This is a genomic window from Glaesserella parasuis, assembly GCF_002015085.1.
Taxonomy (GTDB): domain Bacteria; phylum Pseudomonadota; class Gammaproteobacteria; order Enterobacterales; family Pasteurellaceae; genus Glaesserella; species Glaesserella parasuis.
Genome location: NZ_MUXW01000003.1, coordinates 115343 through 172015 on the forward strand (window position 1 = coordinate 115343; position 56673 = coordinate 172015).

The window sequence follows — 56673 nt, forward strand, 5'->3', positions numbered from 1 at the left end:
GTTAAATTCTATCAAATCTATCAAGAAGCTAGCGATCGCGCAGGCTTGCTGGACTTCGCTGAACTCTTAATCCGTGCTTATGAATTATTTAAGCATAACCCATTGATTTTACAACGTTATCAACAACGTTTTCAGCATATTCTGATCGATGAATTTCAGGATACCAATAACATTCAATACGATCTTATTCATTTATTGGCTGGAAAAACGGGCAAAGTAATGATCGTGGGTGACGACGACCAATCTATTTACGGCTGGCGTGGCGCTCAAGTGGAAAACATTCAACGCTTCTTAAATGATTATGACAACGCACAAACTATTCGCCTTGAACAAAATTACCGTTCAACAGGACATATTTTAAATTCGGCAAATGCTTTAATTTCAAACAATGACAATCGTTTAGGCAAAAATCTTTGGACAGATAAAGGTGACGGCGATCCCGTTGATATTTATTGTGCATTCAATGAGTTAGATGAAGCTCGCTTTGTCGCTTCACAGATTAAGCAATGGAAAGAAGATGAAGGCGATTTTAATCAATGTGCTGTGCTTTATCGGGGTAATGCCCAATCTCGTGTTATCGAAGAAGCCCTAATTCAAGCCAATATCCCTTATCGAATTTATGGCGGAATGCGGTTCTTTGAACGCCAAGAGATCAAAGATGCCCTAGCCTATTTACGCTTAATCGCTAATCGTCAAGATGATGCCGCTTTTGAACGTGTGGTAAATACACCGCCAAGAGCGATAGGCGATCGCACCCTAGATATTTTGCGCCAGCTTACCCGAACTCGCCAGATCACCTTATGGCAAGCAATCCAAGTGTCTGTTCAAGAAGAACATCTTTCAGGGCGTTCCGCTTCAGCCTTACTCCGCTTTGTTGAGCTAATTAACGCACTTGAACAAGAAACGGAAGAAATGCCATTGTTTGAACAAACGGATTTTGTGATTAAAAAATCTGGGCTTTATGAAATGTATAAGCAAGAAAAAGGGGAAAAAGGCGAAGTTCGTATTGAGAACTTGGAAGAGTTAGTGACCGCAACACGTCAATTTGTAAAACCAGATGAATCAGAAGAGATGAGCGATCTCACCGCTTTCTTAACTCACGCTTCCCTTGAAGCTGGCGAAACACAGGCCTCACCACATCAAGATTATGTGGAATTAATGACCTTACATTCAGCCAAAGGCTTAGAGTTTCCACGCGTGTTTATCGTTGGGGTTGAAGAAGGTATTTTCCCAAGTGGAATGAGCTTCGACGAAGGTCGTTTGCAAGAAGAACGTCGCTTGGCTTATGTCGGCATTACACGCGCGAAGAAAAAACTCACGATCAGCTATGCCGAAAGTCGCCGCTTGTATGGCAAAGAAGAACGCCATTTACCTTCACGTTTTATTGGCGAGCTACCCGATGAGCATATCCGAGAAGTCCGCTTGCGTGGAAGTATTAATCGCCCTGCCACTTTTGCAAAACCACAAGCTAATCCGACCGCTTGTTTACAAGAAGACAATAGTTGGAAAATGGGGCAAAAAGTTCGTCACGAGAAATTTGGGCAAGGAACAATTATCAATGTAGAAGGCAGTGGCGATCATACTCGTCTGCAAATTGCCTTTGTACAGCAAGGGATTAAGTGGTTGATTGCAAAAGTAGCGAAGTTGGAAAAGATGTAAAAAAAATCCCCAACCAAATGGCTGGGGATTTTTTACTTTAATCGTAAATTACTCAGAAACTACGTTGATAGTTACTACTGCATTTACTTCAGCGTGTAAGTGTAATTTCACTTCGTGTTCACCGATAGTGCGTAATGCACCTTCTGGTAAACGAACTTCTGATTTAGTTACTGCTACGCCTGCTGCTGATACTGCTTCAGCGATATCACGCGCACCAACAGAACCGAATAAACGACCGTCATCACCTGCTTTAGAAGTGACTACGATTGCTGCTAAGTTAGCGATTGCTGCTGCACGAGCTTGTGCTGCAGATAATGCTTCTGCTGCTTTCGCTTCTAATTCTGCACAACGTGCCTCAAAGTGAGCAATGTTTGCTGCAGTTGCCATAACTGCTTTACCTTGCGGGATTAAGTAGTTACGCGCAAAACCTGCTTTAACAGTTACTTGGTCACCAACAGTACCAAGTTGAGCAACTTTGTCTAATAAAATAACTTGCATTGTACTCTTCCTCTCTTATTACTGATGATTGTCAGTGTATGGAAGTAACGCAAGGTAGCGAGCGCGTTTGATTGCACGAGCTAATTGACGTTGATACTTCGCACGAGTACCTGTGATACGGCTTGGAACAATTTTGCCGCTTTCTGAAATATAGTTCTTTAATGTAGCGATATCTTTGTAATCGATTTCAACAACATTTTCCGCTGTGAAACGGCAGAACTTACGACGACGGAAATAACGTGCCATTTTGGCTTCTCCTAATCTATAAATTCAATCTGTTCGGTGTGTAAGACTAGTTGATTTAAATCGTTGTAGTCTTTGTGAGTATGGATAAACCCTTTTACTCGAACTTTCCCACCGACCTTCATTTGTTGGGTTATTAAACTAAATTGATTGCCTGCCAAAATCACTTGGATTTTGCACCACGCTTGGCGTTCTAAATTGACTTCTTTTTGTACTGAACGATGTTCTAAATAAAAAGAGTAAGTTGGAATACCTATCGGGCTTAGGCTTTGTTTAATCGTTGTTGCGATAGTACCACTTAAGATTAAACAGTTATCAATAGACGAATTACTCGTCTGCATCCTCAGCTTCAACTTCTTCTACTAAAGCTTCTGGAGCTTTACGCTCATCTTTTGCTTTAAGCATTGGTGATGCTTCTGTTACCGCTGCTTTAGTGTGTAACACTAAGCTACGAAGAACTGCATCGTTGTAACGGAAGTTAGTTTCTAACTCATCGATTACGTTTTGTGGAGCTTCTACATTCATTAACACATAGTGTGCTTTGTGAAGTTTGTTGATTGGGTATGCTAATTGACGACGACCCCAATCTTCTAAGCGATGAACTTGACCGCCTGCTTCTTTAACAGAAGCGGTATAACGCTCGATCATACCAGGTACTTGTTCGCTTTGGTCCGGGTGAACCATAAAAACGATTTCGTAGTGACGCATTGTCGATCCTTACGGGTTAACAGCCTCCAAGGTTGCCAGTCACCAGCGTTGGAAGCAAGGATTAAAAACAGGTGTGACTGAAGCCGTGCATTATACGGATAAATAAAATTCGTACAAGTAAAAGTTAATCTGCATAGCAAAATTAGGCATAAATCTATCCGCTTATGGTGGTTTTTAGCATTAGATGTTAAAAAATTTTTATCCTTTTTTAGTGCAGTAAAAATAGAATAAAAAACTAATTTATCTAAAATATAAGAATAATATTCTTGTTATAGTGCTTTAATTGGCGCTTATAAGTGATTGTATAGATTTTAATACTAAAAATAGGGTTGTTTTATTGGTTTTGGCGTGTTAATTTACACTCTCTTTTCTTTCGGAAACCTTTGGATTTTTGACAATGACAACTCATACTCTAAGAAATAATCCACGCAAAGTGGCGATTGCAGCAATGATCGGGACTGCAATTGAATTTTTTGACTACTACATTTATGCGGCAGCAGCTGTATTAGTATTTAACACACAATTCTTTAACAGCGATGACCCTGTTTCAAATGAATTACTTTCCCTTTCTACATTAGCACTAGCATTCTTCGCTCGCCCAATCGGTTCGGCACTTTTCGGACACTTTGGGGACAAAATCGGACGTAAGAAAACCCTTGTTGCTTCATTATTATTAATGGGCGGTTCAACGGTTACTATCGGCTTATTACCAAACTATGAAAGCATTGGTATCTGGGCAACTATTTTGCTCTGCTTATGTCGTATCGGACAAGGTATCGGTTTAGGCGGTGAATGGGGTGGTGCAGCATTAGTGGCGACTGAAAATGCACCAGATGGTAAACGTGCTTGGTTCGGTACATTCCCACAATTAGGTGCGCCAATTGGCTTATTCTTAGCAAACGCCTCCTTCTTCTTAGTCAGCTACATTTTCGGTGCTGAAGCCTTAGTGGAATGGGCGTGGCGTATTCCGTTTGTTTCATCTATCGTGCTTGTTGCAGTAGGTTTATATGTACGTCTTAGCTTACACGAAAGCCACGTTTTCAGAGAAGCTGAAGCTCAAGGCAAAAAACACGCAGCACCTGTAAGCGAAGTATTTAAAGACCACTTAAAACCGTTGATCATTGGTACATTCATTATGACAGCGACCTATGTGTTGTTCTACATTATGACTGCCTTTGCTCAAATTTACTCAAAAAGTGCACCAACGCTATCACCAGCAGGACACCCAATGGGCCTAGGTATTCCAGCTAACACATTTACAGGATTACTCTTATTAAGTGCAATTGTATTTGGTATCTTCGTTAGCCTGTCAGGGATTTTTGCTGACAAAATCGGTCGCCGTAAATGGTTAATTTATGTGACAACAGGTATCGGCATTTTCGGTTTATTAATGCCTTTCTTCTTAGGAAACGGTACACCAATGACAGTCTTTGCGTTCTTAATCGTAGGTATGGTCTTTATGGGTATGACATTCGGCCCAATGGCGGCATTATTACCAGAATTATTCCCAACTGAAGTACGTTACTCTGGCGCATCACTTGCCTATAACTTAGCATCTATTGTGGGGGCAACGGTTGCTGCAACTTTTGCAATTAAAATTAATGCAGCTTATGGCTTAATCGGCGTGGGGATTTACCTTGCAATTAATGCAGTTATCACATTGATTGCACTCTTTGCGTCAAAAGAAACGAAGAATTTGGATTTGACTGAAGTGTAAATGCTACGAATTGTAAGTTCATTTTTAAGTTTGAAAAATAGTATCCAAAAAGTGGCTTAATCTAAACCATAACCTATTCAATTTCTCTATTTCAGGCTGATATTCCACCATTTTGGCGACACAAGCGGTGGGGTCGAAGCCTGATTTTGCAAAATAGCGAGCCAAGAAAAACGCCTTTTGTTCCGCAGACAGCGGATTGTAATGAAACAGCAAGGCTAATTCTAAAGCAGGATCGGAGATCGCCGCATATTCCCAATCAATCAAAAAGAGTTTTTCATCTTGTTCGACTAAATTTGCAAGATGAATGTCGTGATGGCAAATGGTTTGTTTATAAGGACTAATCTGTTTAAACGGAGGCGTGAAATTGAGACTGTTTTGCATTTTAAGCGGTAAGTTTTGCCATAAAAATTGACAACGTTCGGCAAGATTTAATCTTGTTAAATTTTGCGTAGAACGTACCGCTTGCCAATCAAAGCGATGTAAGCTGGCTAATTGGTCAGCTAATTTAGCGAGTAAAGGTTGGCTAAAATGGCTAGGGGTTTGCCCATTAATCCACGCTAATAAAGCAGAGGTTTCATTAGCATAAATGATCTTAGGAGCGAAGCCGAGTGGCTCAATCAAACGCAAAAAAGCCACTTCTTGTTGGTAATCAATGCCATAATCAGTGGATTGTTGGGTCTGGGAACGTAAAACATAACGTTCGCCATTGGCTAATTCGACCAAATGGCTACAGGCGGTCAGCCCTGCTAATTTTGTGACAGAACTGACCGCTTGTTGTTGCTGTTGTTCAAGCCATTGAAGTGCCATTATCGCTGAAAACGTAAGTAAAAACGGCAGTTTTCACTTTCAGGGGTTGGCTTGTCTAAAGCAATCTCTTGGCGTTGTTTAGGTTCAAGGAACAAATGTTGCCAAGACGATGTTGCTTCACCCTTTAAGGTTTGCGTCACCCCTGTTTTGTCGTACCAAAACAGTTTATGGCTTAAATGCAGAGGGTGTTCACTTTTATTAAACACCACAAGTTCATCCGATTTTGCCACAACGTCCGTTATCTCTGCGACATTGGCTTCGATATTAACAATCGGCGTTGTGCCTGATGGCAGATAGCTAGGCGGATTTGACCCACAAGCGGTCAGAAATACGCTCAATAGTGCAACAAGAGAAAAAGTGTGCTTCATCTTATTTCGCCAACATTTTACCTAACAGCTCACCGCCAACAAGGTGCATATGGATATGGGATACTTCTTGTCCACCGTGTTTATTACAGTTCATGATCAAGCGATAGCCGTCTTCCGCAATGCCTTCTTCTTTGGCAATTTTCGCAGCAACGGTAAATAAACGCCCAAGTGCTTGTTCATCTTCCGCAGTAACGTGATTAACCGTTGGAATAAATTTGTTTGGAATAATTAAAATGTGGGTTTTCGCCTGTGGGGCAATATCACGGAATGCAGTGACAAGCTCATCTTGATACACGATTGCCGCAGGGATTTCTTTACGGATGATTTTGCTGAAAATAGTTTCTTCGTAGTTGGTTAGCATAATGTTTCCTTATATCAGTGTTGTAAGCGGTAGGATTGTCTAACTTTTTTGAGCAATTTGCAAAAATTTCTGCAAATTTGACCGCTTTTATTTCATTTAGGGGCTGTATTAGATTATCAAGTATGTTAGTCTATAAAAATGAAAATAACTAATTGTAAATTAAAGAAATCTACACAAAAAAAGCTCCTTGAATTTTTTGTATTAGAAGTCACAGCTCGTTCGAAAATAAACATTAGCAACAATTTTGTCTACTATGCCCCTTTTTATGCCTTAAATAATAGAAATAGTATTTTCTATCTCTTGTAAAGTCCAATCATTCAGATTCTTCAATGTAATACAGGGCAAGATCACATCTTTCTCAAATTTATGATCTAATACACCTTAATTATCCATATCAAATCAGGTTGTAAAATGAGCGTTTTTCGTTTTTTTGAAAATTTATCCGACCCACGAGCCTATAATCAAAAACACCACTTTTTAGACATCGTTTTTCTCGTCGTCAGTGCCGTGATTTCGGGGGCAAACAGCTGGACTGAAATCAAACTTTTTGGCGAATTACATTTGGATTGGTTGCGAAAATATCGTCCTTTTGAGTGTGGTATTCCTGTCGATGATACTATCGCTCGTGTAATAAAACGCATTAAATGCTTGAGACGTTTGAGGAGGTAAATGCGGAACGTCGTCGAATTGATGAGCGTTACTACCGCAAGCTGAAAGTGAGTGATTGGCTGAGCAAAGCGGAGGAATGGAAGGGGATAAAATCGGTGTTGGAGGTGTGTCGCAAGCGGTCAGATAATGACAAAGAATCGCAAGAAAAAGTCTTTTATATCAGTAGCTTGGATGTTGATATTCAAATATTGACGAAGTACGTGCTAAGGCATTGGGAAGTGGAAAACAAAGCCCATTGGGTGCTAGATGTGGTCTATAAAGAAGACGAATGTGCTGTGACCGATGAATGGGGTGCGGAAAATCTGGCAATCTTGCGTCGATTAGCGTTGAACTTGGCTCGATTACACCCGAAAAAGCAGAGTATGAAAGGGAAATTGACCGCTGCTGGTTGGTCAGATGAATTTCGAGATGAGCTGTTGCTCGGCGTGTAGGTTGAAAAATGGACAACATATGCGGTTGCCCTGGAGGAAATTTCAAAATGTGAACGAAATAGTCGCGTTATTTTTCGTGATATGGTATTGGCACTACAAAGGGCACACTATAAATGCCCGAAAATAATCATAGGAACGCCACGCTTGGCGTTCCTAGTTATCGCTTGAGTTAGGTTGTTTTGCTAATAATAAGAATGTTCACCGTGTTGATGTTCAGTCACATCTTTCACGCCAACTAATTCTTCTGGGAAAAGAGCAAGCAACTGTTTTTCAATGCCTTCTTTTAAGGTAACATCTACCATTGAACAGCCGTTACAACCACCGCCAAATTGCAATACTGCATATTTATCTTCAGTGACTTCAATTAAGGTTACACGTCCGCCGTGGCTTGCCAGTTGTGGATTGATTTGGGTCTGAATCACATAGTCTAAGCGCTCAATAAAAGGTGCGTCATCTGCCACTTTTTTCATTTTGGCATTTGGGGCTTTTAAAGTGAGCTGTGAACCCATTGGATCGGTAACATAGTCAATTTCGGCATCTTCAAGGAAAGGAAGGCTGATTTCGTCAATAAATGCAGAAAATTGTTCAAATTTGATTTCAGTATCCGTTTCTTCTACGGCATTAACAGGGCAGTAAGATACACCACATTCAGCACTTGGTGTGCCAGGATTAACCACAAAAATGCGGATATTTGTGCCTTCTTCTTGTTGATCAAGTAATTTGCGGAAGTGGTTTTGTGCAACGTCTGAGATTGTAATGTTCATCATTTTATCCATTTATGAAAACTAAACTGTTTGCTATTTTATCCCTATCCTGATTTTTTGACTAGCATCAAATTTATTAAAAATGAATTTAGGAAGTGTCTGTTTTTCATTCATTTTGTCAGGGAATAAAGAGTAAAATTTGATGTATTTCAAAGTTTCTTAGGCTAAATGTTAAAAAAATGTAGTAAAACTAGCAATAAAAGTGTGTTTTCAGGTAGAATACCTTGTTTATTTTTATCTTGGAAAAACAAGGTAAAGCCCAATTTGAGAACTTAATGTAGCGAACAAATATAAGTGGGGGAATCAACGTTTATGTTTGCTTTTAGCTACGCTCAATGTAGCGATTGCAGTTTCTGCAATCATTCTTTTTAACCCAACTAAAAGTAGTGCAAACAATATGATTACAATTAAACAAGGCTTAGATCTTCCTATTGCGGGGAAACCTGAGCAAGTAATCCATAACGGTAATACCGTTAATGAAGTTGCTGTGCTTGGCGAAGAATATGTGGGTATGCGCCCTTCTATGAAGGTGCGTGAAGGTGATGTGGTGAAAAAAGGTCAGGTTCTTTTTGAAGATAAGAAGAATGCTGGCGTGGTTTTCACCGCTCCTGCAAGCGGTACGATTGTTGCAATCAATCGCGGTGAGAAACGTGTTCTTCAATCCGTTGTGATTAAAGTTGAAGGTGATGAACAGGTAACTTTCGAGCGTTATAACGCTTCTGAGTTAAGTTCATTAACAGCTGACCAAGTGAAGCAAAATTTAGTTAATTCGGGTTTATGGACTGCGTTCCGTACTCGTCCATTCAGTAAAGTTCCTGCGTTAGATGCAGTGCCATCTTCTATTTTCGTTAATGCGATGGATACAAATCCATTAGCGACTGATCCTGAAGTGGTATTAAATGAACATAAACAAGATTTTGTTGATGGTTTAACGGTGTTAAGCCGTTTATTTGATGGACAAAAAACAATCCATTTATGTCGTGCACCAGATAGTAATATCCCAACGGCTGAAGTGGCTAATGTGAAAGTAACTTCTTTCGCTGGTCCACACCCAGCAGGTTTGAGTGGTACGCATATTCACTTTATCGATCCTGTTTCTGCGACGAAAAGTGTGTGGTATTTGAACTATCAAGATGTGATTGCTATCGGTAAATTATTTACGACAGGGGAATTATACACAGATCGTGTGGTTTCGTTAGCTGGTCCTCAAGTGAAAAAACCTCGCTTAGTGCGTACACAACTTGGTGCAAACCTTTCTCAATTAACTGCAGGTGAACTAGCAGAGGGTGAAAACCGTGTGATTTCAGGCTCTGTGTTAAGCGGTGCGAAAGCAGTTGGTGTTCACGATTATTTAGGTCGTTATGCATTACAGGTGTCTGTGATTGCAGAAGGTCGTGAGCAAGAGTTCTTAGGTATGATTGCTCCATATTCACACAAATTCTCTATTACTCGTACTGTGTTAGGTGCGTTTAGCAAGAAATTGTTTAACTTTACCACCGCTGTTAATGGTAGTGAGCGTGCAATGGTGCCAATCGGCTCTTATGAGCGTGTCATGCCGTTAGATATTTTACCAACATTGTTGTTGCGCGATTTAGCATCTGGCGATACGGATTCTGCTCAAGCATTAGGTTGCTTAGAGTTAGATGAAGAAGATTTAGCGTTATGTACCTTTGTCTGCCCAGGTAAAAATAACTACGCACCAATGTTGCGTGCAGCGTTAGATAAGATCGAGAAGGAAGGTTAATCAAATGGCTTTAAAAGATCTTTTCCATAAAATGGAACCGGCTTTCCAGAAAGGTGGAAAGTATGAGAAATTCTATATTCTGTTTGAAGCAGCTTATACGATTTTCTATACACCGGGTACAGTAACTCAAAAAGATGCTCACGTACGTGACGCAATTGACTCCAAGCGTATGATGTTAATCGTATGGTTAGCATTGTTCCCAGCTATGTTCTACGGTATGTATAACGTGGGTGCGCAATCAATCCTTGCATTAGGCGTCGGTGACTTTACTCAAAATGTAGCTCAAAACGTGGCAAATGACTGGCACTTTGCCTTAGCAAATGCATTCGGTGTGTTATCACAAGATGCTGGCGTATTTGGCAAAATGTTAATCGGTGCGATCTTCTTCCTACCAATCTACTTAACCATTTTTGCAGTAGGTGGTTTCTGGGAAGTGTTATTCGCAATGGTGCGTAAACATGAAATCAATGAAGGTTTCTTCGTTACTTCTATCCTTTTAGCATTAATCGTTCCACCAACATTACCATTATGGCAAGCAGCATTAGCAACAACCTTTGGTGTTGTGGTTGCAAAAGAAGTCTTTGGTGGTGTAGGTAAAAACTTTATGAACCCAGCGTTAGCAGGTCGTGCGTTCTTATTCTTCGCATACCCAGCACAAATTTCGGGCGACTTAGTTTGGACTGCAGCAGATGGCTTCTCAGGTGCAACAGCACTTTCTCAATGGGCAGTCGGCGGTCAAGCTGCACTTAAACACGTTGCAACAGGCGAAACTATTACTTGGATGGACGCATTCTTAGGTAATATTCCTGGTTCTATCGGTGAAGTATCAACTGTCGCATTAATGATCGGTGCTGCGATTATTGTATTTGCTCGCATTGCGTCTTGGCGAATCATTGCTGGTGTAATGATCGGTATGGCATCAATGGCAACGGTATTCAACCTAATCGGTTCAGATACTAACCCATTATTCTCTATGCCGTGGCACTGGCACTTAGTGTTAGGTGGTTTCGCAATCGGTATGTTCTTTATGGCAACCGACCCTGTATCTGCAGCCTTTACCAATAAAGGTAAATGGTGGTACGGTATCTTAATCGGGGTGATGTGTGTGATTATTCGTGTAGCAAACCCAGCGTACCCAGAAGGTATGATGTTAGCGATTTTATTTGCTAACTTGTTTGCTCCAATCTTCGACTACTTCGTGGTTCAGGCTAACATCAAACGTAGGAAGGCACGCAATGGCTAAGTTTAATAAAGATAGCATTGGCGGAACACTTACCGTCGTGGTTTTATTAAGTTTAATCTGTTCTCTTATCGTGGCAGGTTCTGCGGTGTTGTTAAAATCGGCACAGGAAGAACAAAAAGCCCTTGATAAACAGAAAAACATTTTAAGTGTTGCTGGTTTATTACCTGAAGGCACGAAGAAAAGCGAAATTAAAGATATTTATGTGAAAAACATCGAATCTAAAATCGTTGATCTTGCCACAGGTGATTATGTTGAAGGCGTAGCGAATTTTGATGCAAAAGCAGCTGCAAAAGATCCAGCTCAAAGTATCGCTATCAATCCAGCAGACGATAAAGCAGATATCAAAGTTCGTGCAAAATATGCAGAAATTTACCTTGTAAAAGATACAAATGGACAAGTAAATCAAATCGTACTTCCATTCTACGGAACAGGTTTATGGTCTGTAATGTATGGCTTTGTCTCTGTTGAGCCAGATGGCAATACAATCAAAGGTATCACTTACTACGAACAAGGTGAAACACCAGGACTTGGTGGTGAAATTGAAAACAAACGTTGGCAACAAAACTTCGTGGGCAAAAAATTACAAAATGCTCAGGGTGAATCTGCAATTCGCATTGCAAAAGGTGCTTCAGCTGATAAAGATCACGGTATTGATGGCTTATCAGGTGCAACACTCACCTCTAACGGTGTTGATGGTTCATTCAAATACTGGTTTGGTGCGAACGGCTTTGGTCCATATTTAGCGAAATTAAAAGCGGGGACTAACTAATGGCAAGCAATAAACTTAAAGATCTCTTGTTATCACCTGTTGTGAATAACAACCCGATTGCATTGCAAATTCTAGGTATCTGTTCTGCACTAGCGGTAACAACCAAGCTAGAAACTGCGGTGGTAATGGGTATTGCAGTAAGCTTTGTAACAGGCTTTTCAAGTATGTTCATTGCGATGATTCGTAACTATATCCCAAATAGTATTCGTATCATTGTACAAATGGCGATTATCGCATCGCTTGTAATTCTCGTGGATCAGTTATTGCGTGCTTATGCTTACGATCTTTCTAAACAGCTCTCGGTATTTGTTGGTTTAATTATTACTAACTGTATCGTAATGGGACGTGCGGAAGCCTTTGCAATGAAATCTGGCCCAGTAGAAAGTTTTGTTGATGGTATCGGTAACGGTTTAGGCTACGGTGCAATCCTTGTGATTGTTGCGTTCATTCGTGAGTTAATCGGTTCAGGCAAACTCTTTGGTATTACGGTATTCCAAACTGTTCAAGATGGCGGTTGGTATCAAGCAAATGGTTTATTCTTATTAGCACCAAGTGCGTTCTTTATTATCGGCTTCTTAATTTGGGGCTTAAGAACTTGGAAACCAGAGCAAGTGGAGAAATAAGATGGAACATTATTTAAGTCTATTTGTTAAGTCCATATTTATTGAAAATATGGCACTTTCTTTCTTCCTTGGTATGTGTACATTCCTTGCGGTATCTAAGAAAGTTTCAACAGCATTTGGTTTAGGTATTGCGGTAATCGTTGTACTAGGTATTGCAGTTCCAGCTAACCAAATTGTTTACGAGAACATCTTAAAAGATGGTTCATTAGTGGAAGGGGTTGATTTAACTTTCCTTAACTTTATCACCTTTATCGGTGTTATCGCTGCACTAGTGCAAATTCTCGAAATGATTTTGGATAAGTTTTTCCCTGCACTATATAGTGCATTAGGTATCTTCTTACCACTTATTACCGTAAACTGTGCGATCTTCGGTGCTGTATCATTTATGGTTCAACGCGAATATAACTTCGCTGAATCTGTGGTATATGGTATCGGTGCAGGTACAGGCTGGATGTTGGCAATTGTGGCATTAGCTGGTATTACAGAAAAAATGAAATACTCTGACGTACCTGCTGGCTTAAAAGGTTTAGGTATTACCTTTATCACCGCAGGCTTAATGGCACTTGGCTTTATGTCTTTCTCAGGCATTCAATTATAAGGAGCGTATCGAATGGATAATTTTATTTTCGGTATCGTGGTATTTACTGCCCTTGTATTAATGCTTGCAGTACTTATCCTTGTAGCTAAATCAAAATTAGTGGACTCAGGTGACATCACGATTTCTATCAATGATGATCCAGAAAAAGCAATTACCTTGCCAGCTGGCGGTAAATTACTTGGTGCTTTAGCAAGTAAAGGTATCTTCGTTTCATCCGCGTGTGGCGGTGGTGGCTCTTGTGGTCAGTGTATCGTTAAAGTAAAAACCGGTGGTGGCGAGATTCTTCCAACTGAGCTTTCACACATCACAAAACGTGAAGCAAAAGAAGGTTATCGTCTAGCGTGTCAAGTTAATGTGAAAAGCAGTATGGAAGTGGAGCTTCCAGAAGAGATCTTTGGTGTGAAAAAATGGGAATGTACTGTTATCTCTAATGATAACAAAGCAACCTTCATCAAAGAGCTTAAACTTCAAATTCCAGAAGGCGAAGAAGTACCATTCCGTGCAGGTGGCTATATTCAGATCGAAGCACCTGCTCACACTGTGAGATATGAAGATTACAAAGCGTTAATCGACGAAGAATATCACGAAGACTGGAACAAATTTAACCTATGGCGTTATGTGTCTAAAGTGGACGAGCCAATTATCCGTGCGTACTCAATGGCTTCATATCCAGAAGAGAAAGGCATTATTATGCTTAACGTGCGTATTGCAACTCCGCCACCAAATAACCCAGATGTACCGCCAGGTCAAATGTCTTCATATATTTGGTCACTCAAACCAGGTGATAAAGTCACAATTTCTGGCCCATTTGGTGAGTTCTTCGCTAAAGATACTGATGCAGAAATGGTCTTCATCGGTGGTGGTGCAGGTATGGCACCAATGCGCTCACACATTTTCGACCAGTTAAAACGTCTGAAATCTAAACGTAAAATGACCTTCTGGTATGGTGCTCGTTCTAAACGTGAAATGTTCTATGTAGAAGATTTCGACGGCTTACAAGCAGAGAACGACAACTTCAAATGGTATGTGGCACTTTCTGATCCACAACCAGGCGATAACTGGGATGGTTACACTGGCTTTATTCACAATGTGCTTTATGAAAACTACTTAAAAGATCACGAAGCACCAGAAGATTGTGAATACTATATGTGTGGTCCACCAATTATGAATGCTTCTGTGATCAAGATGTTAAAAGATCTTGGTGTAGAAGATGAAAACATCTTATTAGATGATTTCGGTGGCTAATCAGCTATAATCAAGCGGTCGGATTTGCAAAAAAATATGCGGATCTGACCGCTTAAGATTTATAGGAAAGTAACAAAAAGATGGAAACATTAGATATTTCGGCACTTGAAAAAGCCTTTGTTTCTCTGCAAAAAACGATTACTCACTTAGATAATCAAGAATGGTTTAATGCTCAAGATCCAATTATCCAAGATACGCTTATTGCAGGAGCAATTCAAAAATTTGAGTTTGTCTATGAATTATCAATTAAAATGATGAAGCGTCAGCTGAAAAGTATTGCTTCCAATGATACTGATATAGACAGCACAGAATTTAGAGATATTTTACGTCTATCGGCTCAATTTGGTTTAATTGAGAACCCTGAAGAATGGTTAGATTTTCGTAAAATGAGAAATATCACATCACATACTTATGATGAAAATAAGGCTATGCAAGTATATCTAGACATTAGTCATTTCCTAGTAAGCAGCCACTATCTTCTCTCTCAACTTCAAAAACGTAGCCAATGATAGATTTAACCGAACAACAGTTACACCTTGTTCAAAGCATTCTAGCAACACATTTACCGAATATTCCCGTATGGGTATTTGGCTCAAGAATTAAAGGAACGGCAAAGCGATTTTCCGATCTTGACCTTGCATTGATTACCGATACCCCCTTAACAATTCACCAACAAGCTCAGCTTGAACTGGCTTTTTCAGACTCAGATTTGCCATTTAAAGTAGATTTAATTGACTGGGCAAGTTGTAGTGACAGCTTCAAACAAATTATTTTACAGAAGTATGAGGTTTTGCCTTGTCTTTAGCGATTATTCTGGTCTATAAAGAAAAATGGAAAAGCTGAAAATAGCATTAAAAGAAATGCAGTAATAGTCGCATCTTCAGTACGGTAACTGCCTAATTGTTGGTAAAGCAAATAAGGTAAGGTGCTAAAGTCAGGGCTACCAAAAAAGGCAATCACGGAAAAATTGCCTAGACTTGCCGACATTGATAGGGCAAAAGCATTGATAAGCGGTCGGATAAGATAATTTTTTTCCACAATCCACCAACGGCGAAGCCCCGTTAATCCCAAACTACGAGCCAACTTATCGTGAGAAACTAAGGCTTCCCACATTGCTGAAAACAACAAGCGATAGATATAAGGCAGTAACATCAAACCGTTACAAATTCCCACCAACAATAGTAGTTGCCAAGTGGTTAATTGCACATTGATCAGCAGTAAAAATAGCCCAACGGCTAACATAAATATCGGCAAAATCAGGGGATAAGTACTCACACCTGCGAGAATGCTTTGCTTGATTTTCTGTTTATGATAAGCAAGCTGGCGAGTTTCAAGGGCGAGTAGATAAGCAATGCCGATCACAAAGCAAGATGCGATAAGACTTAATAACAGCGAATAGCTTGCCGATTGCCAAAGTGTTGGCGAAAAGAGCCGTTGCCAAAAGTTTGATACTGAAATGGCGGTCCAAACTACATTTGCAAGCGGTAATAAAATGGTAAAAATTGCCCCGAAAAGCACCGCTTGTAGTAGCCATTTTTCCTTACCTTTAGGCTGTGCCGTCCAGATGTCAATCGATACAGACTGTGTTTTCACTCGCTGAAAATTAAAGCGTGTCACCCAATCCATTATCAGTTGTAAGCCAATCCCCACAAGGATTTGCACCATAATTAACATCACCGCTTTCGCAAAATCAAACTCAAAAGTCACCGCTTGGTAAATCGCCACTTCAAGCGTACTGTATTTAGGCCCCCCCCCTAACATTAATACAATTGGGAAGCTGGTAAAACAGAGCAGGAAAACCGTCGCATAGGCATAGGGCAAAATGCCTTTTAATATCGGCAATTCAACAATCCTAAAATAGTGCCACCCAGACAGATTGAGCTGGTTCGCCAGTTGGTGCTGATGTGTTGGAATAAGATGTAGCCCTTCAAGGCAATACTTTGCGACAAGGGGAATGTTCAAAAACAGATGAGCCAACACAATCCCTTGTAAACCATACAGGGAAAAATCCCACGACAATCCCACCGCTTGAGCGAGATGGGCTATCCAACCTGAATTTCCCCAAACCCCGATTAATGCAAAAATCACTACCAACGAAGGCAGAGCCCACGCAAAGGAAATCAGCTTATAGAGCAAGGTTTTGCTCCGAAAACGTAGGTAGAAAAAGCTACGAGCCAACAAAACACCAAACAGCAAAGATAAACTCGCCGACAGCGTTGCTTGCAAGGTGCTGTATTTTAAAATTTGCCACGTTTCTTGCCACGACCAAAAGGTTTCATCGGCACTATGTTCAAATAATGCCCAGAAACTGAACGTATAGAGTGAGAGCAAGCCAACATAGCTTGCCCAAGCGGAAAATTGGGTGAGTTTTCGGGACATTTATATCTCGTTGATAATATTCTGCTGTCATCTAAGTAGGCAGACTATTTTAACATGAATAAAATTTTTCTTAACTAGAAGATAATCAATCAGTTAGAAAATATAAGAGAGAAAGATTGCCTAACAAAGCTCATTTAATCACCATTCAATTTTTGCAATTTGATTTTTTTCAAACAAATTGCAGAATCCTCTAGTAAAACATTCATTCTTTTTATACATTTCACATACATCTTTTATTTATATCTATCTTATTGTTTTAATAAGAAAAATTATCATTTGCAGTGAGTTATGTGTGAGGAGGCTCGCGTGAAAAAAGTCAGTAAAATGTTAAAAAACAGCCTTGTTGCGACAATGGCTATGTTGGGGTGTTTCCAAGCTGCGTGGGCAGGGGAAGCCAAAGAGTTTGAAGGTCCAAAACCTGATGTGAAAATTGAATCAGCTAACCATAAATTTGCTGAACTCTATCCTTTACAGTACCAATCTTGGGCTGCAACAGCCGAATCTAAAGAAGTAACAAGTGCTTTAGAAGAAGATCCTCGTTTAGTGGTCTTGTGGACAGGCTATGCATTCTCTAAAGATTACAATAAGCCTCGTGGTCACTTCTATGCGGTTACTGATGTGCGTAATATCTTGCGTACTGGTGCGCCAATGGACGAAAATTCTGGCCCTCAGCCTATGGCGTGCTGGGCGTGTAAAAGTCCAGATGTGCCACGTATGATCGCAGAAAAAGGCGAAGTTGGTTATTTTGATGCAAAATGGGCTAAATATGGTTCAGAAATTGTCAATCCTATTGGTTGTGCGGACTGCCACGATACCACTTCACAAGAATTTAAAGATGGCAAAGCGGCACTGCGTGTTGCTCGCCCACACGTTTTGCGTGCGTTAGAAGTTATCGGTTGGAAATTCGATACACTGGATAAACACGGAAAACGTGCCGCAGTATGTTCTAACTGTCACGTTGAATACTATTTTGCGGGTAAAGAAAAAGCGGTGACATTCCCTTGGGATAAAGGTGTAGATGTTGATAGCATTGAAAAATACTTTGATGAAATCAAATTCACTGACTGGGTTCACGGCTTATCAAAAGCACCAATGCTAAAAGCACAACACCCAGACTTTGAAACTTGGGCATTAGGTACACACGGTAAAAACGGTGTAACCTGTATCGACTGCCATATGCCAAAAGTAGAAACTAAAGATGGTAAAGTCTATACCGATCACAAAATCGGCAATCCGTTTGATAACTTTGAGCATACTTGTAAAACTTGTCACGAACAAAGCAAAGAGAGCTTACAAGCTCGCGTGAAAGAGCATAAAAAACAGATCAAAGACGTAATGATCCGTTTGGAAGATCAGCTTGTTAAAGCACACTTTGAAGCGAAAAGAGCTTGGGAAGCGGGTGCAACTGAAGAAGAAATGAAAGATGCATTGCAAGCAATTCGCCACGCACAATGGCGTTGGGATTACTCAGCTGCAGGACACGGCGGTCATATGCACGCACCTGATGTTATTCTTCACGTTATCGGAACAGGCTTAGATCGTGCAGCTGATGCTCGTACTAAACTTGCAGTCATCTTAACGAAACACGGTGTTCAAACACCAATTGAGTTCCCTGATATTTCAACGAAAGCGAAAGCACAAAAAGTTGTAGGTATCGACTTTGATAAAGAGAAAGCAGCGAAAGAAGAATTCTTACGCACCGTAGTACCACAATGGGAAAAAGAAGCGAAAGAGAAAGGCTTATTACCTGCGGACGCAAAATAATTTGCTAAGTCGAGGCTACTATGAAACATATTTTCTCAATGATTAAGCTACAAGCGGTTGCATTACTGAGTTTCTTTGCAATATCTTCTACTGTGTTGGCAGAAATGCCAGCACAGCCACAACCAATTTGGAGCAATCCGTTGGACAATGTAGATGGTGCAACTATTGCTAAAGACTCTCGTCGTGATCCGAATACTTATTGTGTGAATTGCCACGGACATTTATCTACCTTCAAACACACAGGTAAGCACTTTCAAAAAGACACGGTTAGTCCAAATAACAGCAAACCGCTTAACTGTGTAAGTTGTCACGGCAATATTTCTGAAAATCATCGTAAGGGTGTGAAAGACGTAATGCGTTTTAATGCTCACGGTAAGGCTAAAAATCCAGCCTTGGAGCGTTCAGTCGAAGAGCAAAATCAAGTCTGTTTTGCTTGCCATAGCCCTGACAAATTGCGTGAGAAATTCTGGGCTCACGACACTCACGCTAATAAAATTGCGTGTGTAAACTGCCACAAACTACACCCAGAAAAAGAACCAATGAAAGGCATTGAGTCTAAACAGCGTGTAAAACTCTGCGTGGATTGTCACACAGAAGTACACAAAGGTACGTTTAAAAAAGCGGAAGCTAAGGATCAAAAATGAGTTGTTCCCGTCGAGATTTTATCTCAGGGGCGGGAGCAGTGATTGCCGTGGCAGGCACAACGGGGCTTGCCACAAGTCAGCTCTCCCTTGCGACTGAGAAAGAAAGTAAAACCATTCGCTATGCGATGTTGCACGATGAACAAGCCTGTATCGGTTGTACTGCTTGCATGGACGCTTGTCGTGAAACAAACAAAGTGCCAGAAGGGGTATCCCGTTTAGAAATTATTCGTAGCCAACCTTATGGCGAATTTCCAAACGTAAAATATGAATTTTTCCGTCAATCTTGCCAACATTGTAGCAATGCGCCTTGTGTGAGCGTTTGCCCAACAGGTGCGTCTTTCATTGATAAAGCAACAGGCATTGTTGATGTTAATCCAGATCTCTGTGTTGGTTGTGCTTATTGCATTGCGGTCTGTCCATATCGTGTTCGCTATATTGAGCCAGTGAAGAAAACTGCCGATAAATGTAACTTCTGTCGAGATACAAATCTTGCACAAGGTAAACAGCCTGCTTGTGTAGAAAGCTGTCCAACCAAAGCATTAACATTCGGCGACTTAAACGATCCGAATAGCGATATTTCTCGTTTAATCAAAGAAAAACCAACTTATCGCACAAAAATGGAATTAGGCACAGAACCAAATCTTTACCATATTAAGAAAGGGGAGGCAAAATAATGAACGACTATGTTCCATTCCAAACCCCAAATCTTGTATGGGATTCGACCATTGCGATCTATCTCTTTTTACTTGGGATATCCGCAGGTTCAACTTTATTAGCCGTGCTATATAAGCGTAAAGCGAGTTTAGCTGATCCAAGCCAGAGTTGGATGATTCGCACAATGGCAATAATGTCACCGCTTGCAACAATCATCGGTTTAACCTTATTGATTTTCCACTTGGCTCGTCCGTGGACATTCTGGTATTTGATGTTTAACTACCAGTTTGATTCGGTAATGTCGATGGGGGTAATGCTATTCCAAGTCTTTATGGCGGTATTAGTCGTTTGGCTGGCAATCATCTTCAAAAACTGGCTAAGCGGTTTTGGTTTTATTCCGAAATTTGCCTTTGGTTTGATTGATATTGCGGCAAAATTTACCTCGTTGATTGAAATCCTGTTGATCTTACTATCCCTTGCACTTGGGGCTTATACGGGGTTCTTATTATCTGAATTAATCAGTTACCCAATGTTAAATAACCCTGTCTTGCCAGTCTTATTCTTGGCTTCAGGAACTTCATCTGGTATTGTAGCACTTCTTGTTGTAATCTTGGTGGTTGGCAAAGTCGCAACGGATAGTCACGAAGTACATTTCTTGCACAAGTTTGAAAAACCAGTTGCCCTTATTGAAATGTTACTTTTAGCAGGCTTCTTTGCTTACCTTTATGCTAAAGGTGGACAAAGTGCTGTGGCAGCAGATAACGCTTTAGCCTTCTCAGGCTACTGGGGTAAAATGTTCTGGGTAGGCGTTGTGGCTATCGGTTTAGTCATTCCAATGTTACTTAACATTGTTTCACCAGCTAATGTCAAACACCAAAAAGGCTTTATCCTTTTTCTTGCGGTATTAGGTTTAATCGGTGTTCTCTGTTTACGTTACTTTGTTCTTTATGCTGGGCAAATGACGATTGCTTAACCCCTCACAAGCGGGCAGAGCTTGCAAATTTATCGCAAAATCTGCTCGCTTGCTTTTTTCAATATCGATAAAATGTTAATACGAGTTTCTATCCAAAAGGAGCTAATATGAACAGACCGGTCAAAAATGAAATGTTTATTGTAATTGCTAATGGTTTATGGCGTTTATTGGGGAATATCGTCAAAACGTTAAGCTATCCGTTTCACGCCTTATTTCCGAAAAAGCGTTTTACCATTCCAGAATTTAGTCCAGCTAAAAGCGTATCAGCTAAATCAACGAAAATTACTAAGGTCATCTGGCAGACTAATTACAGCAACAAAGTAACCTTACCAGTGTATTGTAATTATTTGGTTAATCGTTTGTTGTCACGAGATTATGACTACCGTTATGTTAGCACTGAAGAGCGGGAAGAATATATCAAAGCTAATGCAGATGAACGTACTTTTAATGCGTATAGTAAACTGACGGATGGGGCAGCTCAGGCAGATTTTTGGCGTATTTTCACCCTATATAATGAAGGCGGTATCTATATGGATATTGATGGACATTTAGTTTGGAATCTGTCTTCAATTATTGGTGAAAATGATAGTGAGGTTTTGATCACTCGCCGAGACGAATACACCAATTTCTTTTTAGCCAGTGAAAAGGGAAATGCGTTTTTGAAAGAAACGTTAGAGATTATTGTCGATAATATTGAGCAACGTCGGATTGATGGTGGCGTATTTTCTTTAACTGGGCCAGCCACCTTAAATATGGCATTGGAAGGAAAAACGGTTAATCGTCGCCGAGATAAAATCACTTGTGCGCAGGGGACTTTTACTAACGAATATTTTCAGTATATGGATAAAAAGCGTGGTAAATGGAATCACGCTAAAAATGAAGATTTGTTGAAGTAATCTGATATTAAGAGGCATAGTAAACAAAAGTTACTATGCCATATTGGTGTCTTAATTGATTATTGGGTGTAATAGACAAAAGAAATATAGATATATATCTAAAGACATTATGGGGAATCAAACAATTCCTTTGCTTTTAATAGTAACAGTAGGGCAGTTAAATCTCCAAAGTTTACTACGAATGCCGATTGTTCTTGTACTTTGGGTTTGGCATGTAGTGCAACGCCTAAACTGGCATGTTTAAGCATCAGTAGATCATTGGCTCCATCTCCTACTGCAATCCATTGCACTTGTGGAATACCAAACTTGTGAGCTAGAGCCATTAACGTATCTGCTTTACATTGAGCATCTACTACTTTGCCAAGTATTTGACCTGTTAGTTTGCCATCAATAACTTCAAGCCTATTTGACACAGAATAATCTAGATCAAAAGACTGTCTGAGGTAGTCTGCAAAATAGTCAAATCCTCCTGAAGCAATAGCTATCTTCCAGCCATATTGTTTCAGACTTTTAACTAATAATTCAAAACCATCCATAAGTGGTAACTGTTCACGAACTTGTTGTAAGATACTTTCTGGTGCATTTTCAAGTGCTGCAACACGCTGACGTAAACTTTCTTCAAAATCAAGTTCTCCACGCATAGCTCTTGCTGTAATAGATGAAACAATCTCTCCTTTTCCTGCTAATTTAGCAATCTCATCAATACACTCAATTTTAATCGCAGTAGAATCCATATCCATTAAAAGTAAACCTTCTTTTTTAATGCAAGGAAGAATATCTAACCTACTAAAATCAGCTTGTATGGTTTGAGCCTTCTCTCGTAGAGAATCTGTCAAATCTCCTCTAAAAAAAGCAACATGGTAATCCAAATACTCCACTTGTTTTACAAAAATAGTAGAACTTATGTGAGTGAAGTGGGCAATCTGTTCAGCTGTAAGCTGCTTACTGTAAATAAAAAAGATATGTGACATGATTCTTTCAAACCTTTATAGTGAGTTTTACTAACTTTAGCAAAATTACGTGTTAGAATCATCTTCTAATTTTATGGGGACAATTATGTATATTTCTCGTGAACAACTAATAAAGAGTAGCATTATTGCTGTGATCATAGCAATTTGTTTAATGATTGTGTGGATAATACTGACCGGTATAAACCATTTCAAAGTAGGTTCACAGCTGGCTGGGATTAACCAAGTAACAAATCTTTCTCATTTACTTGTACGACAACAGGCAAAATTGTTTTCCTTGATGTTAGTAAAAAACGCAAAAAATGATGAATTAGTTGAAGCATTAGATGTTTTTGCTAAAGAAGCGTTTGTCATTGATGCTAATTTGTATTCGCCATCAGGAAATTTAGTTGCACATAGTAGCAATGCGATTGAATTTAACCCGAGAGTAAACGACAAGATACAACAAGAGCCGGTACTTACCCAACAAATTGTAGAGCCTATTTTTGCACAGGATGACTTAATTGGGTTTTTACGAGTAACTTTTGACTCTCAATATGGGCAAACAACACAACATAAAGTAAATGAATTATTTCATTTGCTTTATGGTGAGTTGATTATTTTATTTATGTCTGGAGGGCTATTTGTTAGTTGTTTCTATTATTTTTTACAGCTAAATACAACAAAAACAGTTTCGTCAAACTTTATACCTATTGAATTAAAACGTCAAACTCAACGTTTTCACTCTCGAAGAAGAGCTTTTCGCCGTAAATGATTGTAATTCAGGTAAGGGAGAGTATAATACCTCGCATTTTGCCAATATGGCATATTTACAATGACACAACTTAAATTTAATTTGAAGAGGAATAAATGGCTAAAGAAGATTGCATTGAAATGCAAGGTACAATTTTAGAAACCTTACCTAATACTATGTTTCGAGTAGAACTAGAAAATGGGCATGTTGTAACAGCCCATATTTCAGGAAAAATGCGTAAAAACTATATTCGGATTCTAACTGGAGATAAAGTCACCGTTGAAATGACCCCATACGATTTAAGTAAGGGGCGAATTATTTTCCGTGCAAGATAATTGAGGTATACGTAAAAATGGAAGCGTCTAGCTCCCATTTTTATGGTTAGCTCTCGGTTATTTTTTAGTAAAGTCAGGTCAATCTTTTGAGCAAACGTCGCTTAACTCAGAATCAACAACGTCGGATTCAAACTAATCATCACAAAAAAATCAATAAAACGGAATTTGAATGGCAAGATGAAATGTTGGGGGAAGTCCAGCAAGGTCTTGTGGTTACTCGCCACGCTAAACACGCAGATGTAGAAACCGCAAGTGGTGAGATTTTCCGTTGTAATTTACGTCGAACGCTGAAAAATGTGGTAGTAGGCGATGTAGTATCGTGGCGTTTGGGAAGTGAGCAGTTACAAGGGATTAGCGGTGTGATTGAGGTTGTTCACCTTCGCCAAAATGAACTAACTCGCCCTGACTATTACGACGGTATTAAAGTAATGGCGTCGAATATCGATCAAATTATCATTGTGTCAGCGGTATTGCCACAGCTCTCTCTGAACATTATCGACCGCTATTTAGTGATTTGTGAAAATGCCAACATTCCTGCATTAATTGTGTTGAATAAAATTGATTTACTGAGTGAGCAAGAGCGAAAAGAAGTACAACAACAGCTTGCGATCTATGAAAAGATCGGCTACCAGACGTTCTGTTTATCGGCGGATACGGGCGAGAATATGGAAGCTTTGAATGCTTATTTAGCGAAAGGCACCTCTATTTTTGTCGGGCAGTCAGGTGTTGGAAAATCAAGCCTAATCAATCAGTTATTACCCGATGTGAATGCCCAAACGGGGGCGGTCAGCGATATTTCAGGCTTAGGGCAACATACCACAACGGCTTCACGTTTATACCACTTATCTCAAGGAGGAAATTTAATCGACTCGCCAGGGATTCGTGAATTTGGCTTATGGCATTTAGAAGCCGATCAGATTACACAAGGTTATCGAGAGTTTGCTTCGGTATTAGGCACTTGTAAATTCCGTGATTGCAAACATAAAGATGACCCAGGTTGTGCATTACGGGAAGCCGTAGAGCAGGGGAAAATCTCCTTGATACGTTTTGATAACTATCACAGACTCTTAGAAAGCCGCCAAGAAAGCAAAAGTCAGCGGCATTTTAGGAAAGAGTAATAAAATCAACGGGTTGCTAGATAAAAATAGCAACCCGTTCTCATTTTTAATGCTTATTGATTATCATCTTCATCGCCTTGTTGATTATCATCTAGTTGAGGTTGTTGAGAATCATTTTTATTTATTGACAGGTTAATTTTTATCTATACAATGTCTCCCGAAAACCCATAATTTATATAAGGAGTCTAACTATGAAAAAATTAGCAGCACTACTTGGTATGCTCTTTTTTGTCAGTAATCCACTTGCTGCCCAGCAGTTTAAAGTGGTCACCACATTCACTGTGATTCAAGACATTGCTCAAAATGTCGCAGGGGATAAGGCGGTGGTCGAATCGATCACCAAACCAGGTGCGGAAATCCACGATTATCAACCAACGCCACAGGATATTGTGAAAGCACAATCTGCGGATTTGGTGTTGTGGAATGGTATGAACCTTGAAAGTTGGTTTGAGCGTTTCTTTGCTCAGGTGAAAGATAAGCCTGCGGTTGTGGTAACGGAAGGCATTGAGCCAATTTCAATCTACGAAGGACCTTACAAAGATAAGCCAAACCCACACGCTTGGATGTCTACGAAAAATGCCTTGATTTATATTGAGAATATTCGTCAAGCCTTAGTAAAATACGATCCAGCAAATGCAGAAGCCTATAATGCGAATGCAAAAGCCTATGCCGATAAGATCGTTGCCTTAGATCAGCCGTTGCGTGAGCGCTTGGCAAAAGTGCCTGAAGCACAACGTTGGTTAGTGACGAGCGAAGGGGCGTTTAGCTATCTTGCTAGAGATTATGGCTTCAGAGAGTTATATCTTTGGGCGATTAACCAAGATGAACAAGGCACGCCAAAACAGATCCGCAAAGTGATCGACCAAGTGCGTAAACATCAAATTCCAGTGGTATTTAGCGAAAGTACCATTTCAGATAAACCAGCTAAACAAGTGGCAAAAGAGAGTAAAGCACGCTATGGCGGTGTGTTATATGTGGACTCTCTCTCAACCAAAGATGGCAAAGTACCAACCTATATTGATTTACTCAATGTCACTGTAAGTACTATTGTTGCTGGATTTGAGAAATAAATCATTCCTCTCTCCCGTTTACGGGAGAGAGACAGCCGAAGGATTCGTTCAGAATCCGTAGGCAGAGAGAGGGCTATTTTGCCCTTTCCCTCCGAAAATCCTACGGATTTTCTCCCCCCTCTCCCATAAATGGGAGAGGGAAATTTAATTTAAATCAATATGTTATAGTTATTATTATGTAGGATTACCTAACAAATATGAACATTCCCCTGAGTTCTCTTTCTGTTTCTGATGTCACCGTTCGTTATAGCAACGGACACACGGCAATTCACGATGTTACTTTTCGCCTTGACGGTGGCACAATCTGTGCATTACTTGGGGTGAACGGCAGTGGCAAATCAACCTTATTTAAAAGCATTATGGGCTTAGTTCAGCCAAAAGGAAAGATTGAACTATGCGGACTGCCTGTAAATCAAGCCTTAAAACGCAATCTTGTTGCTTATGTGCCACAAAGTGAAGAAGTGGACTGGCAATTTCCTGTATCGGTTTATGATGTAGTAATGATGGGGCGTTATGGCTATATGAATTTTCTGCGTATCCCTTCTGCTGTGGATAAGCAAAAAGTTGCCGAAGCAATGGATCGGGTCAATATTGCTCACCTTGCTGATCGTCAAATCGGCGAGCTTTCTGGGGGGCAGAAAAAACGCGTGTTTTTGGCACGTTCGCTTGCTCAAGAGAGCAAAATTATCTTACTTGACGAACCTTTCACTGGCGTGGACGTAAATACCGAAAATGCGATAATCGATCTGCTCAAACAGCTTCGGGATAGCGGTCACTTAATCCTAGTTTCTACCCATAATTTAGCCGCCGTACCAAGTTTTTGCGATCAAGCGGTAATGATTAATCGCACGGTGTTAGCAACAGGAACAATTGAAACAACATTCACCCCTGAAAATCTTGAGCGAGTGTTTGGCGGTGTCTTGCGTTATCAGCAGTTACTCGGAGAACATAAGGAATAATCAATGCTTGAGTTACTGCTAGAACCTTTTTCCTACGATTATATGTTTAAAGCGATTGTGGTAAGCGGTGCAATCGGGGCGGTCTGTGCTTTTTTATCTGCCTATTTAATGCTTAAAGGCTGGTCGCTGATTGGTGATGCCTTATCGCACGCCGTTGTTCCTGGTGTTGCATTGGCTTATGCCTTGTCCCTGCCTTATGCTGTCGGGGCTTTCTTTTCGGGATTTCTTGCCACTATTGCTATTTTAGCGGTTAAATCCGTCACAAAATTACGAGAAGATGCGGTAATTGGCTTTATTTTTACCACCTTTTTTGCCTTAGGTTTATTGATTATTTCAATCAATCCAACCTCCGTTAATGTGCAATCCATCATTCTCGGCAATATCTTAGGTATTGCCGATGAAGATATGCTACAAGTGGTGATTATTTTATCGGTGTCACTCTTTTTTCTAGTGATTTACTGGAAAGATTTATTACTTGTCTTTTTTGATGAAATTCAAGCCAAAGCCGTAGGCATTTCGCCGATGCGACTTAAAGTGCTGTTTTTTAGCCTACTCAGTGCTTGTATCGTTGCAGCATTACAAAGTGTCGGTGCAATTTTAGTGATCGCAATGGTTGTTACACCAGGGGCAACGGCGTATTTATTAACGGATAAATTCGGCAAATTATTGATTATCGCAATTTCACTTGGCGGTTTTAGTGGATTTTTTGGTGCTTATTTAAGCTATTTTGCTGATGGTGCGACAGGCGGATTTATTGTCACGCTACAAACCCTACTGTTTTTATTAGCGTTCTTCTTTGCCCCTAAATATGGTTTAGTTTCACGCAAATTTGCAAAAAATCCGGCCAAACCGACCGCTAGTCAAGGGGGGGAATAATGGACGCACTCTATCAATGGTTTGCTGAACCGCTTGCTTTCCCTTTTATACAACAAGCCTTAGTTATCGGTATTGTGGTTGCCATAATCTGTGCTGTGTTGTCCTGCTACTTAGTGCTAAAAGGTTGGTCGCTAATGGGCGATGCCATCTCACACGCCGTATTACCAGGGATTGTGATTGCCTATCTGCTTGCCATTCCATTAGCAATCGGGGCTTTTGTTTCGGGTATTTTTTGTGCCGTTGCCGTGGGCTATCTCAAAGAAAATAGTCGCATTAAAGAAGATACGGTAATGGGGATCGTCTTTTCAGGAATGTTTGCGTTAGGCTTAGTGATGTTTGCCAAAGTTGAAACCGATCAACATTTAATGCACATCTTATTTGGTGACCTACTTGGGATTACCAACAGTGAATTTTACCAAACCCTAGCTATCTCTCTTGTGGTGTTATTAGTTATCTTAGTGAAACGCCGAGATTTCCTACTATACTGCTTCGATGCCAGCCACACTCGCACCGTTGGCTTTAATATCAAAGTGTTACATTACAGCTTACTGGTTTTATTGGCATTAGTGATCATTAGTGCAATGCAAGTAGTTGGCGTGATTTTAGTGGTCGCAATGTTGATTACCCCAGGGATCACAGGCTACACACTTGCCAAACGCTTTGACCGAATGCTGCTGATCGCCATCTTTACTGCGGTAAATAGTGCTTTCTGGGGCGTGTTTTTAAGTTTCCATTTTGATGTCGCCACAGGACCTTGTATTGTGTTGTTGCAAGCGGTAGGGTTTTTAGGGGCGTTAGGAATCAATAAATTTAGGGGCTGTCCTAGATAACGACTAAAAGCTCTATTTTAGGTTAAAATAACCAAATGAGAAAAAGTCGTCTAAGTCAGCATAAACAAAATAAACTCATTGAGCTGTTTGTGGCAGGTGTCACTGCTCGAACAGCGGCTGAGTTGGTAAATGTAAATAAAACGACAGCAGCCCATTACTTCTATCGTCTGCAATTGCTTATCTATCAAAACAGTCCACATATGGAGATGTTTGAAGGTGAAATTGAAGCCGATGAAAGCTATTTTGGCGGCACTCGCAAAGGTAAACGAGGTCGTGGAGCTGTGGGTAAAACCGCTGTATTCGGGCTTTTAAAGTGTGATGGTAAGGTGTATACCGTCGTTGTACCGAATATTCAATCTGCGACACTTTTACCGATTATTCGAGAAAAGGTGAAGCCTGACAGCATTGTTTACACCGATTTTTATCGAAGCTATGATGTTCTTGATGTGAGTGAGTTTAATCATTTTCGTATCAATCACAGTACTCATTTCGCAGAAAAACAAAATCATATAAACGGAATTGAGAATTTTTGGAACCAAGCTAAACATCATTTACGCAAGTTTAACGGTATTCCCAAAGCACATTTTGAGTTGTATTTGAAGGAATGCGAATGGCGTTTTAATCACGGTAACTTAAAATCTCAAATTTCCATTTTAAAACAATTAGTTAAGGGCAGCTTAAGTTAGTTATCTAGGACAGCCCCTTAAATTAATATCAAGCTGTGTTGTATTGATCAAGAACGTTCCCCCTGAATAATCAGGGGGATCTCTCCTATCCACCATTTAGGGTTTTCCCTAAATCAATATCAAATTAGCGGTTGTGTTAGCTTGACTGAGCCTACTCTCTGCTATTTTTAAAAGAGGTGTACTATGAGTGAAAATACAAAACCTGAACGGCAGTCTTGGTCTAGTCAATTAACCTATATTTTAACTGTCGCAGGGGCAACAGTCGGTTTCGGTGCGACTTGGCGTTTCCCTTATCTTGTAGGGGAAAACGGCGGTGGTGCTTATGTTTTCCTTTTCTGTATTGCGATGATTGTAATCGGTATTCCGATGATTTTAGTTGAAAATGTGATCGGTCGTCGTATGCAAGTCAATTCCATTGATGCCTTCGGTGGCAGTGCGAATGGCAAAAAAATCCATTCTGCGTGGAAAATTCTCGGCTATATGGGGCTACTGGGTTCTGTCGGTATCTTAGCCTACTATATGGTATTAGGCGGTTGGGTACTCACCTATATCGGTAGTTTAGCAACAGGCGGCTTAGATCTCTCTTCGCCAGTCACAATTGAAACCACATCTGCCTACTTTAAAGATAACATTCAAAACAATCCATTAAGAGTTATTCTTTATACGGGAGTTTTTGTTGCAGTAAACTACTTTATCCTGATTAGAGGTATTAAAGAGGGGATCGAGCGTTCTGTAAAACTACTGATGCCACTACTCTTTGTCTTCTTAATCATTATGATTATTCGTAATGTCACCTTACCTGGTGCGACCGAAGGTATCAGTTTCTACCTTATCCCAGATTTCTCAAAAATTACACCGAAGCTCTTTGTCTTCGTATTAGGACAAGTGTTCTTCGCACTCAGTCTTGGTTTTGGGGTATTAATTACCTTATCAAGCTACTTGTCTAAACAAGAAAATCTAGTCAAAACCGCAACAATTACAGGGGTTATTAATACCTTAATTGCCCTTGCTGCTGGCTTTATGATTTTCCCATCACTCTTTACCTTTAATGTTGCCCCGAACTCAGGACCAACATTAGTGTTCCAAAGCTTACCGATTGTGTTCTCACATATGTGGGCAGGTACAATCTTTGCGATTATCTTCTTTGGTTTATTAATCACTGCGGCACTCACTACATCAATTACCATCTATGAAGTTTTGATTACCGCATTGCAAGAAAAAACTAAACTGAGCCGTAAACAAGCGATCACCTTGACATTATTCGGTATCTTCATTGTGGGTAATATCCCATCAGTGCTTGGCGATAACGTTTGGAGCAATGTCAAAATTGCAGGTATGAGCATTTTTGATGCGTTCGACTACATAAGCGGTAACATTCTCTTCGTTTTAACCGCATTAGGTAGTGCGATTTTCGTCGGCTATGTATTGAAAGATGAGGCGAAGAAAGAGTTAAATACCAGTGAAAAATTCACAAACATTTGGTTTAGCTACGTCCGTTATGTTATTCCTGTACTGATTATTGTGATTTTTGTGAATTCGCTTTAATAGGTAATATGAAAGCGGTGAGAAAGTTGTAAAAAATACAATATTCTCACCGCTTCTGTTTAGTGGGTATAATAGTAAATAAAATCTAATAAAGGAGGATACTACTAATCTCTTAATCTATCCAAAAGCTCGGGCTGAGAATAACCAACAAGGTAAACACTTCCAAACGCCCACAAACCATTGCAAACGTTAATACCCATTTTGCACTATCAGGAATTTGAGTAAAGTTACTGCTGACCGTACCTAACGCTGGTCCAAGGTTATTTAGGCTGGCAATCACCGCATTTAATGCATCGAAAGTTTCCATACCACAAGCAATAGTCGCCAGCCAACAGACCACAAATACAAAGAAATAGGCTGAAAAGAATGCCCATACCCCTTCCACAATCCGCTCTGATAAAACGTGTTTACCCAATTTGATCGGCTGAATAACATTTGGGTGAATAAAGCGGTGGATTTCTCGTTTTCCTTGCAAATAAAGCAACAACACACGGAACATTTTCAAACCGCCGCCCGTTGAACCTGCACAGCCACCAATAAATGAAGCAAGCACTAATAACAATGGCAAGAAAGACGGCCACTGGCTAAAATCATTGGTAGTAAAACCTGCCGTAGTCGAAATAGAGACCGACTGGAACAAGGCTTGAATAAAGGTCACAGAGTGATCGTCAAAATAGTTATAAATCAGCAACACTCCAAAACAGATCACAAATAACGCTAACTGAACCGTAATAAAAAAGTGGAATTCGTAATCTTTCCAATACAAACCAAGAAAATTCGACTTATTATTGCCTTTGTAGCGATCATTAAACTGATCAAACACCGCAAAATGCAGAGCAAAGTTACAGGAAGAGATCAATAAGAACAGCACTGTAATCAAATCAATCGTTGGACTGTTAAAGTAGCCGATACTTGCATCGTGGGTTGAAAATCCGCCAATTGCCACCGTGGCAAAACTATGGGAAATTGCATCAAAACCGTTCATACCTGCCAACCAGTAAGCAACAGCACACAGCACCGTCAAAGAGAGATAAATCAGCCACAATGCTTTTGCCGTTTCTGCAATCCGTGGACGCATTTTCTGTTCTTTCAACGGGCCAGGCATTTCCGCACGGTATAACTGCATTCCCCCAATGCCTAATAACGGAATAATGGCTACCGCAAGCACGATGATCCCCATTCCGCCGAGCCATTGTAGGAACTGACGATAAAATAAAATCGCTTTTGGCAGCTGATCTAGCCCTGTAATTACTGTTGCCCCTGTTGTTGTTAAACCTGAAAAAGACTCAAAAATAGACTCAGAGAAATTCAAATCAGGGTTTTCCAACAGAATAAATGGCACAGCCCCCAGCGACCCTAGCACCACCCAAAACAGCACCACGATTAGAAAACCTTCACGGGAACGTAGCTCTTGCTTATATTTTCGACAAAACCACCACAAAGCCGTACCGACACTGAAATTCAGCACAAAGGCCTCCAAAAACGCACGACCACCGCCGTCATCATAAATCAACGCCACAAACGCTGGCACAAGCATCGTGAAAGAAAAACACATCACCAAAATGCCAACAATACGCATAATTGAAAAAAATTGCACAGGGAAATCCTTTAAATAATAAGATAATGAAATGGTACTCTGCTTTTTGCACGAGTCAAATCATTTGAAAACCAAGATCTTGGTTTATAAGCGGTGAGATAAATTTTGCATTTTACGAAGAATAAATTTTACTCTGTCTTTGTTCTAATTTTTCAATGACCAAATTGGTTTCACCATATTCAATTTAGGCATACTCATTTGTTTACATCACTAATTTTTTCGCCATATCTTCTTTAAACCATTGATTAATTTCTCTCATCTCTCGAATTTTATCGTGAATTTCCATTGCCGTTCTAAACAATGCTGGTTTATCTGCACTGACTAAGCCAAATAATACGGACGAGATAGTTACTGTACTTAATAGCGTAACAATAGAAACACTATTTGCCGCCAACTTTCCAAACGTTTCAAAGCGAACTGCATATGCTTATAACGAAAATGTAAATGATGCTCTAATTTTACAAAATAAGATTTGTTCAATTCCACGCTCTTGAATTACATATTTTATCTAGCTGAAATAATTGTCTAAGATATTGAGCTACTGCCTCATCTTTATTTTCACCAATTTGCTCATTATTTGGTAAAGCCTGTTTTAAACGAGGATCTGCATTACCCATTAGACAGCCTTTTCCTGCTTGGGATAGCATTTCAATATCATTCATTCCATCGCCAAAAGCAATACAATCTTTCAAGGTATAGCCTCGTAACTTGACTAAGTCTGCAAGTGTATTTGCTTTACAAACGCCTTTATTCATCATTTCAAGGCATTGAGGGGTAGAATAAGTAATTTGTAGTAAATCACCATAATGATGTCGCACAAATTGCTCGACAGGTAACAAGTCTTCAGGCGTTTTTCCAATAAAGAACACTTTTTCAGTTTTTTTACCGTGATGTTGCTGAAAATCTACCACTTGATACATAAAGCCAGAGTCTTGGTGATATTTTCGTAATTGTTCGATTTCAATATTAATGAACCATCCATCACCTTGATAGCTATTAATGAAGACTCGCTTAGGATCAAAGGGTGTTTCGCTCATTATCTTAAAAGCAATCTCTTCAGGAATATGATTTTGATAAAGCAATTCGCCAGAAAGGTTATTTCCTCTTGCTCCATTAGATGTAACTAGCATTGCATCACTCACGCCAACTTTACTAATAATATGTTTAACATCAGGGTAATTTCTGCCTGTAGCTAGAAAAATATCGACACCACGTTGTGAAAGTTTGCGTAATGTTTCGATAGTAAAATCGCCAATGCGGTGATTTGCATTAAGTAATGTGCCATCAAGATCAGAAATAATTGCACGAAAAGGTAAGGCCATAGAAATTCCTTTATCATTTTGAAATGGTAGTTAAGCCTAACAAATTTATTTTATCATCGCAAAAGAAAGCATACATTTTTTGTTTGTGATTAAGCTACGGTTAAAAAATAGCAAAATAATATAAAAAATACTAAACATCATTTTTTGCTGAAAAAAAATGATATTTATGCGTTATACATTACAGGGGTTTATATTAATCACTAGTTAGTCTAAATTTTTTAGCATATTTAACTATTTTAATTACCTAAAAATACACAGAAAACGTTTGCGCTAAGTATAAAATGCTATTGACATTACTCCATTTGAAGTTAATATATGTTCAATTTCTGAATAACAATGCAAACATAAACACACAACTATGGTAAAACTTTTAACTCTTAACCTGCTGGGATTCACGCATTCTGTGCGAGGATAAGGCTCGGTTAGAGAAAAGTTCACTACCCACACTTAGCCCGCACGTCAAAATGTGGGCTTTTTTTTATCGAATACATTTTAAGAGGTACTTTATATGAGCAACAACATTATTATTTTTGATACCACTTTACGTGATGGCGAACAATCATTAAAAGCAAGTTTAACGGTAAAAGAAAAATTGCAAATCGCACTTGCTCTTGAACGTTTAGGGGTAGATGTAATGGAAGTTGGTTTCCCTGTGTCATCTGCTGGCGATTTTGAATCTGTTCAAACCATTGCTCGCCATATTAAAAATAGTCGAGTATGTGCTTTATCTCGTGCGGTTGATAAAGATATTGATGTCGCAGCAGAAGCCTTAAAGGTTGCTGAAGCATTTCGTATTCATACATTTATAGCAACTTCCGCTTTGCACGTTGAGTCTAAACTTCGTAAAACCTTTGACGATGTATTAGATATGGCAGTTCACGCTGTAAAACGAGCAAGAAGCTATACCGATGATGTAGAATTTTCTTGCGAGGATGCAGGACGCACAGGGGTAGATAATATCTGCCGTATTGTTGAAGCTGCGATCAAAGCAGGGGCAACCACAGTCAATATTCCTGATACCGTAGGTTACTGCTTACCAATGGAATACGGAAACATCATTGCTAATGTGATGAACCGTGTACCAAATGTGGATAAAGCGGTGATTTCTGTCCATTGCCATAACGATTTAGGAATGGCAACTGCAAACTCATTAACCGCAATTCAAAACGGTGCAAGACAGATTGAGTGTACCATCAACGGTATCGGTGAACGTGCAGGTAACACAGCACTTGAAGAAGTAGTAATGGCAATTAAAACCCGCCAAGCCTTATTTAACGGCTTAGATACTCGTATCAATACTCAAGAAATTCACCGTGTCAGCCAAATGGTCAGCCAACTTTGTAATATGCCAATTCAACCGAATAAAGCGATCGTAGGGTCAAATGCATTTGCTCACTCATCGGGTATCCACCAAGACGGTATGGTTAAAAATAAAAATACCTATGAGATTATGTCGCCTGAAACTATCGGATTGAAAAAAGAGAAGCTCAATCTGACCGCTCGTTCTGGTCGTGCCGCCGTGAAAAACCATATGGAAGAGATGGGCTATCAAGAAAGCGATTACGATTTAGACAAACTTTATGAGACCTTCTTAAAACTGGCAGATAAAAAAGGTCAAGTTTTTGATTATGATTTGGAAGCACTTGCATTTATTGATATGCAACAAGGCGATGAAGATCGTTTAGCCCTTGATGTATTTACCACACAAATTATTAGTGGTTTGCCAGCTTCAGCCTTTGTGCAAGTTGAGTTAGATGCTAAACGTGTAAGCCAAGTTTCACAAGGCGGTAACGGTCCTGTTGATGCGGTTTATAATGCTATTTTAGCGATTACAGGTATGGAAATTAAAATGCTCAACTATAACTTAACCGCTAAAGGCGAAGGTGCTGAAGCATTAGGACAGGTTGATATTGTCGTAGAATATCAAGGTCGCCGTTTCCATGGGGTTGGTTTAGCGACAGATATTGTGGAATCTTCAGCAAGAGCTTTAATCCACGCAATCAATGCGATTTATCGTTCACAGAAAGTGGCGGATTTGAAGGGGAAAATAAATAGTCATTTTCTTAAAAATTAGCTTAAGTTTATCTGTGGTTGAGTTAAAATTTCGTGACATAAAAATTTTAATATATTACTGTCATTGTATAAGGGAGGTCATTTTTGTTTCTACTTAAGAAAAAACTTTTTGAACGCCTATTGCGTTACGTTCAAATCCACACCACATCAGATCCGAAAAGCCAAACTGTCCCTAGCTCACCGCAACAGTGGGATTTACTTCATCTACTCAAAACCGAAATGGAAACGATGGGATTAACCGAGATTTCCGTTGATCCTAACGGCTATGTGTTTGCAACATTGCCTGCCAATAGCGACAAAGCCATTCCCGTACTCGGTTTACTGGCTCACGTTGATACCGCTCCTGATTTCAACGGCGAGAATGTGAAGCCACAGGTTATTGAGCGGTATCAAGGCGGTGATATTTTGCTAAAAGGCAGTGGGCATACGCTATCGCCACAGGATTTCCCGAACCTAAACGGCTTAGTCGGACATACGCTCGTGACCACCGACGGCACAACTTTGCTTGGTGCAGATGATAAATCTGGGATTGCGATTATTCTGTCAGCGGTAGAATACTTGTTAGCACACCCTGAAATCAAACACGGTAAGATCCGTATCGGTTTTACTACCGACGAAGAAATCGGGCGTGGAGCGGATCATTTTGATGTCAAAGCCTTTGGGGCAGATGTTGCCTATACCTTAGACGGCGGACCGCTTGGGGAATTACAGTACGAAAACTTTAATGCCGATGCGGCAACTGTTACGTTCTACGGACGCAGTGTTCACCCAGGCACAGCCAAAGGCAAGATGATCAATGCCTTAGAGCGAGCTTGTGAGTTCCAAAACAGCCTACCGCCACATTTAACCCCTGCAACCAGCGAAGGGCGTGAAGGCTTTATTATGTTGCACGACATTGAAGGCGATTTAAGCGAATGTAAAATCCACTATATTTTACGCAGTTTTGAGCGTGAAGAATTAGCAAAATTCGGCACTTATCTCACCGCTACAATGGCACAAATGCAACAAAAATATGGCGAACAGTGCGGTAAAGTAGAGATTGTCGAGCAATATCGCAATATGTACGAAGTAGTCAAAGATTATCGCTATCTGGTGGATATTGCTGAAAATGTGATGAAAGCACAGGGTATTACGCCAAACCTAGAGCCAATTCGTGGCGGTACTGACGGCTCACGCCTATCATATATGGGCTTACCAACGCCAAATATTTTTACAGGCGGCGAAAACTTCCACGGACGTTTCGAGTTTATTTCTGTTGATGTAATGGAACAGGCGACAAATGTGGTGGTGGGGATTGCAAAAGCCTTTGGGGGATATCCGTTTAAATCATTATAGATATTCTTATAATTAAAATTATTTGTAGTAAGGATAGTTACGAATAAGTTATATCTTGATCATCATAGACCTAAAATTGAATAGGCGCTAACATTGCGCCTTTCCCAAAGTAATTTTTTCTTTATCTACTAAATATCAAATTATCATAATTACTGTCTTGGCAAGTAGCGAGCAGGATCTACCGACTTACCTTGATAGCGGATCTCGAAATGCAGTTTGTTGCTGTTTGTCCCTGTGCTACCTAAAGTCGCAATGGTTTCACCAGCCTTAACATTATCTTGTTCTTCCACTTTGATACTGTCGTTGTGAGCATAGGCACTCAAGAAGTCATCATTATGTTTGATGATAATTAAGTTGCCGTAACCTTGTAGTGCGTTACCTGCATAAACTACTCGACCTGCCGCAGCCGCTTTTACTGGTTGCCCTTTCGTTCCTGCAATATCTAAACCTTTATTGCCCCCTTCAGATGCAGAGAAACCAGAAATTACACGCCCTTGCGTCGGCCACTGCCAGCGAATTGACGATGCCACTGCTGGTACAGATGTTGAGCTGTAGTTCGGGGTATTGTTAGCCGCAGTTGCGGTTACTCTTGGGGTTGTAGAAGTTTGAGCAGGTGGAACAGTGCCTACACTCGCTTTCACAGGACCAGTCATTGTACCATCTGAGCCATAAGCAGTGCCGTTCGGTGCTTGAGTATAAGTTACTACAGGTTCTACTGGTATTGGTACAGGTTTTGGTGACTGAACAGTTTGTTGTTTTGATTCAACAGGTTGAGTATTACCCAATTTTAAAACCTGCCCTACACGAAGTTGATAAGGCTCGCTCATATTGTTCAAAGCAGCGACTTCCTTAACATCTTTACCTGCAATGTATGCGATGAGGAACATCGTATCGCCTTTGCGGACAGTGTAGCTGTCGCCATTATAGAAGCCTTTATCAATTTGACTATAAATAGGTGCATTGTTGGCATCACGAGGAATAGTAAAATCTTGTGATACAGGCTTTTTCGCTACGGGTGTTGTTTTAGCTGTCGGCTTTGTTATCGGCTGAGGAACAACTTGAGGCACGGGTTGAGGTGCTTGATAAGTTGGCTGCGGAGCTTGATACACAGGCTGAGGCACTGGCGGTGGTGTATAAGTTGGTTGTGTCATCGTGCTTGGCATAGAAGTGCTTTGCACATCTGTCTGCCAGCCGTAATTAGTATTGTTTGCCCCCATACCAATAGGTTGCATTACGCCAGGTGATAAATCAGAACCTTCCGCATTTACCACAGGTGCAGGCGTATTTGAGCCGCAGGCAGTCAAAACTAATGCTGCAAGCGGTAATAAGAAAAACGATTTTTTCATTCAATTATCCTTCAAAGAAAACGAAAACGCCAAAGGGCGTTTAAAAAAGTCTAAAACGCTACAGCGTCTGCTCAATATCGTAATGGACGCAACCCCTGCGTCCATTCAAATGTCATTACAAATAAAACTATTTTACTCTAAGTACTTGACCTACTTTCAATGGCGTTGCTGTACTCAAATTATTTAAAGCAGCAATTTGGTTAGGTGTTTGCCCTGTCAAATAAGCTACTAAAAAGAGCGTATCGTGTTTGCCAACGGTATAAGTGCTGTCTGTATAGCAACCTTTCTGGATTTGACTATAAATCGGAGCATTACTTCCATCTCTTACCACATTACAACTTCCGACCACTTCACTTTGACCGCCGTAGTTCGTTTGAACATTGCTTGGTTGGTTATAAGTCGGTTGTGGTGCAGGCTGATAGGTCGGCTGCGGTGCTGGTGGCGGAGTATAAGTTGGTTGAGGCTGATAAGTTGGCTGTGTCATTGAGCTTGGCATACCCACTTGTTGAACTTCGGTTTGCCACGCAGATCCAACCTCTGTCACTTCAACATTAGGCGAGGTTTCTGACGATGTATCTGATGAACACGCAGCTAACACTACTGCTGCAAGCGGAAGTAAAAGAAACGATTTTTTCATAATAGCCTCTTATTTTAATAAGGTATAAATAACATAGGCAGCAACGGCAATAGACACTGTTCCCCAACCAATTAATTCTATTGAACGACGGATCTTATCGGCGTATTTCTCACCGCCCCACGCAGATAATTTTGCCACAAGTAGAAAACGAATAAAACGAGAAATTGAAGCGGTCAAAATAAAGGGTAAAAAAGACATCTGCAATACACCTGCACAAAGGGTAAATACCTTAAATGGCACAGGTGAAAAACCAGCGGCGAGGAAAATAATCATAATTCCCCAAATTTCAAACCAGCTCATTGCACGATCAAAATTTGCCTGCATTCCCCAGTTAGCAACCACTTCTTGTACCCAATCTGACGCAAAATAGCCAACACAATAACCAATAATTCCCCCAATAATAGAAGAAACGGTGGCGTAAATCACATAACGTGTCGCCATCTGTGGCTTACTCATTGACATAGGAATAAGCATTACATCAGGCGGAATAGGGAAGAAAATCGCTTCAATAAAACTCACAAAGCTCAACCAACCTGCAGCAAAGCGGTGTTTTGACCATTCCATCGTTTTATCATAAATTGTTCCAAAAAGTTTCATTTAAAAAGCCTCATTTAAACGTGAAATCGACAAATGTGCAGTCATATCTGGTTGAATAGGGGTGATAGACACAAAGTTATGGTTGATTGCATAAAAATCGGTACCCTCGCTTTCATCGGTTGGCTTGCCACTTGCCCCAATCCAATACACATTTGCCCCACGCGGATCTTGTTGCTTAATAATCTCAGCCGCAGGAGAACGATCGCCTAACCGAGTAATTTGAATACCTTGCAACTCGCGATAAGGAACATTTGGCACATTCACATTCAACACTTGATTTGCAGGAATAAGATTTGCCGTGATTTTCGGCAATAGTTCAACCACCACTTGTGCAGCCGTATCGAAATGGCATTTGCCTGTTAAATAGGTTGAACCGTGAGAACCCACTAAAGACACCGCCACTGATGGCAACGGTAAGTGACGACCTTCAAGAGCCGCAGCAACGGTTCCCGAATAGACCACATCATCACCTAAATTTGCCCCGTGATTAATCCCTGATACCACCAAGTCAAACGGCTCATCAAGTAAACCATTTAACGCAAGATGAACACAATCGGCAGGCGTACCTGCAATCACCGTATAATCACCATTCTCAAATTTATGCACACGAAGCGGATCAACCAGTGTTAAACAGCTTGATGCCGCACTGCGATTGCGATCAGGAGCAACAATGGTTACTTTATGTCCTACTTCTCTTAATGCTTTCGCTAAAAATTGAATACCGTGGGCGTGAAAGCCATCGTCATTGCTTAATAGTATATTCATTGTGATTTATTTCCTTATAGTTGTAATTCCCCCCTTTGAAAAAGGGGGGCTAGGGGGGATTTTAAATAGTACGGTAAAATATCTGGATCTTTAAATCCCCCTTTTTCAAAGGGGGAAAGTTTAGTTATTCTTCGAGCTGTACTAATTCTCTCACCAACGCCGTAGCATAACTGCCAGCATCTAAAAAGAATTTCAACCGTAAACCTTCCTCTTCAAATAGCCATTCAAAGTGTTGTGGTTTACAGAACATCGCACGGCGAGCTGAGTTCATTCGTTCTTTTGCCATTAATGCCAGTAGATCTTGATGTTCCACTACAATTTTTTGCTCATAATCAGACACTATTTGTGTGGCAGAGTTTTCGCCGACAAGCGGTGCAGTAAGTAAAATATCTTGCAATTCCAACCGCTTGTTAAGTGCCGCAAGTTCTTCCGCTTTCGCTACAAACCAGCTGTTTGAACCTGCCAGTTGCATTAAATCATTTTCCAACACTTGCTGGGTTAAACCGAGTTCAATACGGTTCGACACCACAAGATTGAAAATTTCACTACGAGCGGCAGAAAGATAAAAACTGCGTTTTTTGCGATCTTTAACTGAAATTTCGCCTTTCGCCCAACGCTGTGCTTGGGTTAAATTATGCCCGTCTCGACCAAAACGCTGTTCGGTAAAATAATTCGGAAATCCGACCGCTTGTATTTGTTGCAAACGAGCGGTGAGATCATCGCTCTCTTTTACATCTCTTAGCAATAGCTCAAAATGATTGCCAGCCAAACTTCCCACCCGAATTTTGCGGTTATGGCGAGTGACTTCAATGATTTCTACGCCATCGAGTTGAAACTGTGCAAAAGCAGGCGTTTCTTTGCCTGCTAAATGTAAACAGAACCATTGTTCTGTGACTGCGTGGCGATCTTTTAACCCAGCATAACTCATATTTTTAGCAGAAATACCAACAAATTCTGCCAACTTTTCGCCCACAAACAAGGTATTTGCATCGGTTTTACGAATTTTTACCGCCACAAATTCCCCATCGCCTGACAAATCATAGCCAAGTTCTTCTTTGACAATAAAATCGGCAAATTCTACTTTCAATCGACCCGCTTGGGTCGGTTTGCCGAATAAATACGCTAATTGCATTGTTTTTCCTATTAAAAAAGGCACGAGAAAGTGCCTTATCGTTACTTAATGGCTATTTTAACAGTTATTTTTAAATATTGAGCTGAAATCTTGCGGAAAAACAATAAATTTTCTGTGAAATTTGGTATAGTTCGCACGTTTTTATTTTACATTTCACTCAATAGGAGAAACAAAATGGCACGTCGTCCGTTAGTAATGGGTAACTGGAAATTAAACGGTAGCAAAGCATTCACTAAAGAATTAGTGGAAAGTTTAAAAAGAGAACTTGATGGTGTTATAGGTTGTGATGTCGCAATCGCACCGCCAGTAATGTATTTGGCAGAAGCAGAAGCGGCATTAGCGAGCTGTGGCTGTGAATGCACCACGAATAAACTCATTGCATTAGGCGCTCAAAACGTTGATGTGAATGTACAAGGTGCATTTACAGGGGATATTTCAACAGCAATGTTAAAAGATTTCGGTGCGAAATATATCATTATCGGTCACTCTGAGCGTCGTACTTACCACAAAGAGAGCGATGAATTTATTGCGAAAAAATTTGCAGCATTAAAAGAAACAGGTTTAGTGCCAGTGTTATGTATTGGTGAAACTGAAGCAGAAAACGAAGCTGGTCAAACCGAAGCAGTATGTGCCCGTCAATTAGATGCAGTATTAAATACTTTAGGTGCAGAAGCATTCAATGGTGCAGTAATTGCTTATGAACCAGTTTGGGCAATCGGTACAGGTAAATCTGCAACCCCAGCACAAGCGCAAGCAGTTCACGCTTTCATTCGTAGTCACATTGCAAAACAGTCACAAGCAGTGGCAGATCAAGTGATCATTCAATACGGCGGTTCAGTCAATGATGCGAATGCAGCAGAATTATTTACTCAGCCAGACATTGATGGTGCGTTAGTGGGCGGTGCGTCACTTAAAGCGCCTGCATTTGCAGTGATCGTGAAAGCAGCTGAAAAAGCGAAAGCGTAATTTTTCTCACAGAGATAAGCGGTAAGATCTGGTAAATTTTTTGCAAAATCTTACCGTTTGTTATACTTTTTGCTTGTAAACTATGCAAATAAGTTAAAAATATAAAAAAAGGGTTGATCTCAAACGTAAAATCCGTATGATACGCCCTCGTTACGCAAGGTTATGGGTCGTTAGCTCAGTCGGTAGAGCAGCGGACTTTTAATCCGTTGGTCGAAGGTTCGAATCCTTCACGACCCACCACTTAATCAGCGTACCTTTCTAAAGGGTCGTTAGCTCAGTCGGTAGAGCAGCGGACTTTTAATCCGTTGGTCGAAGGTTCGAATCCTTCACGACCCACCACTTTAGAATTCAACTCCCAAATGGGTCGTTAGCTCAGTCGGTAGAGCAGCGGACTTTTAATCCGTTGGTCGAAGGTTCGAATCCTTCACGACCCACCATTTACACTTCCAATTTTGTAAAAATTTAAAAAAATCTTACCGCTTGTCATAGCTTTTTACTATCCCTTATAGTAAGGTTCGTTTCGTTTTTCTTTTGATCGATATTCCTAACCATGTTAAAAAAAATTCTTATTTCTCTCGGGCTTTTATCTGCGGTTGCCCTAGGTGGTGGCGTTTATGTTTACCAAAAACTCAATCAGTTAGCAGAACATAAATTAACCGTTAAACCTGAGCAACTGTTTGTGTTGGAAAAAGGTACATCAAGCCAAAAACTAGCAAGTCAGTTGGATGAACAAGGCATTATTAGCCATGATGATGTGGATTTATTACCCTACTTGATTCGTCTTCACCCTGAACTCAGTAATTTTAAGGCTGGGGTTTATGCTTTAGAGAATATCACTACGGTGAAAGCGTTGTTGCAACATTTCAACAGTGGCAAAGAAGTGCAGCTAAATGTGCAATTTATTGAAGGAAAAACCTTTAAAACGTGGCGTGAGCAGTTGGCAAAGGCTCGTTATTTGGAACAAACCTTGACGGATAAAACGGAAGCCGATATAGCTCGATTATTGGGGATCGCTCAAGATAAACTGGAAGGTTGGCTTGCCCCTGATACTTATAGCTATGTGCCTTATTCCAAAGATATTGATGTGCTTAAACGTGCCTATCAAAAACAGCAAAAGGCGTTGGCACAAGCTTGGCAAAATAGGGCAGAAAACCTACCGCTTAAAACGCCTTATGAAATGCTGATTTTGGCTTCAATTGTCGAAAAAGAAACAGGTGTGGCAAATGAGCGTCCGCAAGTGGCATCGGTGTTTATCAATCGCTTGAAAAATGGCTGGAAATTGCAGACCGATCCAACGGTCATTTACGGTATGGGCGATAAATATGATGGCAATATCCGTAAGAAAGATCTGCTTGAACCTACGCCTTATAATACTTATGTGATTGATGGTTTACCGCCGACACCGATTGCAATGCCGAGCGAAGCGTCAATTAAGGCGACGGCACAGCCTGACAGTACGCCTTATTTCTATTTTGTGGCGGACGGTTCGGGCGGACATAAATTTAGTCGTACCTTAGATGAGCATAATAAAGCGGTACGAGAATGGATCCAAATTGAGCGAAATAAAAAGAGTGAGAACAAATAATGCGTGGAAAATTTATTGTTATTGAAGGATTAGAAGGGGCTGGCAAAAGCAATGCACAACGTGTTGTGAGCGAAACCTTAGCGGCTCACGGTATTGAATTTATTACCACTCGTGAACCAGGCGGAACTCCAATTGCCGAAGCACTTCGCAATCTATGGAAAGAAGGAGAAGACGGCGAGCATACAACCGACAAAGCGGAAGTATTGATGATTTATGCGGCTCGTACACAGTTAGTCGAAACGGTGATTGAGCCCGCTTTAGCTTCAGGCAAATGGGTTGTTGGCGATCGCCACAATATGTCAAGCCAAGCCTATCAAGGCGGTGGACGGGGATTGTCGGAATTAGTGGATAAGGTAGGTTCGGTGATTTTAGGTGATTTTGAGCCTGATTTTACGATCTACCTTGATATTGAGCCATCGATGGGTTTAGAGCGAGCAAGAGGGCGTGGAGCGTTAGATCGTATTGAGCAACTCGATATCGACTTTTTTCACCGTACCCGTGAGCGTTATGTATCCTTAGTCAAAGACAATCCGAAAGCGGTGCTCATTAACGCTGAACCTGCGATAGAACAGGTGTCGGCGGACATTCAACAAGCGGTTGAAATATTTTTAACATCTGAGAAATAATCTGAAGATTGTTTTGAATGCGTAAATATAATATATTTACGAAGGAGCATATTAATGTTTTCTATTGAAGGTTTTGAATGGGATAAAAAGAAAGCGGAGATTAATGAAAAAAAGCACGGAATTACCTTTGATGAAGCAATAACCGTATTTTATGACGATCACGCTATTCTTATTGCAGATCCTGATCATTCATTTTATGAAGAGCGTTTTTTATTATTGGGACGCAGTGAACGGAGTAATATTCTCGTCGTTGTTCATTGTGAACGAGACAACAATCTTAGAATTATCTCGGCAAGAAAAGCTACAAAACAAGAAACTATACAATATGGGAGGCAACAATGAGAGAAGAGTATGATTTTTCTAACGGTATCAAAAACCCATATGCGACAACGTTGAAATCAAAAAAAGTTGTCACAATTCGTATCGAAGATGAAACGATAGATTATTTTAAAAAATTATCCGATGAGGTTAATTTGCCTTATCAGACATTAATCAATCTTTATCTCAAAGATTGTGTTGCTCAACAACGAAAGCCTAATATTAGCTGGTAATTTGTTGAATGAATATGAACCTTTATCCTTGGCATCAACAACCCCACCACCAAATCACTTCGACCTTCCTACAAGGTCGGGGACATCACGCCTTATTGTTTAAAACAGACAGTGGGCTAGGTACAGAGCAACTTATTCGTCATTTTTCCCATTGGTTGCTTTGTCATTCACCACAACAGAGCCAACCTTGCGGACAATGCAAAAGCTGTTTGTTATGGCAGAGCGGCAATCACCCTGATTTTCACCTGTTAGCCCCGATTGATGATAAAGATATTGGGATCGATCAAGTGCGAGAAATCACTGCCAAATTACAACAGTTTGCTCAACAAGGCGGAAATGCCGTAGTTTATCTGGCTGGAGCGGAACGTTTAACGGAAGCAGCGGCAAATGCGTTGCTGAAAACCCTTGAAGAGCCGAACCAAAATGTTTATTTCTTATTAGAGGCCCCTTTGCAAGCCACAATGCTTGCCACCATTCAAAGCCGTTGCCAGACGTGGTTAATTCATACGCCTGAGCCGTCACAAACATTTGAATGGTTACAGACGGAATGCCCGACAGCACAGTCAAGTGAGATTGATACCGCACTTCGTTTATGCCACAACCGCCCATTGCTTTGCAAAACGTTCCTTGAAACTGACCGCTTGCCAAGCCGTAAAACCTTTTTGCAGACCTTTTGGCGTTTTTACAAAAGCCGAGATGTTTTCTTGCTCTTTTCTGCCTTCGATAAAGAGCCTGAGCAAGTGCAACAACAGCTTGAATGGCTGGGTTCGTTTTTCAGCGATGCCCTGAAAGCCAAAATGCAAATCGCAACAGGTTGGCTCAATCCTGATCTGCAAAACGGTATTCTGCCTTTTAGCCAACAGCTGACTGCTCAAGGTTTACTGAAAGGGCATCAAATTATTCAACAAACCCAACGGGATTTACGCGAAGTCAATGCGGTCAATCAAGAGTTGATGTTGTTGGACTGTTTGAGTAAGTTGGTGTTAGAGGTTTTTGAGAACTAACTTTCCCCTTGTAACCTTTGTAACAAACGATCCATTGCCCGATAGCCCAAAGCTTCAGCCAGATGGGGCTGTTGGATTTGGGCTTCTCCAGCCAAGTCAGCAATGGTGCGAGAAACTTTGAGAATACGGTGATAAGCTCGCACTGACAAACCTAATTTCGTTAAGGCATTTTCTAAAAATAACGCATCTCGATCAGTCAGTTTGCAATCTTGTTCAATCTCTTTGGTCGTCAGTTGAGCATTGATTTTCCCCCGACGGTTAAATTGCAAATGTCTTGCTTCAAGTACCCGCTTGCGAGCCTGTTCGGTAGTTTCGCCACGTTGATCGGTGTTATTTTGCAATGCACCTTGTGGCAGTAACGGCACTTCAATCGAGAGATCGAAGCGGTCGAGAAAAGGCCCTGATAAACGGTTGAGATAACGCATTAACTGTTGTGGTGACGTTCGATTGTGCGTTCCTTGATAATGCCCTGTCGGGCTTGGGTTCATTGCGGCAATCAGTTGAAAACAAGCAGGAAACTGCACCTTGGCATTGGCTCTGGAAATAATGATTTCTCCCGACTCCAACGGCTGGCGTAATGCATCTAACACTTTCCGTTCAAATTCAGGCAATTCGTCTAAAAACAGCACACCGTTGTGTGCCAGTGAAATTTCCCCTGGTTTCGGGATCGAACCGCCCCCAACCAACGCAACCATTGATGCACTGTGATGTGGGGAACGAAACGGGCGTTTTTTCCAGTTCTGAAAGTTGAGTTCATTTTGTACAAGACTGGTGACAGATGCTGTTTCAATTGCTTCATCATCTTCCATTTCAGGCAGCAGATCGGCAAGGCGACTAGCAAGCATTGTTTTGCCTGTACCAGGTGGACCTAAAAACAACAGATTATGCTGACCGCTGGCGGCAATAATCAATGCCCGTTTGGCGTGTTGTTGCCCGATAATATCGGTTAAATCACGGCTGACAAGCGGTCTGTTTTCGGCAATATTTTGCGAAAGCTGCTGAGCAATAGGCAGTTGATCTCGATTGTTGAGAAAATTGACAACCTGCAACAAGGTTGAAGCACAATAGGTTTGGGTATTGGAAACCAAGGAAACTTCATTGGCGTTTTGTTGTGGCACGATGATTTCCCGTTTCGCTTTACTTGCTGCCAACACCGCAGGAATAGCACCGTGAACCCCACGCAAATGCCCCGTCAAAGACAGCTCGCCAAGCAGTTCAATCCGTTTGAGTTTATCGCTATCAATCTGCCCCGATGCAGCCAAAATCCCGATGGCAATGGGTAAATCAAAACGTCCGCCTTCTTTGGGGAGATCGGCTGGGGCAAGGTTGATGGTAATGCGTCGGGCTGGGTAATCAAAATTGGCATTCATCAAGGCACTTCGCACCCTATCCTGTGCTTCTTTGACGCTTTTTTCGGGCAATCCAACTAGGGTAAGTCCAGGGCTTCCGCCACTGATGTGCACTTCAATGGTTACTAATGGGGCTTCAACACCGATAGATGCTCGACTGTAAATAATCGCTAAAGACATACTTTTTCCTTTTTTGTATTAGCGTAAAAAGTATGTTTGTTTTTGAATAGCAAAAAATGTTGGTTTTTCGACGAGTGTCACAAAAATAGTTAAAGTCGTTGTGCTAAATGTTGCTCAATAGCTTCAATGATCAAGTGATTAATTGAAATTCCACGTGCTTTAGCCTGTTGAGTAACAAGTTCTGATAGGGTTTCATCATAGCGTAATGTAAAGGTTTTTTGCTTTTCTTGCTCAAATGCAACAATACCGTTTTCACGGCAGTCTGCTAGATATTCATCTAGAGAGATTTTTCCTTCTTGATATAAACCAACTACGCTATCGGCAATGAAATCACAATATCCCGTCGTATTGAGAAATTTCCCACGAAACATCTTCAATTCAGGTATATAGCTGACAATAGCAGGATAATGATCAATATAGATAATATTAGGTTGTTGTTTTGTTGCCATTTGGAGTAATTCCTATTTTAGTAAGCCATTCACGCAAGTTTGCGATAGCACCCTTATCTGTGTGATGGGTGTGGACGATGAAAACGAGCAATGCTATTGTTTAGTTTAAATCGTACTCTAGAGCCTTCACCTTGAATAATCTCACCACCTAACCCTTCAATCAGAGATTCTATCTCTTTCCATTTGATATTAGATGATGTTGGTGTTGCGAAAATAGCATAAAGTGTTTGCTGATGTTTCTTTCGCATTTGATTTCCCTATTTTATGACTTCAAATAATGAAGTCAATGTATGTGATGAAATCATATTATTGTGAGATGGTTACAGGGAACGCAATTTTAATATTGTGGTTTTTCGACGAGTGTCACAAAAATAGTGAAAAGATAAAAGCTATTGGGTAGTTTTAACCTTAGGCACTAGCTCAATATTTAACGCTGAAAGAATTTTCACAATGGTTTCAAAACGTGGCTTTTTGCTTGAAAGTGTTTGATATAAACTTTCTCTACCGATATTGGCTTTTTTGGCTAATTCATTCATTCCTTTTGCACGGGCAATGGTATTTAACGCTTGAATGAATTCGGCTTCATCACCGTCTTTTAGCACTTCCGATAGATAAAGTGCGATAAGTTCATCGTTATTGAGATACTCAGCAGCATCGAACGTTGATATTTGTCCGTTAAATGATTTATCTTTCATCTGATTTTATTCCTGTTCAAGTGGGTATTGTTGCCAGAATCTTTTTGCTACGGCGATGTCTTGCTCTTGGCTGTCTTTGTATCCACCGTTGATAATGAGATAGATGATTTCCCCTTTTCTTGCATAGTAGATACGGTAGCCTTTGTTTATCATCAATCGCATTTCATAAATGCCGTCACCTAGCGACTTATGATCTCCAAAATGTCCGTTTTTTGCTCGTTCTAAGCGACGGATAATCGCAATTTTTGCAATAGGATCTTTGAGTTCATTTAGCCATAATTTAAAGGTTTCAGTTTGTTCAATAATGTACATAATTGATTTTCTATAATTGTAATGTTTTCAATACAAAATAACAAGCAAACTTCATATAGTGAAGTAATCACGAGATTGTTAATTTTTATGACAAAAAGACAAGTGAGAGAAAATCATTTTTCGACGAGGGTCACAAAAATTTTGCAAAAATCAATGCAGATCTCACCGCTTGTAGTAAACTTCCGCCTAACAAATTTGAGAGGAAAATGACGATGACTCAACAAGATGTGATTGTAATGGGTGGTGGAATGGTCGGGGCGGCGACAGCATTAGGGCTGGCAAAGCTAGGGCTAAAGGTTGTTCTAATTGAGAAAAATCCGTTGCCGACATTTGATCCAAATGCACCTTATGATGTGCGAATTTCGGCAATTAGTGTGGCTTCCGTTGCGTTGTTGGAGAAATTAGGGGCGTGGCAGGCGATTGAAGCGATGCGAGTTTGTCCTTATGACGGCTTAGAAACGTGGGAAATTGATGGCTTTAATACTGCTTTTCACGCAAATGATCTTGGCTTAGATAAGTTGGGTTATATGGTGGAAAACCACCTTATTCAGCTTGGGCTTTGGCAAGCATTGGCACAGTATCCAAACTGTCAGCAAGCGGTTGGTTTTGAGCAAATTTCTGCAAGTCGTGATGAGAACGGTGTTTGGACGGTTGAGCTTGATCAGCAGGTGTTTTCTGCACCGTTATTGATCGCTTGCGATGGCGCAAATTCCCTTGTGCGTCGCTGGTCGGGTATTGGTTTGACGAGCTGGCAATATCGCCAACACTGTCTGCTTGCCGTAGTCAAAACAGAATTACCGCAACAGAGTGTCACTTGGCAACAGTTCTTTGAAAGCGGTCCAAGAGCCTTTCTACCGTTACTGGAACATAACGGTTGTGTGGTTTGGTATGATTCGCCACAACGTATTGCTCAACTGCAACAGATGAGCAAAGAGAAATTGAGTGCAGAGATTCAGAGCCATTTTCCAAGCCGTTTAGGCAAGGTTGAAGTGACCGCTCACGGTAGTTTCCCACTCACACGTCAGCACGCCCAAAGCTATGTGAGAAATGGGATTGTCTTAGTCGGGGATTCTGCTCATACGATTAATCCACTGGCAGGGCAGGGGGTGAATCTTGGTTTTAAAGATGTAAAAGCCTTACTTGAAGTGATAGAGCAAGCGGTCGAAAAAGGGCAGAATTTTGCAGATGAAGCGGTGTTAAATGGTTACGAACGAAAACGTAAGCCTGATAATCTGTTAATGCAAACGGGAATGGATGTGTTTTATAAAACCTTTAAGACAGATTTATTACCTGTGAAAGTCGCGCGTAATGTTGCGTTAATTGTGGCGGAACGTGCAACGCCGTTGAAAAAACGGGCGTTGAAATATGCGTTGGGAATTATATGATAGATAATAACATCACTATAATTCTAATTATAAATTAGGTTGCCAAATAGATCATTCCCCCCAAACTCGCTAAAATAGCTTGCTTACAAAGGGGAGTTGCTATGTTTAGAGTATATTATTCAAACCAAATAACCGAACAGAAAAATCTATTGACGGCGATCTTAGCGAAAGATCCCAACCCCGATCCATTTAGTCAAGAGATTGTGCTGGTACAAAGTTTAGGTATGGCACAATGGTTGCAAATGCAGATTGCTCAAGAAATCGGGGTGTCTGGTAATGTGCAATTTCCTTACCCAACCAGTTTTTTATGGCAACAATATCGCGTGCTTTTTCCCGATTTGCCGAAAGAGAATAGCTTTGACCGCCAGTCAATGTTGTGGCGTTTAATGCGAATTATTCCGCAGTTCCTTGAACAACCTGCCTTTGAAGCACTTGCGTCCTATTTAAACCAAGGCGATCAGCTAAAACAGTATCAATTAGCAGAGAAAATCGCCGATCTGTTTGACCAATATTTTGTGTACCGTCCGCAATGGCTGGTGTTATGGGAAAAGGGGCAATCGCAAGCGGTGGTTGATGAGATTATGCGAGCGGTTTCTTTTAAGCAAAAAAATGCAAAAGAGATTGCAACGAATGTGGCGTGGCAAAGTATCCTTTGGAATGCGTTGGTTGCCGATATAAAACAGGATAGCGATGAAGCGATTTTTAATACTTCACACCGTGCTTATTTGCAACAGCGTTATTTCGATAAACTTGATAATTTAACTGCCACTGAAAAAGCTCGCTTACCGAAACGGATTTTTGTGTTTGGCATTTCTTCCCTTCCCCATTCTCAGCTCGCCGTATTGAAAAAATTGAGTGAGCATTGCAATGTTCACCTCTTTTTCACTAATCCAAGTATGGAATACTGGGCAAATGATCGTGAAGATAAGGTATTAGAAAAATTAGCGTTAAAAGATAATTTATCTGAAGCAGAATTAGCAGAGTTATTTGAAAAACAAGGAAACCCATTATTAACAGTTTGGGGAAAACAAGGGAAAGAATTTTTAAATTTATTAATTGAAACAGGTATTCAAGATATATCTCTTTATAATCATTTTGAAGATGAAAATCCGACATTATTAACCCAAGTAAAAAAAGCGATTTTATATTCAGAACACCAAACTACATTCTCTTTAGCTAATGAAGATCGCTCTATTCAGCTTCACGCTTGCCACAGCAAAATGCGTGAAGTAGAAGTATTATATAATCAATTATTATATTTATTTGAAACCTATCCTGACTTATCCCCGAAAGATATTATTGTGATGTCTGCGGATATTGATAGTTATGCACCTTATATTAATGCGGTATTTTCTCGTTATGAAAAAGAGAGAAGATATATTCCCTTTACCTTATCAGATCAAAAAATTAGTTATATTAATCCAATTATTGCTAGCTTTTTACAATTGTTATCGATTAAAGAAAATAAATTCTCAGCAGAAGAGATATTAGATCTCTTTGATATTTCAGCTATTCGAGAAAAATATCAATTTAATGAGCAGAAAATTAATACATTAAGAGAATGGATTAAATCGGTTGGCATTAGATCTGGCTTAAAAATAGAGAACCCAGAATGGCAAAATTATAATTCGTGGGAAAATGGGCTAAACCGATTATTGTTAGGCACAAGTTTAAAAGCGGAAAATAATGGCTGGCAGAACATTTTAGCTTTTGATGAAAGTTATGGATTAATCTCTGAATTAACAGGGAATTTAGCAAAATTTATCGACAATCTCACCGCTTGGCACGCCTTTATTTGCCAGCCACAGAGCCTATCTGCTTGGCAAGAACAGCTGTTTACCCTTGTGGCACAGACCTATCAAGAAAACGTTCAAAGTATTGATGCGATTTTGACGTTACAGCAGGCTATCCGTGATGTGATTGAGCAAATTCAGCAAAGCCATTTTGAAGAAGCGATAGGTATTGATGTGATGCTTGAGCTATTTACTCAACAGCTGAGCGAACAGCGTAGCCACTTAAATTTCCTTGTGGGTAAGGTGAATTTCTGTACGTTATTACCGATGCGAGCAATTCCTTTCAAAGTAGTCTGTTTGTTGGGTATGAATGAAGGCGAGTTTCCACGCCAACAGACGATCAACAGTTTTGATTTAATGCAGTACGCCCCACAAAAAGGCGACCGCTCAAGACGAGATGATGATCGTTATCTTTTCCTTGAAGCCTTGCTCTCGGCTCAACAAATGCTCTATATCAGTTATATTGGGCAATCGCTCACAAGTAGTCAAGAAAAATTACCATCGGTGTTGGTGACACAATTATTTGATTATTTGAAAGAAAACCTGCCTAAAGCTGACTATGCTAAATTATTGTCTGTTCACCCAATGACCGTATTTAGCCCAAATAATTTCAAAGATGGCAAAGTGGCTTATGATAAAGAGTGGTTGGAAGTTAAAAATAATATCTTGCCACGCAAAGATTTCTTGCAGAAATTAACTAAAACGCAGGAAGATATAATGCCAGATATTTCACTGACACAGTTTATTTCTTATATTCAAGAACCGATAAAATATTTCTTCCAACAACAATTAGGGGTTCGTTTTGAACAGAATGAAGATAAAATTGAAGAAAGTGAAATTTTCCAATTATCTAACCTAGAAAGATATAATTTACTTGATGATCTAATTCAAGTCGAAGAACAGGATGTTGAACTCTTTTTTGAGAATGAAAAATTAAAAGGCAATCTACCCGCTCGTTATTTTGCAGATGTTAATAAAACAAAACTCACTGAAGATATTCAGCTTTTAAGAAATGCATTATCATCTTATTTATCGCAAGAGAAAAATGTTATTGAAATAGATTATTCTATTATTTTTTCAGAGAGAAAATATCAACTTGTGGGTAATATCCCAAATTGTTTTAATAATGAAGTAGTATTATGGCGAGTAGGAGGGTTGCGAGATAAAGATATTATTCAAGCGTGGATCTATTATTTATTATTAAAAGCAAATGATCACCCAATTCTTTCACTACGTTTTTATTATCGACAAGGCGAAAAAGCAAATTGTCTAACCTTTAATGACATTTCGCAAACAGAAGCAACGGAGGTATTAAATCTTTATTTACAAGATTATTTATCAAGCCAAACCGAATTAAAATGGGCACTTAGTGATAGTGTTACAGAATACTTTAATAACAAGAATAAAGAATTGGATCCATCAAAAATCTTAAAAAAGATTTTTGATATAAATAAAAATCCCTATCTGACTCGTATCACTGAACAATCTGAAGCGTTAGATCTAACAACAATCTCTGACAGAATGGAATCATGGTTCAGTTTAATGTATATGAGCATTAAAACTTAATACAAGGACAGTTTATCTAATAATCACTTTATTGGTTGTATTTTTCTTAAACAGTAGCATAAAGCAAGCACTAATATGTCTTCTGTATTTCACTATAGAGATAAATCTGACAAATATAATATCTATTTATATTTTTGCCTGTTAGTTTGATAAATAGTATTGATGTTGCTAATACTCTATAATACGTCTATAACTAATTACCCATGAAGGATTTCTATGAATAAATCAAAAAAATTGGTGTGCTATTAGCAAACTTAGGCACTCCTGATGAACCAACTACTCCAGCAGTGAAACGTTACTTAAGACAATTCCTGAGCGATCCAAGAGTAATTGATTTACCGAAGTGGCGTTGGAAATTTATTTTGAACTGTCTTGTGTTACCTAAAAGAGTACCTAAAGTTGCACAGGCTTATAAAACTATCTGGACAGAAGATGGCTCTCCTTTATTATCTATATCTCGTCAGCAGCAAGCCGCTATTCAGACTTATTTTTGCTCACAGAATAACAATATTGTCATTGAACTTGGAATGAGTTACGGTAATCCTAGTATCCAGAGTGCTGTTGATAGCCTTATAGCACAGGATGTAGAAAAAATTATTATACTTCCACTCTACCCTCAATATAGCTCAACAACAGCCTCAGTGCTGGATGCTTTTGCACAAGCATTATATAAACACAAGAAAGTTTTGCCTTTTGAATTTATTCACAATTACCATAATCACCCTTTGTATATTAAAGCATTAGCAAATACTGTGACGCTTACAGAGAATGAGCTATTACTTTTTTCTTTCCACGGTATACCTGCTCGTTATGAAGCAGAAGGTGACTTTTATTCAGAACAATGCCGAGAAACTGCCCGTTTAGTAGCCAAGGAGCTCAATTTGACAGAAAATCAATGGCTTTTATCTTTCCAATCTCGTTTTGGTAGTGAAGAGTGGCTTCAACCTTATACCGATGAACTTTTATCGAATCTTCCTACTAAAAATATAAAAAACATAGCGGTTATTTGTCCTGGTTTTGCCGCAGATTGCCTTGAAACAATTGAAGAAATTGCTGAAGAAAATCAGGAAAATTTTAAAAATGCAGGAGGAAATAACTACAGATATATTTCAGCATTGAATGCAAATAGCGATCATATTAGCTTTTTAGTTAAGTTGATTGAGTCAAAGCTAGACTGAGAATATATCTGTTAATTTGTTTGATAGATGGTGAAGTATCCCCCTAACTACAATCTGTGTCTGTATCTGAAGTGACAACTATAAGATACAGACATTTTTATATCACCATAGTCAAATTAGATAATTATTTTTTATAATAAAAAAAATAAGCTCATAAAATCAGCAAATAACCCTCTTACCCAACTCAAAAATGAGAAGTAGATCACATTTTTACATAAATCAGATTGCTGAAAAATCGGCATCCTTTAAAATTCCACTCCGAAATTTACTCTATTGAGAATAAGTTTTAATAATCCGAATAAATCCTCACATAAGGAGCAACCAATGAGTATTGCTATTATCATAGCAACCCACGGTGTCGCCGCAGAACAACTTCTCAAAACCACAGAGATGTTAATCGGGGAACAAAGTGATGTAACCACTATCGACTTTGTACCTGGCGAAAATGCCGAAACTATTATGGGTAAATATCAAGAGAAATTAGCGAATGAGCTCGCTCACTGCGATCAGGTGCTATTCCTTGTTGATACTTGGGGCGGTAGTCCGTTTAATGCGGCAAACCGTGTGTCTGAAGGCAAAGATAATATGGACATTGTCACAGGTGTAAATGTGCCGATGCTCGTTGAAACTTTTATGGCACGTGATGATGGTCCGTCTTTAGCTGAGCTAGTAGAAGTCGCTCTTGAAACAGGACGTTTAGGCGTGCGTGCATTACGCTATCAGGAGAAAGAAGAAGCACCTGCGGAACAACCTGCTCCTGCTGCTCAAGCTCCGGTACAACCACAAGTAGCTCAAGTCAATCAAGAAGGGAATTTAGTGATTGGTCTGGCGCGTATTGACGACCGTTTAATTCACGGTCAAGTGGCGACTCGCTGGACGAAAGAGAGCCGTGTTAGCCGTATTGTGGTAGTGAACGATGATGTGGCAAAAGATAGTGTGCGTTCGACTATGCTGAAAAGTGTAGCACCACCGGGAGTAACGGCTCACGTTGTGCCTGTAGATAAAATGATCCGCGTTTATAACAACCCTGAATATGCGAACGAACGTATGATGTTACTTTTCACTAATCCGACAGACGTGGTTCGTTTAATGGAAGCAGGCGTTGAGTTCAAATCGATCAATATCGGCGGTATGGCATATAAAGACGGTAAGAAAATGATTACCAGTGCCGTTGCTGTTGATGATAAAGATATCGAAGCATTTAAAGCATTAGATGCGAAGGGTATTGAGCTTGATGTGCGTAAAGTATCGAATGATAGCCGTCAATATATGATGGATTTACTCAAGAAAAATAACTTAATCTAAGGAAATTATTATGGAAATTTCTACATTACAAATAATCTTAGTATTCCT

59 protein-coding genes, 3 tRNA genes and 3 pseudogenes (2 of these 65 only partly in view) are annotated in these 56673 nt (G+C 40.1%); 42 read left to right on the top strand and 23 right to left on the bottom strand.

Going from position 1 to position 56673, the window contains the following annotated elements; translation table 11 throughout:
* Positions 1-1659: the 3' portion of a DNA helicase II gene (gene uvrD / locus B0183_RS02060; RefSeq protein ID WP_078208253.1), read on the top strand. 525 nt of this gene lie to the left of the window's left edge; only the last 1659 of its 2184 coding nucleotides appear in the window; its start codon lies off the left edge, out of view; its stop codon occupies positions 1657-1659.
* Positions 1660-1707: 48 nt separating this feature from the next.
* On the opposite strand, the gene rplI is transcribed toward uvrD, so the two are convergent.
* From rplI to rpsF, 4 genes and pseudogenes are all read right to left on the bottom strand, one after another.
* On the bottom strand, positions 1708-2157 hold the full coding sequence (gene rplI, locus B0183_RS02065) for a 50S ribosomal protein L9 (protein ID WP_078208254.1): 450 nt from the start codon (positions 2155-2157) through the stop codon (positions 1708-1710).
* An 18-nt stretch (positions 2158-2175) separates the two neighbouring features.
* Positions 2176-2403 (bottom strand): 30S ribosomal protein S18, encoded by a 228-nt coding sequence (gene rpsR / locus B0183_RS02070; RefSeq protein ID WP_005598105.1) that lies wholly within the window; start codon positions 2401-2403, stop codon positions 2176-2178.
* A pseudogene (gene priB / locus B0183_RS02075) lies at positions 2378-2741 on the bottom strand (primosomal replication protein N). The gene rpsR and the pseudogene priB overlap by 26 nt, the downstream one beginning before the upstream one ends.
* Positions 2728-3108, bottom strand: a complete 381-nt coding sequence (gene rpsF, locus B0183_RS02080; protein ID WP_005712013.1) for a 30S ribosomal protein S6 — start codon at positions 3106-3108, stop codon at positions 2728-2730. Before rpsF ends, priB begins: the two are co-directional and overlap by 14 nt.
* A 397-nt stretch (positions 3109-3505) precedes the next feature.
* Here rpsF and B0183_RS02085 point away from each other — a divergent pair, with 397 nt between their 5' ends.
* A complete protein-coding gene (locus tag B0183_RS02085) occupies positions 3506-4825 on the top strand; it encodes an MFS transporter (RefSeq protein ID WP_016527595.1) in 1320 nt (439 codons plus the stop codon).
* A gap of 24 nt (positions 4826-4849) precedes the next feature.
* Here the strand turns inward: B0183_RS02085 and B0183_RS02090 are convergent, their stop codons facing one another.
* The 3 genes from B0183_RS02090 to hinT are packed head-to-tail and all read right to left on the bottom strand — an operon-like array spanning position 4850 to position 6361.
* Entirely contained in the window at positions 4850-5632 is a 783-nt protein-coding gene (locus tag B0183_RS02090) for a choline/ethanolamine kinase family protein (RefSeq protein ID WP_021109806.1), read from the bottom strand.
* Entirely contained in the window at positions 5632-6000 is a 369-nt protein-coding gene (locus B0183_RS02095; RefSeq protein ID WP_078208255.1) for a YcfL family protein, read from the bottom strand. The genes B0183_RS02090 and B0183_RS02095 overlap by 1 nt, the downstream gene beginning before the upstream one ends.
* A gap of 1 nt (position 6001) precedes the next feature.
* The gene (gene hinT / locus B0183_RS02100) at positions 6002-6361 is read right to left on the bottom strand and encodes a purine nucleoside phosphoramidase (RefSeq protein WP_078208256.1); all 360 of its coding nucleotides are present in this window, start codon (positions 6359-6361) and stop codon (positions 6002-6004) included.
* Positions 6362-6499: 138 nt separating this feature from the next.
* Here hinT and B0183_RS11890 point away from each other — a divergent pair.
* Together B0183_RS11890 and B0183_RS02105 are read left to right on the top strand one after the other, a co-directional pair.
* Positions 6500-6595 (top strand): annotated as a pseudogene (locus tag B0183_RS11890) (IS1595 family transposase); the annotation flags it as partial.
* Between the two features lie 177 nt (positions 6596-6772).
* Positions 6773-7461: pseudogene (locus B0183_RS02105) on the top strand (ISAs1 family transposase).
* Between the two features lie 182 nt (positions 7462-7643).
* On the opposite strand, the gene nfuA reads toward B0183_RS02105, so the two are convergent.
* Positions 7644-8228, bottom strand: coding sequence for a Fe-S biogenesis protein NfuA (nfuA, locus tag B0183_RS02110; RefSeq protein WP_021113932.1), 585 nt, complete (start codon positions 8226-8228; stop codon positions 7644-7646).
* A gap of 394 nt (positions 8229-8622) precedes the next feature.
* Between nfuA and B0183_RS02115 the strand changes: the two genes are divergently transcribed.
* From B0183_RS02115 to B0183_RS02150, 8 genes are all read left to right on the top strand, one after another.
* Positions 8623-9969: a Na(+)-translocating NADH-quinone reductase subunit A gene (locus tag B0183_RS02115; protein ID WP_062924497.1), complete on the top strand. Its 1347-nt coding sequence runs from the start codon at positions 8623-8625 to the stop codon at positions 9967-9969.
* 4 nt (positions 9970-9973) lie between these two features.
* Complete coding sequence (locus tag B0183_RS02120) at positions 9974-11212, top strand: NADH:ubiquinone reductase (Na(+)-transporting) subunit B (RefSeq protein ID WP_075604764.1); 1239 nt, start codon at positions 9974-9976, stop codon at positions 11210-11212.
* A complete protein-coding gene (locus B0183_RS02125) occupies positions 11205-11981 on the top strand; it encodes a Na(+)-translocating NADH-quinone reductase subunit C (protein WP_010786253.1) in 777 nt (258 codons plus the stop codon). The genes B0183_RS02120 and B0183_RS02125 overlap by 8 nt, the downstream gene beginning before the upstream one ends.
* The gene (locus tag B0183_RS02130; protein ID WP_021117273.1) at positions 11981-12604 is read left to right on the top strand and encodes an NADH:ubiquinone reductase (Na(+)-transporting) subunit D; all 624 of its coding nucleotides are present in this window, start codon (positions 11981-11983) and stop codon (positions 12602-12604) included. The genes B0183_RS02125 and B0183_RS02130 overlap by 1 nt, the downstream gene beginning before the upstream one ends.
* A gap of 1 nt (position 12605) precedes the next feature.
* Positions 12606-13202, top strand: a complete 597-nt coding sequence (gene nqrE, locus B0183_RS02135) for an NADH:ubiquinone reductase (Na(+)-transporting) subunit E (protein ID WP_021111072.1) — start codon at positions 12606-12608, stop codon at positions 13200-13202.
* A gap of 12 nt (positions 13203-13214) precedes the next feature.
* Positions 13215-14447 carry an NADH:ubiquinone reductase (Na(+)-transporting) subunit F gene (nqrF, locus tag B0183_RS02140; protein ID WP_021111073.1) on the top strand — a complete coding sequence of 411 codons (1233 nt, stop codon included), beginning with the start codon at positions 13215-13217 and terminating at the stop codon, positions 14445-14447.
* Between the two features lie 80 nt (positions 14448-14527).
* Entirely contained in the window at positions 14528-14956 is a 429-nt protein-coding gene (locus B0183_RS02145) for a nucleotidyltransferase substrate binding protein (RefSeq protein ID WP_021117274.1), read from the top strand.
* Positions 14953-15252 carry a nucleotidyltransferase family protein gene (locus B0183_RS02150; RefSeq protein WP_035493284.1) on the top strand — a complete coding sequence of 100 codons (300 nt, stop codon included), beginning with the start codon at positions 14953-14955 and terminating at the stop codon, positions 15250-15252. Before B0183_RS02145 ends, B0183_RS02150 begins: the two co-directional genes overlap by 4 nt.
* Here B0183_RS02150 and thiP read toward each other — a convergent pair.
* On the bottom strand, positions 15249-16826 hold the full coding sequence (gene thiP, locus B0183_RS02155) for a thiamine/thiamine pyrophosphate ABC transporter permease ThiP (protein ID WP_021113385.1): 1578 nt from the start codon (positions 16824-16826) through the stop codon (positions 15249-15251). The genes B0183_RS02150 and thiP overlap by 4 nt on opposite strands.
* 324 nt (positions 16827-17150) lie before the next feature.
* Between thiP and nrfA the strand changes: the two genes are divergently transcribed.
* From nrfA to B0183_RS02180, 5 genes are all read left to right on the top strand, one after another.
* Positions 17151-18590, top strand: coding sequence for an ammonia-forming nitrite reductase cytochrome c552 subunit (gene nrfA, locus B0183_RS02160; RefSeq protein WP_035493300.1), 1440 nt, complete (start codon positions 17151-17153; stop codon positions 18588-18590).
* Between the two features lie 20 nt (positions 18591-18610).
* Complete coding sequence (gene nrfB, locus B0183_RS02165; protein WP_078208257.1) at positions 18611-19234, top strand: cytochrome c nitrite reductase pentaheme subunit; 624 nt, start codon at positions 18611-18613, stop codon at positions 19232-19234.
* Complete coding sequence (nrfC, locus tag B0183_RS02170; protein WP_005712433.1) at positions 19231-19908, top strand: cytochrome c nitrite reductase Fe-S protein; 678 nt, start codon at positions 19231-19233, stop codon at positions 19906-19908. Before nrfB ends, nrfC begins: the two co-directional genes overlap by 4 nt.
* Positions 19908-20861 carry a cytochrome c nitrite reductase subunit NrfD gene (nrfD, locus tag B0183_RS02175; RefSeq protein ID WP_021113936.1) on the top strand — a complete coding sequence of 318 codons (954 nt, stop codon included), beginning with the start codon at positions 19908-19910 and terminating at the stop codon, positions 20859-20861. Before nrfC ends, nrfD begins: the two co-directional genes overlap by 1 nt.
* A gap of 107 nt (positions 20862-20968) precedes the next feature.
* Positions 20969-21757: a glycosyltransferase family 32 protein gene (locus B0183_RS02180; RefSeq protein ID WP_078208258.1), complete on the top strand. Its 789-nt coding sequence runs from the start codon at positions 20969-20971 to the stop codon at positions 21755-21757.
* Between the two features lie 107 nt (positions 21758-21864).
* Here B0183_RS02180 and serB read toward each other — a convergent pair whose 3' ends face one another.
* Positions 21865-22728, bottom strand: a complete 864-nt coding sequence (gene serB / locus B0183_RS02185) for a phosphoserine phosphatase SerB (protein WP_021111082.1) — start codon at positions 22726-22728, stop codon at positions 21865-21867.
* Positions 22729-22813: 85 nt separating this feature from the next.
* Between serB and B0183_RS02190 the strand changes: the two genes are divergently transcribed.
* The 9 genes from B0183_RS02190 to B0183_RS02230 all read left to right on the top strand — a co-directional run bounded on the left by B0183_RS02190 (position 22814) and on the right by B0183_RS02230 (position 30877).
* Positions 22814-23479, top strand: a complete 666-nt coding sequence (locus B0183_RS02190; RefSeq protein ID WP_021113939.1) for a YtjB family periplasmic protein — start codon at positions 22814-22816, stop codon at positions 23477-23479.
* Positions 23480-23574: 95 nt separating this feature from the next.
* The gene (infA, locus tag B0183_RS02195; RefSeq protein WP_005712424.1) at positions 23575-23793 is read left to right on the top strand and encodes a translation initiation factor IF-1; all 219 of its coding nucleotides are present in this window, start codon (positions 23575-23577) and stop codon (positions 23791-23793) included.
* A gap of 86 nt (positions 23794-23879) precedes the next feature.
* Positions 23880-24911, top strand: a complete 1032-nt coding sequence (gene rsgA, locus B0183_RS02200) for a small ribosomal subunit biogenesis GTPase RsgA (RefSeq protein ID WP_078208259.1) — start codon at positions 23880-23882, stop codon at positions 24909-24911.
* Between the two features lie 191 nt (positions 24912-25102).
* Positions 25103-25981, top strand: coding sequence for a metal ABC transporter substrate-binding protein (locus tag B0183_RS02205; protein WP_021113262.1), 879 nt, complete (start codon positions 25103-25105; stop codon positions 25979-25981).
* A gap of 197 nt (positions 25982-26178) precedes the next feature.
* Positions 26179-26940 (top strand): metal ABC transporter ATP-binding protein, encoded by a 762-nt coding sequence (locus B0183_RS02210; RefSeq protein ID WP_005824145.1) that lies wholly within the window; start codon positions 26179-26181, stop codon positions 26938-26940.
* Between the two features lie 3 nt (positions 26941-26943).
* Entirely contained in the window at positions 26944-27816 is an 873-nt protein-coding gene (locus B0183_RS02215) for a metal ABC transporter permease (RefSeq protein ID WP_078208260.1), read from the top strand.
* Positions 27816-28646, top strand: coding sequence for a metal ABC transporter permease (locus B0183_RS02220; protein WP_106380322.1), 831 nt, complete (start codon positions 27816-27818; stop codon positions 28644-28646). Before B0183_RS02215 ends, B0183_RS02220 begins: the two co-directional genes overlap by 1 nt.
* A gap of 35 nt (positions 28647-28681) precedes the next feature.
* Positions 28682-29332: an IS1595 family transposase gene (locus B0183_RS02225; RefSeq protein ID WP_078208261.1), complete on the top strand. Its 651-nt coding sequence runs from the start codon at positions 28682-28684 to the stop codon at positions 29330-29332.
* Positions 29333-29515: 183 nt separating this feature from the next.
* On the top strand, positions 29516-30877 hold the full coding sequence (locus B0183_RS02230; protein WP_021113816.1) for a sodium-dependent transporter: 1362 nt from the start codon (positions 29516-29518) through the stop codon (positions 30875-30877).
* A gap of 112 nt (positions 30878-30989) precedes the next feature.
* Here B0183_RS02230 and B0183_RS02235 read toward each other — a convergent pair whose 3' ends face one another.
* From B0183_RS02235 to B0183_RS02245, 3 genes are all read right to left on the bottom strand, one after another.
* Entirely contained in the window at positions 30990-32474 is a 1485-nt protein-coding gene (locus tag B0183_RS02235; RefSeq protein ID WP_078208262.1) for a TrkH family potassium uptake protein, read from the bottom strand.
* Positions 32475-32676: 202 nt separating this feature from the next.
* Positions 32677-32868, bottom strand: coding sequence for a hypothetical protein (locus tag B0183_RS12440; protein ID WP_005711872.1), 192 nt, complete (start codon positions 32866-32868; stop codon positions 32677-32679).
* An 82-nt stretch (positions 32869-32950) separates the two neighbouring features.
* Positions 32951-33796, bottom strand: coding sequence for a Cof-type HAD-IIB family hydrolase (locus B0183_RS02245; protein ID WP_005711874.1), 846 nt, complete (start codon positions 33794-33796; stop codon positions 32951-32953).
* 508 nt (positions 33797-34304) lie between these two features.
* Between B0183_RS02245 and leuA the strand changes: the two genes are divergently transcribed.
* Together leuA and pepT are read left to right on the top strand one after the other, a co-directional pair.
* Positions 34305-35870 (top strand): 2-isopropylmalate synthase, encoded by a 1566-nt coding sequence (leuA, locus tag B0183_RS02250; RefSeq protein ID WP_005711876.1) that lies wholly within the window; start codon positions 34305-34307, stop codon positions 35868-35870.
* Positions 35871-35953: 83 nt separating this feature from the next.
* Positions 35954-37204 (top strand): peptidase T, encoded by a 1251-nt coding sequence (gene pepT / locus B0183_RS02255; RefSeq protein WP_005711878.1) that lies wholly within the window; start codon positions 35954-35956, stop codon positions 37202-37204.
* A gap of 149 nt (positions 37205-37353) precedes the next feature.
* On the opposite strand, the gene nlpD is transcribed toward pepT, so the two are convergent.
* The 5 genes from nlpD to truD form a co-directional block, all read right to left on the bottom strand.
* Positions 37354-38550, bottom strand: a complete 1197-nt coding sequence (gene nlpD, locus B0183_RS02260; protein ID WP_078208263.1) for a murein hydrolase activator NlpD — start codon at positions 38548-38550, stop codon at positions 37354-37356.
* A 127-nt stretch (positions 38551-38677) separates the two neighbouring features.
* Complete coding sequence (locus tag B0183_RS02265; RefSeq protein ID WP_021111759.1) at positions 38678-39187, bottom strand: LysM peptidoglycan-binding domain-containing protein; 510 nt, start codon at positions 39185-39187, stop codon at positions 38678-38680.
* 9 nt (positions 39188-39196) lie between these two features.
* The gene (locus B0183_RS02270) at positions 39197-39784 is read right to left on the bottom strand and encodes a YqaA family protein (RefSeq protein ID WP_021111760.1); all 588 of its coding nucleotides are present in this window, start codon (positions 39782-39784) and stop codon (positions 39197-39199) included.
* The gene (gene surE, locus B0183_RS02275; RefSeq protein WP_078208264.1) at positions 39785-40549 is read right to left on the bottom strand and encodes a 5'/3'-nucleotidase SurE; all 765 of its coding nucleotides are present in this window, start codon (positions 40547-40549) and stop codon (positions 39785-39787) included.
* Between the two features lie 124 nt (positions 40550-40673).
* Positions 40674-41681 (bottom strand): tRNA pseudouridine(13) synthase TruD, encoded by a 1008-nt coding sequence (truD, locus tag B0183_RS02280; RefSeq protein ID WP_078208265.1) that lies wholly within the window; start codon positions 41679-41681, stop codon positions 40674-40676.
* Positions 41682-41855: 174 nt separating this feature from the next.
* On the opposite strand from truD, the gene tpiA reads away from it, so the two are divergent.
* The 9 genes from tpiA (at position 41856) to B0183_RS02325 (ending at position 46413) form a co-directional block, all read left to right on the top strand.
* Positions 41856-42647 (top strand): triose-phosphate isomerase, encoded by a 792-nt coding sequence (gene tpiA, locus B0183_RS02285; protein ID WP_078208266.1) that lies wholly within the window; start codon positions 41856-41858, stop codon positions 42645-42647.
* Positions 42648-42811: 164 nt separating this feature from the next.
* Positions 42812-42887: transfer RNA gene (locus B0183_RS02290), tRNA-Lys, on the top strand.
* 23 nt (positions 42888-42910) lie between these two features.
* Positions 42911-42986 (top strand) — tRNA-Lys (locus B0183_RS02295).
* A 22-nt stretch (positions 42987-43008) separates the two neighbouring features.
* Positions 43009-43084, top strand: a tRNA-Lys gene (locus tag B0183_RS02300).
* A gap of 113 nt (positions 43085-43197) precedes the next feature.
* Positions 43198-44232, top strand: a complete 1035-nt coding sequence (gene mltG, locus B0183_RS02305; RefSeq protein WP_078208267.1) for an endolytic transglycosylase MltG — start codon at positions 43198-43200, stop codon at positions 44230-44232.
* Positions 44232-44858 (top strand): dTMP kinase, encoded by a 627-nt coding sequence (gene tmk, locus B0183_RS02310; RefSeq protein ID WP_075620824.1) that lies wholly within the window; start codon positions 44232-44234, stop codon positions 44856-44858. Before mltG ends, tmk begins: the two co-directional genes overlap by 1 nt.
* A 54-nt stretch (positions 44859-44912) precedes the next feature.
* Positions 44913-45200: a BrnT family toxin gene (locus B0183_RS02315; protein WP_010786559.1), complete on the top strand. Its 288-nt coding sequence runs from the start codon at positions 44913-44915 to the stop codon at positions 45198-45200.
* Positions 45197-45409 (top strand): BrnA antitoxin family protein, encoded by a 213-nt coding sequence (locus B0183_RS02320; protein WP_010786558.1) that lies wholly within the window; start codon positions 45197-45199, stop codon positions 45407-45409. The genes B0183_RS02315 and B0183_RS02320 overlap by 4 nt, the downstream gene beginning before the upstream one ends.
* 14 nt (positions 45410-45423) lie before the next feature.
* Positions 45424-46413 (top strand): DNA polymerase III subunit delta', encoded by a 990-nt coding sequence (locus B0183_RS02325; protein ID WP_078208268.1) that lies wholly within the window; start codon positions 45424-45426, stop codon positions 46411-46413.
* Here the strand turns inward: B0183_RS02325 and B0183_RS02330 are convergent.
* The 5 genes from B0183_RS02330 to B0183_RS02350 form a co-directional block, all read right to left on the bottom strand.
* The gene (locus B0183_RS02330) at positions 46410-47942 is read right to left on the bottom strand and encodes a YifB family Mg chelatase-like AAA ATPase (protein WP_020457569.1); all 1533 of its coding nucleotides are present in this window, start codon (positions 47940-47942) and stop codon (positions 46410-46412) included. The genes B0183_RS02325 and B0183_RS02330 overlap by 4 nt on opposite strands.
* A gap of 89 nt (positions 47943-48031) precedes the next feature.
* Positions 48032-48391 (bottom strand): type II toxin-antitoxin system HicB family antitoxin, encoded by a 360-nt coding sequence (locus B0183_RS02335; protein WP_021111768.1) that lies wholly within the window; start codon positions 48389-48391, stop codon positions 48032-48034.
* A gap of 53 nt (positions 48392-48444) precedes the next feature.
* A complete protein-coding gene (locus B0183_RS02340) occupies positions 48445-48639 on the bottom strand; it encodes a type II toxin-antitoxin system HicA family toxin (protein WP_021111769.1) in 195 nt (64 codons plus the stop codon).
* Positions 48640-48780: 141 nt separating this feature from the next.
* Positions 48781-49086, bottom strand: coding sequence for an addiction module antidote protein (locus B0183_RS02345; protein ID WP_005713249.1), 306 nt, complete (start codon positions 49084-49086; stop codon positions 48781-48783).
* A 6-nt stretch (positions 49087-49092) separates the two neighbouring features.
* Positions 49093-49398, bottom strand: coding sequence for a type II toxin-antitoxin system RelE/ParE family toxin (locus B0183_RS02350; protein WP_010786554.1), 306 nt, complete (start codon positions 49396-49398; stop codon positions 49093-49095).
* Between the two features lie 212 nt (positions 49399-49610).
* Between B0183_RS02350 and B0183_RS02355 the strand changes: the two genes are divergently transcribed.
* The 5 genes from B0183_RS02355 to B0183_RS02375 all read left to right on the top strand — a co-directional run.
* Positions 49611-50783 carry an FAD-dependent oxidoreductase gene (locus B0183_RS02355; protein ID WP_075630529.1) on the top strand — a complete coding sequence of 391 codons (1173 nt, stop codon included), beginning with the start codon at positions 49611-49613 and terminating at the stop codon, positions 50781-50783.
* A 101-nt stretch (positions 50784-50884) separates the two neighbouring features.
* A complete protein-coding gene (gene recC, locus B0183_RS02360) occupies positions 50885-54142 on the top strand; it encodes an exodeoxyribonuclease V subunit gamma (protein ID WP_078208269.1) in 3258 nt (1085 codons plus the stop codon).
* A gap of 224 nt (positions 54143-54366) precedes the next feature.
* Positions 54367-55320: a ferrochelatase gene (hemH, locus tag B0183_RS02365; RefSeq protein ID WP_035497385.1), complete on the top strand. Its 954-nt coding sequence runs from the start codon at positions 54367-54369 to the stop codon at positions 55318-55320.
* 324 nt (positions 55321-55644) lie between these two features.
* Entirely contained in the window at positions 55645-56625 is a 981-nt protein-coding gene (gene manX / locus B0183_RS02370; RefSeq protein ID WP_078208270.1) for a PTS mannose transporter subunit IIAB, read from the top strand.
* 10 nt (positions 56626-56635) lie between these two features.
* Positions 56636-56673, top strand: partial view of a PTS mannose/fructose/sorbose transporter subunit IIC gene (locus B0183_RS02375; protein ID WP_005825071.1) — the start only. It continues 763 nt past the right edge of the window; only the first 38 of its 801 coding nucleotides appear in the window; its start codon is at positions 56636-56638; its stop codon lies beyond the right edge, outside the window.

Excerpts from the sequence above, each read along its gene's own strand:
- rplI (WP_078208254.1), bottom strand. The coding sequence starts at position 2,157 with ATGCAAGTTATTTTATTAGACAAAGTTGCTCAACTTGGTACTGTTGGT.
- rpsR (WP_005598105.1), bottom strand. The coding sequence starts at position 2,403 with ATGGCACGTTATTTCCGTCGTCGTAAGTTCTGCCGTTTCACAGCGGAA.
- rpsF (WP_005712013.1), bottom strand. The coding sequence starts at position 3,108 with ATGCGTCACTACGAAATCGTTTTTATGGTTCACCCGGACCAAAGCGAA.
- B0183_RS02085 (WP_016527595.1), top strand. The coding sequence starts at position 3,506 with ATGACAACTCATACTCTAAGAAATAATCCACGCAAAGTGGCGATTGCA.
- B0183_RS02090 (WP_021109806.1), bottom strand. The coding sequence starts at position 5,632 with ATGGCACTTCAATGGCTTGAACAACAGCAACAACAAGCGGTCAGTTCT.
- B0183_RS02095 (WP_078208255.1), bottom strand. The coding sequence starts at position 6,000 with ATGAAGCACACTTTTTCTCTTGTTGCACTATTGAGCGTATTTCTGACC.
- hinT (WP_078208256.1), bottom strand. The coding sequence starts at position 6,361 with ATGCTAACCAACTACGAAGAAACTATTTTCAGCAAAATCATCCGTAAA.
- nfuA (WP_021113932.1), bottom strand. The coding sequence starts at position 8,228 with ATGATGAACATTACAATCTCAGACGTTGCACAAAACCACTTCCGCAAA.
- B0183_RS02115 (WP_062924497.1), top strand. The coding sequence starts at position 8,623 with ATGATTACAATTAAACAAGGCTTAGATCTTCCTATTGCGGGGAAACCT.
- B0183_RS02120 (WP_075604764.1), top strand. The coding sequence starts at position 9,974 with ATGGCTTTAAAAGATCTTTTCCATAAAATGGAACCGGCTTTCCAGAAA.
- B0183_RS02125 (WP_010786253.1), top strand. The coding sequence starts at position 11,205 with ATGGCTAAGTTTAATAAAGATAGCATTGGCGGAACACTTACCGTCGTG.
- B0183_RS02130 (WP_021117273.1), top strand. The coding sequence starts at position 11,981 with ATGGCAAGCAATAAACTTAAAGATCTCTTGTTATCACCTGTTGTGAAT.
- nqrE (WP_021111072.1), top strand. The coding sequence starts at position 12,606 with ATGGAACATTATTTAAGTCTATTTGTTAAGTCCATATTTATTGAAAAT.
- nqrF (WP_021111073.1), top strand. The coding sequence starts at position 13,215 with ATGGATAATTTTATTTTCGGTATCGTGGTATTTACTGCCCTTGTATTA.
- B0183_RS02145 (WP_021117274.1), top strand. The coding sequence starts at position 14,528 with ATGGAAACATTAGATATTTCGGCACTTGAAAAAGCCTTTGTTTCTCTG.
- B0183_RS02150 (WP_035493284.1), top strand. The coding sequence starts at position 14,953 with ATGATAGATTTAACCGAACAACAGTTACACCTTGTTCAAAGCATTCTA.
- thiP (WP_021113385.1), bottom strand. The coding sequence starts at position 16,826 with ATGTCCCGAAAACTCACCCAATTTTCCGCTTGGGCAAGCTATGTTGGC.
- nrfA (WP_035493300.1), top strand. The coding sequence starts at position 17,151 with ATGTTAAAAAACAGCCTTGTTGCGACAATGGCTATGTTGGGGTGTTTC.
- nrfB (WP_078208257.1), top strand. The coding sequence starts at position 18,611 with ATGAAACATATTTTCTCAATGATTAAGCTACAAGCGGTTGCATTACTG.
- nrfC (WP_005712433.1), top strand. The coding sequence starts at position 19,231 with ATGAGTTGTTCCCGTCGAGATTTTATCTCAGGGGCGGGAGCAGTGATT.
- nrfD (WP_021113936.1), top strand. The coding sequence starts at position 19,908 with ATGAACGACTATGTTCCATTCCAAACCCCAAATCTTGTATGGGATTCG.
- B0183_RS02180 (WP_078208258.1), top strand. The coding sequence starts at position 20,969 with ATGAACAGACCGGTCAAAAATGAAATGTTTATTGTAATTGCTAATGGT.
- serB (WP_021111082.1), bottom strand. The coding sequence starts at position 22,728 with ATGTCACATATCTTTTTTATTTACAGTAAGCAGCTTACAGCTGAACAG.
- B0183_RS02190 (WP_021113939.1), top strand. The coding sequence starts at position 22,814 with ATGTATATTTCTCGTGAACAACTAATAAAGAGTAGCATTATTGCTGTG.
- infA (WP_005712424.1), top strand. The coding sequence starts at position 23,575 with ATGGCTAAAGAAGATTGCATTGAAATGCAAGGTACAATTTTAGAAACC.
- B0183_RS02205 (WP_021113262.1), top strand. The coding sequence starts at position 25,103 with ATGAAAAAATTAGCAGCACTACTTGGTATGCTCTTTTTTGTCAGTAAT.
- B0183_RS02210 (WP_005824145.1), top strand. The coding sequence starts at position 26,179 with ATGAACATTCCCCTGAGTTCTCTTTCTGTTTCTGATGTCACCGTTCGT.
- B0183_RS02215 (WP_078208260.1), top strand. The coding sequence starts at position 26,944 with ATGCTTGAGTTACTGCTAGAACCTTTTTCCTACGATTATATGTTTAAA.
- B0183_RS02220 (WP_106380322.1), top strand. The coding sequence starts at position 27,816 with ATGGACGCACTCTATCAATGGTTTGCTGAACCGCTTGCTTTCCCTTTT.
- B0183_RS02225 (WP_078208261.1), top strand. The coding sequence starts at position 28,682 with ATGAGAAAAAGTCGTCTAAGTCAGCATAAACAAAATAAACTCATTGAG.
- B0183_RS02230 (WP_021113816.1), top strand. The coding sequence starts at position 29,516 with ATGAGTGAAAATACAAAACCTGAACGGCAGTCTTGGTCTAGTCAATTA.
- B0183_RS02245 (WP_005711874.1), bottom strand. The coding sequence starts at position 33,796 with ATGGCCTTACCTTTTCGTGCAATTATTTCTGATCTTGATGGCACATTA.
- leuA (WP_005711876.1), top strand. The coding sequence starts at position 34,305 with ATGAGCAACAACATTATTATTTTTGATACCACTTTACGTGATGGCGAA.
- nlpD (WP_078208263.1), bottom strand. The coding sequence starts at position 38,550 with ATGAAAAAATCGTTTTTCTTATTACCGCTTGCAGCATTAGTTTTGACT.
- B0183_RS02265 (WP_021111759.1), bottom strand. The coding sequence starts at position 39,187 with ATGAAAAAATCGTTTCTTTTACTTCCGCTTGCAGCAGTAGTGTTAGCT.
- B0183_RS02270 (WP_021111760.1), bottom strand. The coding sequence starts at position 39,784 with ATGAAACTTTTTGGAACAATTTATGATAAAACGATGGAATGGTCAAAA.
- surE (WP_078208264.1), bottom strand. The coding sequence starts at position 40,549 with ATGAATATACTATTAAGCAATGACGATGGCTTTCACGCCCACGGTATT.
- truD (WP_078208265.1), bottom strand. The coding sequence starts at position 41,681 with ATGCAATTAGCGTATTTATTCGGCAAACCGACCCAAGCGGGTCGATTG.
- tpiA (WP_078208266.1), top strand. The coding sequence starts at position 41,856 with ATGGCACGTCGTCCGTTAGTAATGGGTAACTGGAAATTAAACGGTAGC.
- mltG (WP_078208267.1), top strand. The coding sequence starts at position 43,198 with ATGTTAAAAAAAATTCTTATTTCTCTCGGGCTTTTATCTGCGGTTGCC.
- tmk (WP_075620824.1), top strand. The coding sequence starts at position 44,232 with ATGCGTGGAAAATTTATTGTTATTGAAGGATTAGAAGGGGCTGGCAAA.
- B0183_RS02315 (WP_010786559.1), top strand. The coding sequence starts at position 44,913 with ATGTTTTCTATTGAAGGTTTTGAATGGGATAAAAAGAAAGCGGAGATT.
- B0183_RS02320 (WP_010786558.1), top strand. The coding sequence starts at position 45,197 with ATGAGAGAAGAGTATGATTTTTCTAACGGTATCAAAAACCCATATGCG.
- B0183_RS02325 (WP_078208268.1), top strand. The coding sequence starts at position 45,424 with ATGAACCTTTATCCTTGGCATCAACAACCCCACCACCAAATCACTTCG.
- B0183_RS02330 (WP_020457569.1), bottom strand. The coding sequence starts at position 47,942 with ATGTCTTTAGCGATTATTTACAGTCGAGCATCTATCGGTGTTGAAGCC.
- B0183_RS02335 (WP_021111768.1), bottom strand. The coding sequence starts at position 48,391 with ATGGCAACAAAACAACAACCTAATATTATCTATATTGATCATTATCCT.
- B0183_RS02340 (WP_021111769.1), bottom strand. The coding sequence starts at position 48,639 with ATGCGAAAGAAACATCAGCAAACACTTTATGCTATTTTCGCAACACCA.
- B0183_RS02345 (WP_005713249.1), bottom strand. The coding sequence starts at position 49,086 with ATGAAAGATAAATCATTTAACGGACAAATATCAACGTTCGATGCTGCT.
- B0183_RS02350 (WP_010786554.1), bottom strand. The coding sequence starts at position 49,398 with ATGTACATTATTGAACAAACTGAAACCTTTAAATTATGGCTAAATGAA.
- B0183_RS02355 (WP_075630529.1), top strand. The coding sequence starts at position 49,611 with ATGACTCAACAAGATGTGATTGTAATGGGTGGTGGAATGGTCGGGGCG.
- recC (WP_078208269.1), top strand. The coding sequence starts at position 50,885 with ATGTTTAGAGTATATTATTCAAACCAAATAACCGAACAGAAAAATCTA.
- manX (WP_078208270.1), top strand. The coding sequence starts at position 55,645 with ATGAGTATTGCTATTATCATAGCAACCCACGGTGTCGCCGCAGAACAA.